The organism is Kitasatospora sp. NPDC030952, from assembly GCF_055571335.1.
In genome coordinates this window covers 169,557-226,853 of sequence record NZ_JBVIFM010000014.1, presented here as the reverse complement: position 1 = coordinate 226,853, position 57,297 = coordinate 169,557, and the positions used below count along the sequence as shown (strand labels likewise).

The 57,297-nt window shown below is 74.2% G+C and carries 41 protein-coding genes, 3 tRNA genes and 2 pseudogenes (2 of these 46 running past the window's edge); 28 read left to right on the top strand and 18 right to left on the bottom strand.

What is annotated here, in order from left to right; all coding sequences use genetic code 11:
• Nucleotides 1-4,058 carry the 5' portion of an ABC transporter transmembrane domain-containing protein gene (locus ACZ47G_RS24435; RefSeq protein ID WP_465745909.1) on the bottom strand. 16 nt of this gene lie to the left of the window's left edge, so 4,058 of the gene's 4,074 nt are visible here — the first part of the coding sequence; its start codon is at nt 4,056-4,058; its stop codon lies off the left edge, out of view.
• Between the two features lie 376 nt (nt 4,059-4,434).
• Nucleotides 4,435-5,136, bottom strand: a complete 702-nt coding sequence (locus tag ACZ47G_RS24430) for an SACE_7040 family transcriptional regulator (RefSeq protein WP_465745907.1) — start codon at nt 5,134-5,136, stop codon at nt 4,435-4,437.
• Nucleotides 5,137-5,269: 133 nt separating this feature from the next.
• Between ACZ47G_RS24430 and ACZ47G_RS24425 the strand changes: the two genes are divergently transcribed.
• The 4 genes from ACZ47G_RS24425 (at nt 5,270) to ACZ47G_RS24410 (ending at nt 11,864) form a co-directional block, all read left to right on the top strand.
• Nucleotides 5,270-6,982, top strand: a complete 1,713-nt coding sequence (locus ACZ47G_RS24425; RefSeq protein WP_465745905.1) for a carboxyl transferase domain-containing protein — start codon at nt 5,270-5,272, stop codon at nt 6,980-6,982.
• 143 nt (nt 6,983-7,125) lie between these two features.
• Entirely contained in the window at nt 7,126-9,426 is a 2,301-nt protein-coding gene (locus ACZ47G_RS24420; protein ID WP_465745903.1) for an acetyl/propionyl/methylcrotonyl-CoA carboxylase subunit alpha, read from the top strand.
• A 101-nt stretch (nt 9,427-9,527) separates the two neighbouring features.
• Nucleotides 9,528-10,478, top strand: coding sequence for a hydroxymethylglutaryl-CoA lyase (locus ACZ47G_RS24415; RefSeq protein ID WP_465745948.1), 951 nt, complete (start codon nt 9,528-9,530; stop codon nt 10,476-10,478).
• 195 nt (nt 10,479-10,673) lie between these two features.
• On the top strand, nt 10,674-11,864 hold the full coding sequence (locus ACZ47G_RS24410) for an acyl-CoA dehydrogenase family protein (protein ID WP_465745901.1): 1,191 nt from the start codon (nt 10,674-10,676) through the stop codon (nt 11,862-11,864).
• Between the two features lie 54 nt (nt 11,865-11,918).
• Here ACZ47G_RS24410 and ACZ47G_RS24405 read toward each other — a convergent pair.
• Nucleotides 11,919-12,365, bottom strand: a pseudogene (locus tag ACZ47G_RS24405) (universal stress protein); the annotation flags it as partial.
• 63 nt (nt 12,366-12,428) lie between these two features.
• On the opposite strand from ACZ47G_RS24405, the gene ACZ47G_RS24400 reads away from it, so the two are divergent.
• Nucleotides 12,429-13,127 carry a hypothetical protein gene (locus ACZ47G_RS24400; protein WP_465745899.1) on the top strand — a complete coding sequence of 233 codons (699 nt, stop codon included), beginning with the start codon at nt 12,429-12,431 and terminating at the stop codon, nt 13,125-13,127.
• 434 nt (nt 13,128-13,561) lie between these two features.
• A complete protein-coding gene (locus tag ACZ47G_RS24395) occupies nt 13,562-14,869 on the top strand; it encodes an HAD family hydrolase (protein WP_465745897.1) in 1,308 nt (435 codons plus the stop codon).
• A 102-nt stretch (nt 14,870-14,971) separates the two neighbouring features.
• Here ACZ47G_RS24395 and ACZ47G_RS24390 read toward each other — a convergent pair whose 3' ends face one another.
• Nucleotides 14,972-15,796 carry a GNAT family N-acetyltransferase gene (locus ACZ47G_RS24390; RefSeq protein ID WP_465745895.1) on the bottom strand — a complete coding sequence of 275 codons (825 nt, stop codon included), beginning with the start codon at nt 15,794-15,796 and terminating at the stop codon, nt 14,972-14,974.
• 1,073 nt (nt 15,797-16,869) lie between these two features.
• Here ACZ47G_RS24390 and ACZ47G_RS24385 point away from each other — a divergent pair.
• The 5 genes and pseudogenes from ACZ47G_RS24385 to ACZ47G_RS24365 all read left to right on the top strand — a co-directional run.
• A pseudogene (locus ACZ47G_RS24385) lies at nt 16,870-17,872 on the top strand (helix-turn-helix domain-containing protein); the annotation flags it as partial.
• A gap of 835 nt (nt 17,873-18,707) precedes the next feature.
• Nucleotides 18,708-19,310, top strand: coding sequence for an oligoribonuclease (gene orn, locus ACZ47G_RS24380; protein ID WP_465745893.1), 603 nt, complete (start codon nt 18,708-18,710; stop codon nt 19,308-19,310).
• A 134-nt stretch (nt 19,311-19,444) separates the two neighbouring features.
• Nucleotides 19,445-19,520 (top strand) — tRNA-His (locus ACZ47G_RS24375).
• Nucleotides 19,521-19,667: 147 nt separating this feature from the next.
• Nucleotides 19,668-20,114, top strand: coding sequence for a DUF4442 domain-containing protein (locus ACZ47G_RS24370; RefSeq protein ID WP_465745891.1), 447 nt, complete (start codon nt 19,668-19,670; stop codon nt 20,112-20,114).
• Nucleotides 20,115-20,223: 109 nt separating this feature from the next.
• Nucleotides 20,224-21,087 (top strand): hypothetical protein, encoded by an 864-nt coding sequence (locus tag ACZ47G_RS24365; protein ID WP_465745889.1) that lies wholly within the window; start codon nt 20,224-20,226, stop codon nt 21,085-21,087.
• A gap of 201 nt (nt 21,088-21,288) precedes the next feature.
• On the opposite strand, the gene ACZ47G_RS24360 is transcribed toward ACZ47G_RS24365, so the two are convergent.
• Nucleotides 21,289-22,194, bottom strand: a complete 906-nt coding sequence (locus tag ACZ47G_RS24360; protein ID WP_465745887.1) for a spermidine synthase — start codon at nt 22,192-22,194, stop codon at nt 21,289-21,291.
• Nucleotides 22,195-22,392: 198 nt separating this feature from the next.
• Nucleotides 22,393-22,911 (bottom strand): hypothetical protein, encoded by a 519-nt coding sequence (locus ACZ47G_RS24355; protein ID WP_465745885.1) that lies wholly within the window; start codon nt 22,909-22,911, stop codon nt 22,393-22,395.
• Nucleotides 22,912-23,168: 257 nt separating this feature from the next.
• Here ACZ47G_RS24355 and ACZ47G_RS24350 point away from each other — a divergent pair, with 257 nt between their 5' ends.
• Complete coding sequence (locus tag ACZ47G_RS24350) at nt 23,169-24,818, top strand: tetratricopeptide repeat protein (RefSeq protein ID WP_465745883.1); 1,650 nt, start codon at nt 23,169-23,171, stop codon at nt 24,816-24,818.
• Nucleotides 24,819-24,837: 19 nt separating this feature from the next.
• Here ACZ47G_RS24350 and ACZ47G_RS24345 read toward each other — a convergent pair whose 3' ends face one another.
• Nucleotides 24,838-25,494 (bottom strand): histidine phosphatase family protein, encoded by a 657-nt coding sequence (locus ACZ47G_RS24345; RefSeq protein WP_465745881.1) that lies wholly within the window; start codon nt 25,492-25,494, stop codon nt 24,838-24,840.
• 186 nt (nt 25,495-25,680) lie between these two features.
• On the opposite strand from ACZ47G_RS24345, the gene ACZ47G_RS24340 reads away from it, so the two are divergent.
• Genes ACZ47G_RS24340 through ACZ47G_RS24330 form a run of 3 tightly spaced genes read left to right on the top strand, consistent with a single transcriptional unit; the run spans nt 25,681 to nt 29,914 of the window.
• Nucleotides 25,681-26,958 (top strand): hypothetical protein, encoded by a 1,278-nt coding sequence (locus tag ACZ47G_RS24340; RefSeq protein ID WP_465745879.1) that lies wholly within the window; start codon nt 25,681-25,683, stop codon nt 26,956-26,958.
• Complete coding sequence (locus ACZ47G_RS24335; protein ID WP_465745877.1) at nt 26,955-28,565, top strand: hypothetical protein; 1,611 nt, start codon at nt 26,955-26,957, stop codon at nt 28,563-28,565. Before ACZ47G_RS24340 ends, ACZ47G_RS24335 begins: the two co-directional genes overlap by 4 nt.
• A complete protein-coding gene (locus tag ACZ47G_RS24330) occupies nt 28,562-29,914 on the top strand; it encodes an AAA family ATPase (RefSeq protein WP_465745875.1) in 1,353 nt (450 codons plus the stop codon). Before ACZ47G_RS24335 ends, ACZ47G_RS24330 begins: the two co-directional genes overlap by 4 nt.
• Nucleotides 29,915-29,920: 6 nt before the next feature.
• On the opposite strand, the gene ACZ47G_RS24325 is transcribed toward ACZ47G_RS24330, so the two are convergent.
• On the bottom strand, nt 29,921-30,229 hold the full coding sequence (locus ACZ47G_RS24325) for a hypothetical protein (RefSeq protein WP_465745873.1): 309 nt from the start codon (nt 30,227-30,229) through the stop codon (nt 29,921-29,923).
• Nucleotides 30,230-30,465: 236 nt separating this feature from the next.
• Between ACZ47G_RS24325 and ACZ47G_RS24320 the strand changes: the two genes are divergently transcribed.
• The 3 genes from ACZ47G_RS24320 (at nt 30,466) to ACZ47G_RS24310 (ending at nt 31,644) form a co-directional block, all read left to right on the top strand.
• Nucleotides 30,466-30,822, top strand: a complete 357-nt coding sequence (locus ACZ47G_RS24320; protein WP_380459772.1) for a hypothetical protein — start codon at nt 30,466-30,468, stop codon at nt 30,820-30,822.
• 122 nt (nt 30,823-30,944) lie between these two features.
• On the top strand, nt 30,945-31,502 hold the full coding sequence (locus ACZ47G_RS24315) for a bifunctional DNA primase/polymerase (RefSeq protein ID WP_465745871.1): 558 nt from the start codon (nt 30,945-30,947) through the stop codon (nt 31,500-31,502).
• Between the two features lie 68 nt (nt 31,503-31,570).
• A tRNA-Lys gene (locus ACZ47G_RS24310) sits at nt 31,571-31,644 on the top strand.
• A 122-nt stretch (nt 31,645-31,766) separates the two neighbouring features.
• Here ACZ47G_RS24310 and pgi read toward each other — a convergent pair.
• Complete coding sequence (gene pgi / locus ACZ47G_RS24305) at nt 31,767-33,428, bottom strand: glucose-6-phosphate isomerase (protein WP_465745869.1); 1,662 nt, start codon at nt 33,426-33,428, stop codon at nt 31,767-31,769.
• A gap of 210 nt (nt 33,429-33,638) precedes the next feature.
• Entirely contained in the window at nt 33,639-35,222 is a 1,584-nt protein-coding gene (locus tag ACZ47G_RS24300; RefSeq protein WP_465745867.1) for a Na+/H+ antiporter, read from the bottom strand.
• 206 nt (nt 35,223-35,428) lie between these two features.
• Here ACZ47G_RS24300 and ACZ47G_RS24295 point away from each other — a divergent pair, with 206 nt between their 5' ends.
• From ACZ47G_RS24295 to ACZ47G_RS24280, 4 genes are all read left to right on the top strand, one after another.
• Nucleotides 35,429-36,337, top strand: coding sequence for an NADP-dependent oxidoreductase (locus ACZ47G_RS24295; RefSeq protein ID WP_465745865.1), 909 nt, complete (start codon nt 35,429-35,431; stop codon nt 36,335-36,337).
• A 69-nt stretch (nt 36,338-36,406) separates the two neighbouring features.
• Nucleotides 36,407-36,480 (top strand) — tRNA-Lys (locus ACZ47G_RS24290).
• A 130-nt stretch (nt 36,481-36,610) separates the two neighbouring features.
• Nucleotides 36,611-37,612 carry a GlxA family transcriptional regulator gene (locus tag ACZ47G_RS24285; RefSeq protein ID WP_465745863.1) on the top strand — a complete coding sequence of 334 codons (1,002 nt, stop codon included), beginning with the start codon at nt 36,611-36,613 and terminating at the stop codon, nt 37,610-37,612.
• Nucleotides 37,612-38,238: a DJ-1/PfpI family protein gene (locus ACZ47G_RS24280; RefSeq protein WP_465745861.1), complete on the top strand. Its 627-nt coding sequence runs from the start codon at nt 37,612-37,614 to the stop codon at nt 38,236-38,238. Before ACZ47G_RS24285 ends, ACZ47G_RS24280 begins: the two co-directional genes overlap by 1 nt.
• Before the next feature lie 65 nt (nt 38,239-38,303).
• Here the strand turns inward: ACZ47G_RS24280 and ACZ47G_RS24275 are convergent, their stop codons facing one another.
• Nucleotides 38,304-39,923, bottom strand: a complete 1,620-nt coding sequence (locus ACZ47G_RS24275; protein WP_465745859.1) for a chitinase — start codon at nt 39,921-39,923, stop codon at nt 38,304-38,306.
• A 213-nt stretch (nt 39,924-40,136) separates the two neighbouring features.
• On the opposite strand from ACZ47G_RS24275, the gene ACZ47G_RS24270 reads away from it, so the two are divergent.
• A complete protein-coding gene (locus tag ACZ47G_RS24270; protein ID WP_465745857.1) occupies nt 40,137-43,349 on the top strand; it encodes a S41 family peptidase in 3,213 nt (1,070 codons plus the stop codon).
• A 10-nt stretch (nt 43,350-43,359) separates the two neighbouring features.
• Here the strand turns inward: ACZ47G_RS24270 and ACZ47G_RS24265 are convergent, their stop codons facing one another.
• A complete protein-coding gene (locus ACZ47G_RS24265) occupies nt 43,360-43,590 on the bottom strand; it encodes a hypothetical protein (RefSeq protein WP_465745855.1) in 231 nt (76 codons plus the stop codon).
• A gap of 150 nt (nt 43,591-43,740) precedes the next feature.
• Between ACZ47G_RS24265 and ACZ47G_RS24260 the strand changes: the two genes are divergently transcribed.
• Nucleotides 43,741-44,520: a phosphoribosyl-dephospho-CoA transferase MdcG domain-containing protein gene (locus ACZ47G_RS24260; RefSeq protein WP_465745853.1), complete on the top strand. Its 780-nt coding sequence runs from the start codon at nt 43,741-43,743 to the stop codon at nt 44,518-44,520.
• Nucleotides 44,521-44,535: 15 nt separating this feature from the next.
• Here the strand turns inward: ACZ47G_RS24260 and ACZ47G_RS24255 are convergent, their stop codons facing one another.
• The 4 genes from ACZ47G_RS24255 to snpA (ACZ47G_RS24240) all read right to left on the bottom strand — a co-directional run bounded on the left by ACZ47G_RS24255 (nt 44,536) and on the right by snpA (ACZ47G_RS24240) (nt 49,285).
• The gene (locus ACZ47G_RS24255) at nt 44,536-46,608 is read right to left on the bottom strand and encodes a phosphocholine-specific phospholipase C (RefSeq protein WP_465745946.1); all 2,073 of its coding nucleotides are present in this window, start codon (nt 46,606-46,608) and stop codon (nt 44,536-44,538) included.
• Nucleotides 46,609-46,812: 204 nt separating this feature from the next.
• Nucleotides 46,813-47,472: a pentapeptide repeat-containing protein gene (locus ACZ47G_RS24250; RefSeq protein ID WP_465745851.1), complete on the bottom strand. Its 660-nt coding sequence runs from the start codon at nt 47,470-47,472 to the stop codon at nt 46,813-46,815.
• 218 nt (nt 47,473-47,690) lie between these two features.
• Nucleotides 47,691-48,314: a snapalysin gene (snpA, locus tag ACZ47G_RS24245; protein ID WP_465745849.1), complete on the bottom strand. Its 624-nt coding sequence runs from the start codon at nt 48,312-48,314 to the stop codon at nt 47,691-47,693.
• 335 nt (nt 48,315-48,649) lie between these two features.
• Nucleotides 48,650-49,285 (bottom strand): snapalysin, encoded by a 636-nt coding sequence (gene snpA / locus ACZ47G_RS24240; RefSeq protein ID WP_465745847.1) that lies wholly within the window; start codon nt 49,283-49,285, stop codon nt 48,650-48,652.
• Nucleotides 49,286-49,554: 269 nt separating this feature from the next.
• Here snpA (ACZ47G_RS24240) and ACZ47G_RS24235 point away from each other — a divergent pair, with 269 nt between their 5' ends.
• A complete protein-coding gene (locus ACZ47G_RS24235) occupies nt 49,555-50,529 on the top strand; it encodes a LysR family transcriptional regulator (protein ID WP_465745845.1) in 975 nt (324 codons plus the stop codon).
• 100 nt (nt 50,530-50,629) lie between these two features.
• Here the strand turns inward: ACZ47G_RS24235 and ACZ47G_RS24230 are convergent, their stop codons facing one another.
• Both ACZ47G_RS24230 and ACZ47G_RS24225 read right to left on the bottom strand, forming a co-directional pair.
• Nucleotides 50,630-51,838 (bottom strand): low temperature requirement protein A, encoded by a 1,209-nt coding sequence (locus ACZ47G_RS24230; protein ID WP_465745843.1) that lies wholly within the window; start codon nt 51,836-51,838, stop codon nt 50,630-50,632.
• 569 nt (nt 51,839-52,407) lie between these two features.
• Nucleotides 52,408-54,111 (bottom strand): ABC transporter family substrate-binding protein, encoded by a 1,704-nt coding sequence (locus ACZ47G_RS24225; protein WP_465745841.1) that lies wholly within the window; start codon nt 54,109-54,111, stop codon nt 52,408-52,410.
• 326 nt (nt 54,112-54,437) lie between these two features.
• Between ACZ47G_RS24225 and ACZ47G_RS24220 the strand changes: the two genes are divergently transcribed.
• The 3 genes in view from ACZ47G_RS24220 to ACZ47G_RS24210 are tightly spaced (at most 16 nt apart) and all read left to right on the top strand, a layout consistent with a single transcriptional unit that may run on beyond the window.
• Nucleotides 54,438-55,418, top strand: coding sequence for an ABC transporter permease (locus ACZ47G_RS24220; RefSeq protein ID WP_465745839.1), 981 nt, complete (start codon nt 54,438-54,440; stop codon nt 55,416-55,418).
• Between the two features lie 16 nt (nt 55,419-55,434).
• Nucleotides 55,435-56,397 carry an ABC transporter permease gene (locus ACZ47G_RS24215; RefSeq protein ID WP_465745837.1) on the top strand — a complete coding sequence of 321 codons (963 nt, stop codon included), beginning with the start codon at nt 55,435-55,437 and terminating at the stop codon, nt 56,395-56,397.
• Nucleotides 56,394-57,297, top strand: the 5' portion of a protein-coding gene (locus ACZ47G_RS24210) for an ABC transporter ATP-binding protein (RefSeq protein WP_465745835.1). It continues 1,154 nt past the right edge of the window; 904 of the gene's 2,058 nt are visible here — the first part of the coding sequence; its start codon is at nt 56,394-56,396; the stop codon falls past the right edge of the window. The genes ACZ47G_RS24215 and ACZ47G_RS24210 overlap by 4 nt, the downstream gene beginning before the upstream one ends.

Sequence of the window (57,297 nt, the reverse complement as noted above, 5' to 3'; positions counted from 1 at the left end):
GGCTCGGCCGGGGCCGGGTGGCCGTCCGCGATGAACGCCTGCCAGAGCCGGGCGTACGTCCCGCCCAGGGCGAGCAGTTCGGTGTGGGTACCGTCCTCGACCACCCGGCCGTGGTCCAGTACGACCACCCGGTCCGCGCGTTCGGCGGTGGTCAGGCGGTGGGCGATGACCAGGGTGGTGCGGCCGCCGCTGAGCCGGTCCGCGGCGTGGTTGACGGCGGCCTCGGTGGCCAGGTCGAGCGCGGCGGTGGCCTCGTCCAGCAGCAGGATGTCCGGGTCGACCAGTTCGGCCCGGGCCAGCGCGATCAGCTGGCGCTGGCCCGCCGAGAGGTTCCGCCCGCGGCCCGCGACCTCGTGGTCGTAGCCGTCGGACAGCCGGACGATCATGTCGTGCGCGCCGACCGCCCGGGCCGCCGCCTCCACCTCGGCCGCCGAGGCCTCCGGACGGCCGTACGCGATCGCCTCGCGGACCGTGCCCGCGAACAGGTACGCCTCCTGCGGCACCACGCCCAGGCGGTGGCGGTACTCGGCCAGGTCGTAGCGGGTGAGGTCCACGCCGTCCACCCGGACGGTGCCCGCGGTCGCGTCGTAGAACCGCGCGACCAGCTTGACCAGCGTCGACTTGCCCGCGCCGGTCTCGCCGACCAGCGCGACCGTCTGACCGGCGGGAATGCGCAGGTCGACGCCGCTCAGCACCTCGGGCGCGCCGTCCGCGCCCCCGTTGTAGGCGAAGCCGACGCCCTCGAAGCTGATCTCCCCGCGCAGCCCCTCCGGCACCGGGACGGGGTCGGACGACTCGGCGGTGGTGGTCGGGGTGCGCAGCAGCTCGCGGATCCGGCCGAGGCCCACCGAGGCCTGCTGGTAGCCGTCGAACACCTGGGACAGCTGGTTGACCGGGGCGAAGAACAGGTCGATGTAGAGCAGGTACGCGACCAGCGCGCCGACCGTCAGCGTGCCCGCGTCCACCCGGGCGGCACCCACGATCAGCACCAGTGCGGCGGCCACGCTGGAGAGGAACTGCACGAACGGGAAGTACAGCGATATGTAGAACTGCGCCCGGACCCGGGCTTCGCGGTAGGCGATGCCGCGGGCCACGAAGCGGTCGGTGTTGGTGTCCAGCCGGCGGAACGCCTGGACGATCCGCATGCCGGCCACGTTCTCCTGGAGGTCCGCGTTGACCGTGCTGATCAGGTCGCGGGAGCGCTCGTACTGGTCCTTGGACTTCTTCCGGAACACCAGGGTGGCGATCACCAGCAGCGGCAGCACGGCGAAGACCACCAGGGCCAGGCCGGCGTCGATGATCAGCAGGGCCGCGAAGATCCCGGCGAAGGTCAGCAGGCTGACCACCGCGGTGACCATGCCGGTCTGCAGGAAGGACGTCAGCGAGTCCAGGTCGGTGGTCATCCGGGTCATGATCCGGCCGGTCAACTCGCGCTCGTAGTAGTCCAGGCCGAGCCGGTTGAGGTGGGCGAAGATCTTGAGCCGGAGCGTGTACAGCACCCGCTCGCCGGTACGGCCGCTGACCCGGTTCTCGGCGCTCTGCACCAGCCAGTCCAGCAGCACGACCACGAGCGCGGTGATCGAGGCCACCGCGACGCCCGACATCAGGCCCTTGCGGACGCCCTCGTCGATGCCGTGCCGGATCAGCACCGGCAGCACCAGCCCGGCCGCCGCGTCGAGCGCGACCAGTAGGAGGGCGATCAACAGCGGGACACGGAAGGGGCGCAGCAGTCGGCCCAGGCTGAAGTCGGGGTCACCGGCCTCGGCCTCGGCGCGGGGAACGGCGGGGGCGTCGATGGCCGGCGGGAGCGCGGCGACCTGGTCCAGCAGCTCGGGGTCGGCGCCGCGGGCCGCCTTGGCGAGGGCGGGGGTCGGGAGCACGGGGGCCGGTCGGCCGGGCTGCTCCGTCCGCTGCCGCGCACCGGGCGGCGCGGGCTGCTCGTCCTGGCCGGTGGCCGGCTCCACGGCGGGCTGGGCTTCGGCGGCCGACCCGGGTGCGGGGGCCGACCCGGGTTCGGGGGCCGACCCGGGTTCGGGGGCTTGCTGGGTTTCGGGGGTGCGTCCCGCTTCGGGGTCGGTGATCAGCGCCCGGTACTGGGGACATCGGGCTTCGAGTTCCTCGTGGGTGCCGAGGTCCAGCAGCCGCCCTTGGTCCAGGACGGCGATCCGGTCGGCAAGTTGGAGGGTCGAGCGGCGGTGGGCGATCAGCAGGGTGGTGCGGCCGGTCATCACCGACCGCAGCGCGTCGTGGATCTCCGCCTCGACCTGCGGGTCGACGGCCGAGGTGGCGTCGTCCAGCAGCAGGATCCGGGGGTCGGTGAGGATCGCCCGGGCCAGGGCGATGCGCTGGCGCTGACCACCGGAGAGGGTCAGCCCCTGCTCGCCGACCTTGGTCTCGTAGCCGTCCGGCAGCGCGCGGACGAACTCGTCGGCCTGGGCGGCGCGCGCGGCGGCGACGATCTGCTCGTCGGTGGCGTCCGGTCGGCCGTAGGCGATGTTGGTGCGGACCGACTCCGAGAACAGGAAGCTCTCCTCGGGGACGATGCCGACCGTCGCCCGCACCGAGTCCAGGGTGAGGTCGCGCAGGTCGTGGCCGTAGAGGCGGACCGCGCCGGCCGCCGGGTCGTAGAAGCGGGGCACCAGCTGGGCCACCGTCGACTTGCCGGAGCCGGAGGCGCCCACCAGGGCCAGCGTCTCGCCGGGGGCCAGCTTCAGACTGAGGCCGTGCAGGACGGGGGCCGGGTGCTCGGGGTCGTAGCGGAACTCGACCCGGTCGAACTCCAGGGCGACGTCAGGGGTACGGGGGCCGGCTGCGCCACCGTCCGCGGCGGTGCCCTCGTGCGTGAGGTCCAGGGTGCGCGCGTCCGGTCGTTCCTGGACCAGCGGACGCTCGTCGATCAGCTGCAGGACGCGCTCGACGCCCGCCCGGGCCTGCTGGCCGACCGTGATGACCATGGTCAGCATCCGCACCGGACCGGTCATCTGCGCGACGTACGTGGAGAAGGCGACGAACGTCCCGAGCGACACCCGCCCGTCGACGGCCAGCCAGCCGCCGAAGGCCAGCACCGCGACCTGGGCGAGGGCCGGGATCGCCTGCATCGCCGGGTTGTAACGGGCGTTGAGGCGTATCGACCGGAGCCGGGCGGCGAACAGGTTGCGGGAGACCCGCTCCAGCTTGTCCTGCTCCTGCGCCTCCTGGCCGAAGCCCTTGACCACCCGGACGCCGCCGATCGCGCCGTCCACCACACCCGCGACGGCGGCCGCCTCCTGCTGGGCGGCCCAGGTGGCCGGGAACAGGCGCTTGCGGCTGCGCCCGCTGACCCACCACAGCGCTGGGGCCATGACCAGGGCGACCAGGGTCAGCGGCGGGGACAGCCAGACCATCACGACCAGCGACATCACGAACATCAGCAGGTAGCCGGTCATCATCGGCAGCATCGACAGCAGGCCGTTGATCAGCTGGAGGTCGGAGGTCGCACGGCCCACCACCTGGCCGGTGTCCAGGCGGTCCTGGCGGTGACCGTCGAGCCGGCCGAGCGAGCGGAACAGGTCGCTGCGCATGTCGTGCTGGACGTCGAGGGCCAGTTGGCCGCCGTAGTAGCGACGGACCTGGGTGCAGCCGAAGACCACCACGGCGGCGAGCAGCAGCGCCACCGCCCACGGGGTCAGCGAGCGGGTGTGGGCGACGATGACGTCATCGATGATCAGCTTGGTGACCAGCGGCACCAGCGCGGTGACGGCCATGCCGAGCAGCGAGGCGCCGAAGGCGAGCAGCAGGCTGCGGCGGGACCGCCAGCTGTAGCCGCCCAGGCGGCGCAGCCAGCTGTCGGCGGGGGCGGCCGTGCCCGCGCTCGGAGTGGCGGGCGCGTCCGGGGCGGGGGTCGGACCCGGGGTGGCGGTCACGCCCGGGGTGGCGGTCGCGCCCAGGGTGGCCGTCGCACCCGGCTCGGGGCGTGCGTCGGCGGCCTGCGGACCGCCGCCGGGGGTCGCCGGGTCGGGGCCGGGGGCCGGTGGGCCGCTCGGGGATTGCTCCACCATGGATCCGTGAGTCTCGGGCATATTTAGGGATGCTAACCATTTCGTCGGGTGGCCGCCACGGTTTTCCGGCCGCGAGGGGTCGGCCGGGACTGATTCCGGGGCGGCCCGGATCGTCCGGTCCGGCGGATTGGGCAACAGCCTGCGGCCTGCGGTGATTCCCGCTCGAACACAGCTACGACCCAAGGGCCCTTACCTCCCCCCAAGAGTCGCCGACCCACCCGGCCCGCGCCCAGCGGCCCGGGGGCGGGCGGGAGCCATCCTTTGGACCTAGGGCTGCGGACGGTGCCGGACCGGGCGGCTTCGGGCTTCGGCACTTCGGGACCTTGGGGCTTTGGGGCTTTGGGGCTTTGGGGTTCCGAGACTTCGGGCTGGCCTGGACCCCGGGCAGGCTCAGGCCTCAGGCAGGCTCGGACACCGGGTCGACGTCGGCCTCGACGGCCGCGACGGCATCGACGGCTTCGACGGCTTCCACGGCGGAGTCCGCAGCGGCCGCGAAGGCGCCGTGGGCGAGGGTGTGCAACAGCGCGGCCATGCCGTCGCGCTGCAGACCGACCCGCTCGCCCTGAGCCGGGTTCGGGCCGAGGCTGTGCGGGGTCGAGTTGATCAGGCCGAAGACCGCGTGCACGGTGGCTCGCGCCACCGGCTCGGCAGCGGGGGCGGCGAGCGAGGGGTGGGCCTGCCGGACCACGTCCACCCACAGCTCCACGTAACCGCGCTGGAGCCGACGGACGGTGCGGCGGTCCTCCTCCTTGAGGTTCAGCAGCTCGCGGTCGTGCAGGGTGATCAGGTCGCGGTCGTTCAGGGCGAAGTCGACGTGGCCGCTGATCAGCGCGTCCAGTGCGGCGGTCGGGCCGTCACCGCCACCCGCCCGGCGGCGCCCCTCCTCCAGCAGGCGCTCGCTGATGCCGATCAGCAGATCGGCGAGCATCGCGTCCTTGCCGGCGAAGTGGCGGTAGAGGCCGGGGCCGCTGATGCCGACGGCCTTGCCGATCTCGTCCACGCCCACGCCGAGGAAGCCCCGGGCGGCGAACAGTCGCGCGGCCTCCCGGCGGATCTGGTCGCGGCGTGGGATCGCGGAGGCTGCGGGGACGTTCGGCATGCCGTCCATCGTAGACAGTCGGGTTATCGACCGTTAACCTGGGCGGGTAAGTTAACGTTAATTAACGTGGGGATCGCGGGCGCACCGCACTCGGCCCCGCCACCTGCTGCCGAGGGCAAGGGAGCTCTTGGGAATGGTCATCTCAACCACCGGCGCACCCTCCGGTGTCCGGCTCAGCGCAGCGAACGGCGCCCCGACGGCACCGGCTGCCGCAGCACCGGGAGCCGCCGCTCCGGCGCCCCGGCTCAGCACTTCCGCCGACCCGGGCTCCGCGGCCTACCGGGCCAACACCGAGGCGCACCAGGCACTGGTAGCCGAACTGCGGGCGAAGCTCGACGCGGCCGCCCTCGGCGGGGGTGCCAAGGCGCGCGCCCGGCACACTTCGCGCGGCAAGCTCCTCCCCCGCGACCGGGTGGACACCCTGCTCGACCCGGCCTCGCCCTTCCTGGAGCTGGCCCCGCTGGCCGCCGACGGGATGTACGACGGTGCGGCGCCCGCGGCCGGGGTGATCGCCGGCATCGGCCGGGTCGCCGGCCGCGAGGTGGTGGTGGTCGCCAACGACGCCACCGTCAAGGGCGGTACCTACTACCCGATGACGGTGAAGAAGCACCTGCGCGCCCAGGAGGTCGCGCTGGAGAACCGCCTCCCCTGCATCTACCTGGTGGACTCCGGCGGCGCCTTCCTCCCGATGCAGGACGAGGTCTTCCCGGACCGCGACCACTTCGGCCGGATCTTCTACAACCAGGCCCGGCTCTCGGCCGCGGGCATCCCGCAGATCGCCGCCGTGCTCGGCTCCTGCACGGCCGGTGGCGCGTACGTCCCGGCGATGAGCGACCAGGCGGTGATCGTCCGCAACCAGGGCACGATCTTCCTGGGCGGACCGCCACTGGTGAAGGCCGCCACCGGCGAGGTGGTCACCGCCGAGGAGCTGGGTGGCGGCGAGCTGCACTCCCGTACCTCGGGCGTGACGGACCACCTGGCCGAGGACGACGCCCACGCCCTCTCCATCGTCCGCACCATCGTGTCCGAGCTGGGCCCGCGCACGGCCAAGCCGTGGCCGCTCACCCCGGTCGAGCCCCCGGCCGTCGACCCGGCCGGACTGTACGGTGCCGTCCCGGTCGACCCGCGCACGCCCTACGACGTGCGCGAGGTGATCGCCCGGCTGGTCGACGGCAGCCGCTTCGCCGAGTTCAAGGCCGAGTACGGCGCGACCCTGGTCACCGGGTTCGCCCGGATCCACGGCCACCCGGTCGGCATCGTGGCCAACAACGGCGTGCTGTTCTCCGAATCGGCCGTCAAGGGCGCCCACTTCATCGAATTGTGCGACCAGCGCGGCATCCCCCTCCTCTTCCTGCAGAACATCACCGGGTTCATGGTCGGCCGACAGTACGAGGCCGGCGGCATCGCCAAGCACGGCGCCAAGATGGTCAACGCCGTCGCCTGCACCAGGGTCCCGAAGCTGACCGTGGTGGTCGGCGGCTCGTACGGAGCCGGCAACTACTCGATGTGCGGCCGGGCTTACTCACCTCGCTTCCTGTGGATGTGGCCGGGCGCCAAGATCTCCGTGATGGGCGGCGAGCAGGCGGCCTCGGTGCTGGCCACCGTCCGCCGCGACCAGCTGGAAACGCGCGGCGAGGAGTGGCCGGCCGAGGCGGAGGAGGACTTCAAGCGCCCGGTCCGCGAGCAGTACGAGCGCCAGGGCAACGCCTACTACGCCACCGCCCGGCTCTGGGACGACGGCGTGATCGACCCGATGGACACCCGCACCGTGGTCGGCCTCGCCCTCACTGCCTGCGCCAACGCCCCGCTGGCGCCGCCCGCCCCCTACGGCGTCTTCCGCATGTGATCCCTCCTCGTGTCACCCCTGCGTCCGTGACCTCTCTCTTCCGGGTGTGACTCCCCGGGTCGCCGGCCCACCCGGGTCGGCGACCCGACCACCCACCGCCACCTCCTTCTTACGGCTCCCCTCGACCCGGAGGAACGCCTCCCATGTTCGACACAGTTCTGGTCGCCAACCGCGGCGAGATCGCGCTGCGGGTCATCCGCACCCTGCGGCGGCTCGGCGTCCGCTCGGTCGCCGTGTTCAGCGACGCGGACGCCGACGCACCGCACGTCCGCGAGGCCGATGTCGCGGTCCGGCTCGGCCCGGCCGACCGCAGCGACAGCTCGGCGGCCGAGACCTACCTGCGCACCGACCAGATCCTCGCCGCCGCCCGCCGCACCGGCGCCCAGGCCGTTCACCCCGGCTACGGCTTCCTCGCCGAGAACCCCGGCTTCGCCCGCGGCTGCGCCGACGCGGGCCTCGTCTTCATCGGGCCACCTCCCGGTGCGGTCGAGCTGATGGGCGACAAGATCAACGCCAAGGAGGCCGTCCGGGCCGCCGGCGTCCCGGTGGTGCCCGGCAGCCAGGCCACCGCGCCCTCCGACGAGGACCTCGTCGCCGCCGCCGACGAGATCGGCTACCCCGTCCTGCTCAAGCCCTCCGCCGGTGGTGGCGGCAAGGGCATGCGCCTGGTGCGGGACCCGGCCGAGCTGCCCACCGAGATCGCCGCCGCCCGCCGCGTCGCCCGGACCGCCTTCGGTGACGACACCCTGCTGCTGGAGCGCTGGGTCGACCGGCCGCGCCACATCGAGGTGCAGGTGCTGGCCGACGCCCACGGCACCACCGTCCACCTCGGCGAGCGCGAGTGCAGCCTCCAGCGCCGCCACCAGAAACTGATCGAAGAGGCTCCCTCCGTTCTCCTCAATGCCGAGACCCGTGCCGCGATGGGCGCCGCGGCCGTTAGGGCCGCCGAGTCCTGCGGTTACACCGGGGCCGGCACCGTGGAGTTCATCGTCCCCGGCATCGACCCGGACGCGCCCGCCGCCGCCGCCGACGGGGTGCGTGACTTCTTCTTCATGGAGATGAACACCCGCCTCCAGGTCGAGCACCCGGTCACCGAACTCGCCGTCGCCGTCGGCCCGGACGCGGCCCGACTGGACCTGGTCGAGTGGCAACTGCGCGTCTCCGCGGGCGAATCGCTCACCTTCACCCAGTCCGACATCTCCTTCCTGGGCCACGCCATCGAGGCCCGCATCTGCGCCGAGGACCCGGAACGGGACTTCCTGCCCACCGGCGGTCGCATCCTCACCCTGGACGAGCCCCGGGGCGAGGGCATCCGCGTCGACTCCGGGGTCGCCCCCGGAACCGTCGTGACCAGCGCCTACGACCCCATGCTCGCCAAGGTCATCGCGTACGGGCCCGACCGCCCGACCGCGCTGCGCCGGCTCCGCGCCGCGCTGGCCGACACCCGCATCCTGGGTGTCACCACCAACACCGGCTTCCTGCGCCGACTGCTCGCCCACCCCGACGTCGTCGCCGGCCGACTGGACACCGGCCTGGTGGAACAGACGGCCCAGCAGCAGCCGGCCCTGCTCGTCGCACCCCACTCCCCGTCGAACGCGGCAGCGTCGGCACCGGCACCGTCGACACCAACGGCGTCGACCCCGGCACCGTCGACCGCAGCGCCGTCGGACGCGGCCACCCCGGCCGGGAGCGACGCCCCGGTGACCGAACCTCCGTCACCTGCCCACCTCCTCTACTTCGCGGCCGCGTTGGCACGGCACCTGGAACTCACCCCGGCCGCCGACCCCGGCGGTTGGACCGACCCGTTCTCCCTCCCCTCCGGCTGGCGCCTGGGCGGCACCCCCGCCTGGACCACCCACCGACTCCGGACCCCCGGCCAGGATCCGGTCTCGGTGCGCATCCGTCCGATCACTGCGGGCAACGTAACCGGTGCCACTGACAATTCCCCCGAACCCACCCGCGAGGTGGAGCTCCAGCTGGACGCCGGGCCCGTGCACCGCGCCCGCGCGACCCTGGCGGCCGACCGGCTGCACCTGACCGTCGACGGCCTGCGGACCGCCTTCGCGCTGGCCACCGACGCCACCCCCGGCCTCGCGGCCGGCCCGGTGACCTGGCTCGGCATCGAGGGCGACGCCTGGCCGATGCACGCCTACGACCCGGTCGTCGAGAGCGCCGCCGGCGCCGCGGCGCACCACGGCGCCCTGACCGCCCCGATGCCCGGCACCGTCACGGTCGTTAAGACCACGACGGGCGAGACGGTCCGCAAGGGCCAGCCCCTGCTCGTGCTGGAGGCCATGAAGATGGAACACGTGATCGCCGCGCCGCACGACGGCGTGGTGGCCGAGCTGCGGGCCACCGCCGGCGCCACCGTCGCGATGGAGGACCTGCTGGTCGTCGTCTCCCCGACCGACGAGGCCACCGAGCCCGCGGAGGTGCGGTCGTGACCACCCCGGACACCGCCGCTCAGGGCCCCACTGCTCAGGACCCCACTGGCCAGGACACCACTGCCCAGGGGAACGCCACCCGCGAGCCCGACGCCCTCGACCTGGGGCTACCCGACCCGGTGCGCGCCCCCGGGCTGCCGGAGGAGGTCCGGATCCACGAGGTCGGGCCGCGCGACGGCCTGCAGAACGAGGGCTCCCTGGTACCCGTCGAGGTCAAGGCCGAGTTCATCGGCCGACTCGCCGCCGCCGGGCTGCGAACCGTCGAGGCGACGAGCTTCGTTCACCCGAAATGGGTACCCCAGCTCGCCGACGCCGAGGAGCTGGTACCCCGGCTGGCCGACCTGCCCGGGCGTCACCCCGGTCTGCGGCTGCCGGTGCTGGTGCCCAACGAGCGCGGCCTCGACCGCGCGCTCGCCCACCACGCCACCGACATCGCGGTGTTCGCCAGCGCCACCGAGACCTTCGCCCGGCGCAACCTCAACCGCTCGGCGGACGAGGCCATGACGATGTTCCGGCCGGTCATCACCCGGGCCACCGAGGCCGGCATCACCGTCCGCGGCTACCTCTCGATGTGCTTCGGCGACCCGTGGGAGGGGCCCGTCCCGATCGACCAGGTGGTCCGGTACGGCGTCCAGCTGCTGGAGATGGGCTGCGCCGAGCTGAGCCTCGGCGACACCATCGGCGTGGCCACCCCCGGCCAGGTCGGCGCCCTGCTGGCCGGTTTCGCGCAGGCCGGCGTGCCGGTCGAGCGGCTCGCCGTGCACTTCCACGACACCTACGGCCAGGCGCTCAGCAACACGCTGGCCGCGCTGCGCGAGGGCGTCACCACGGTGGACGCCTCGGCCGGCGGCCTGGGCGGCTGCCCGTACGCGAAGAGCGCGACGGGCAACCTGGCCACCGAGGACCTGGTGTGGATGCTGCACGGGCTCGGCATCCGGACCGGTGTCGACCTGCGCGCGCTGGTCGCGACCAGCGGCTGGATGGCCGAGCGCCTCGGCCGCCCGAGCCCCTCCCGCACCGTCCAGGCGCTGCTCGGCGCCGCCCGGGGCTGACGCCGCCCCGCCCGACTCCCCGGTGCCGGCCGCCCGTTCGGTCCGGCCGGCGCCGCGGCACCGCGGTCACTCGCTTCCACCGCTTTCGTCCGCGCTCATCCGTCAACCACACCGTGCGACCGTCACACCGTCAGACGGACGCCGGTCATCCCGCTCACGCCCGCGGCCAACCCGGCCGGGCACCAGGAGGATCAGATGCTCGACCACCGGCTCAGCAGCGAGTACGAGGAACTGCGGCGCACCGTCGCCGAGTTCGCCCAGGACGTGGTGGCGCCGAAGATCGGCGAGTTCTACGAGCGGGAGGAGTTCCCCTACGAGATCGTCCGCGAGATGGGGCAGATGGGCCTGTTCGGTCTGCCCTTCCCGGAGGAGTACGGCGGCATGGGCGGCGACTACTTCGCCCTCGGCCTCGCCCTGGAGGAACTCGCCCGCGTGGACTCCTCGGTGGCGATCACCCTGGAGGCCGCCGTCTCGCTCGGCGCGATGCCGATCTACCGGTTCGGCACCGAGGAGCAGAAGCGCGAGTGGCTGCCCCGGCTGACCTCCGGCGAACTCCTCGGCGCCTTCGGCCTCACCGAGCCGGAGGGCGGCTCGGACGCGGGGGCCACCCGCACCACCGCGCGGTACGACGAGACCACCGACGAGTGGGTCATCAACGGGACGAAGTGCTTCATCACCAACTCCGGCACGGACATCACCGGTCTGGTCACCGTCACCGCGCTCACCGAACCGCTCGCTCGTTCGAGTGAAGAAGGCGAATTCCGCTCGCCTGTACGGGAGATCTCCTCCATCATCGTGCCCACCGGGACCCCGGGGTTCCAGGTCTCGAAGAAGTACTCGAAGGTCGGGTGGAACGCATCCGACACCCGCGAACTGTCCTTTACCGACTGCCGCGTTCCCGCGGCCAACCTGCTGGGCGAGCGAGGCCGAGGCTACGCCCAGTTCCTGCGGATCCTCGACGAGGGCCGCATCGCGATCGCGGCCCTGGCCACCGGCCTGGCCCAGGGCTGCGTCGACGAGTCCGTCAAGTACGCCGGCACCCGCCGGGCCTTCGGCCGCCCGATCGGTGCCAACCAAGCCATCCAGTTCAAGCTCGCCGACATGGAGCTGCGCGCCCACACCTCCCGCCTGGCCTGGCGGGACGCCGCTTCCCGGCTGCTGCACGGCGAACCGTTCAAGAAGGAGGCCGCGATCGCGAAGCTGTACTCGTCCGAGGCCGCCGTCGACAACGCCCGCGAGGCGACCCAGATCCACGGCGGGTACGGATTCATGAACGAGTTCCCGGTCGCCCGCTTCTGGCGCGACTGCAAGATTCTCGAGATCGGGGAGGGCACGTCCGAAGTCCAGCGCATGCTCATCGCCCGGCAGCTCGGCGTCACGTCGTAGCAGTCGGACGTTAGGAACAACAGGCAAGGCGACCGCGGGAGTTCGCGGGAGGCCTCAGGGGATCACGATCACCGGGCGGTTGGCCCGCCGCGCCAGCCGCCCGGAGACCGAGCCGAAGATCTTGCCGAGCAGGCCGTGCGTCGTTCCGACGACGATCGCGTCGGCGGCGTACTCACGGCCGACCTCCTCGATCTCGTGGCAGATGTCGCCACCCCGCTCGATCAGGATCCACGGCACCCCCGCGAGGAAGTCCGCACAGGCGAGTTCAAGCCCCAGGACCTCCGTGCGGTGGTCCGGGAGATCGACGAATACGGGAGGCTCACAACCCGCCCAGACGGTGGCGGGCAGGCGGTTGGCGACGTGCACGATCACCAGGCCGCACTGCGAACGGCGGGCCATGCCGACGGCGTAGGCGAGGGCGCGCTCGCTCGACAGCGAGCCGTCGAAGCCGACCACCACGCCGTGCTGGAACACCGGGTCGAGGGAACGGCCGGGCGACTCGTCCGCCGACGGGCTGGCATGCCCACCGACCGGGCCGGAGGCCGTGCCGGGACGCTCGGAGCCGTGGCCGTGGCCGGGACGGCCGCCCGTCACCGGTGGCACCACCGGGTCGGCCGGGCACCCGTCACGTCGCTCGCGCGGCCCCGGGCGGTCGCGCGGCCCCGGGCGGTCGCGCCGGGCGAGGCTGCCACGACGGAGGCTGCGCAAGGCGCGTGCCAGGCGCTGGAGTTCGGGCCGTTCAGGGCTCGCGACGGCTGGCCGGGCCGCGTCGACGGCACCGTGCCGCCGGTCATCCGGTTCACCGGTCCGCTCTCCAGGACGCTCACTGCTCCGCTCGCCGACCGGCCGGAGGTGGCCCGGGGACTCGGCGTGCGGGTCGGCGCCGCGGTCGGCGCCGGCTTCGGCTCGGCCACCGGCGTCAACACCACCGGCGTCAATACCACCGGCGTCGACGCCACCGCCGGCACGGCCTTCGGCGCGCGCACCAGGCCGGTCGCCCGCGCGATCGCCGGTGCACTCCTCGGCACGCCCGTCGAGACGCCCGTCGGCGCGCCCGCCGAGCTGCTCCCCGCGTTGCCCGTCGGCCGGGTCGGGGTCGGTACGGACGTCGTCTCTCTGGGGCCCTGCGTCCGCGCTGCGGGGCGCATCCGGTTCGACCGGTCGGGAGAACTCAAAACCAGCCATGGCTCACGGCTCTTCAAGGGAGAGGGGCCGACAGGAGAGGACAACGCTGCCCGGGCGACAGGCCCGCCCACGGGATGACGTCGGTCTGCGCCGCGCAGCACCGTATGTGACCTGTTCCTTTCAGAGTACGACGAGGACGGGGCCCAGCCCAGCGGCGAAGCCCCGGAGCGACGTTGTTCCCGCGAAAGGAGGATGCGCCCGCCGTGGCAGTGCGCCCTGCCCGCAGGCGATCGCGCCCCCTCCAGAACGGAGGTTCTAAGGAGCTTGACTGAGCGGACCGGGCGGCGCAACAGGCCCGTGGGACACCGTGACCGGACTGTCATGGATTGGCGACGATCCGTTGCCGGACGTCGCGAACCGTCACGCCCCGCGAGCCCCGACCTGCTCTCGGACCCGTCCGGGCCCGCCCCGTCCATCGGGGGTCCGGGCCCTTTCAGCCACTTCGTACGGCTTCGCGACGCGGTCTGGCATTTGCCAGGTGCATAGGCGCGGCCACTGGCACCATGCTCGGCATGCCCCTGCTCCTGTTCGACCTCGACAACACGCTGCTCCCCCGGGACGCCGCTTTCCGGTCCTGGGCGCAGGACTTCCTGTCCGAACACCACCTGCCGCCCGGCGACCTGGACTGGTTCGTCACCCTCGACGGCGGCGGCTACGTGCCGCGCAGCACCGTACTGTCCGCCGTCCGGCGCCGCTACGGCCTGGACGCCTCCGTCGAGTTCCTGCTCGCGCACTTCCGACGCGGCATCAACTCGCACATCCACTGCCCGGCCCGGAACATCGAGGCGCTGCGGGCGGCGCGGGCGGCCGGGTGGACGCTCGGGATCGTCTCCAACGGCGGCACCCGGCCGCAGTTGGAGAAGATCCGACGGACCGGACTGGGGCCACTGGTCGACGGCTGGGTGATCTCGGAGGAGGCCGACTGCGTCAAGCCGGATCCGCTGATCTTCGAGATAGCCGCCCGGCGGTGCGGCATCCGACCGGTCGGGGACTGGACGGCGCACACCTGGATGGTCGGGGACCACGCACCCGCCGACATCGCCGGCGCCGAACTGGCCGGGCTGCGCAGCGTCTGGCTGCACCACGGCCGGCCGTGGGCGGAGAACGGCTACCGGCCCACGCTGAAGGCCGCCGGTCTGCCGGAGGCCGTCGGTCTGGTGCTGGCCGCGCGCAACGCACCCTCGGCCCGGTCGAGCCTCCGGTCGGACATCCGGCCGGGCGTGCGGCCGGGCGTGCGACCAGGGGTTCGCGCGGGCGATCCGGGCCAGCGCCAGGCGGCCGGGGCACCGGTACGCGCGACGGCGCTGATCGGCGCACGCACCGGCGTACGTCCGACGGTGACCGCCCCGGAGGGCCCGAGTGCGCCCGCTCCCGTGAACACCGGGACGGCCCTCGCCCCGGCGGGCGGAGCGGCGTCCGGAGCCGGGTCCGGTGTCCGAAACCGATCAGGCGGGTTTGCTGCGATCGCCGACGGCCTCCAGGGCGCGGGGGCGCGGAGCGGGCCGAGGGTCGCGGCGGCTGAGGGCACGCGTCCGGGCGGCGGGGCGGATCCGATCGCGAACGTCGAGCGGGCCGTCGCGCTGGTCCGGCCAACGCCCCTCCGTACGGCGGCCGGTGGGGGCGAAGGTGCTGGTGGGACTGGTGGTGCGGGTGGGACCAAACCTGCCCGGACGGTGTTCGCCGCGGTGCCGGTCACCGCGGCAACGACCGTGACGACGCTGGCCGTTGCGACGTCGGCCAGTTCGGCACCGACCGCCGCGGCGCCGCTCGCCATCGCCCCGATCGGCACCGTGGCCGCCGCGGCGGCGGTCGGCCGGTAGCACCGGGCCCCGGAGCGGTCCGCGGGCCGGGGGCCCGGAACCAGCCACCGAACCGGGCCCGCGGCCGGTCGCGCTCCCGCCCCGTGCTCCCACCCCCGCCGGTCAGCCGACCGACGAGGTCCGGCTCCACCAGCAGGTGGGGGCCTGCTCGGTGAACCCGAGGGCGCGGTAGAGCGGTTCGCCGGCCGAGGTGGCGACCAGGGTCGCCGGGCGCTGCGGATGGGCGTGGGCCAGGGCGGTCCGCAGAACGGCCCCGGCCACTCCCTGACCGCGCTGGTCAGGAAGGGTGGCGACCCAGTACACCCCGGTCGCGGCGCCGTCGTCGTAGGTGAGGCAGGCGCCCGCCGGTACGCCGTCGACACGGCCGATCCAGGCCCGGCAGCCCGGCTCCCGCAGCAGCGCTTCCGGGAGCGCCTCGCCGCGGGTCCAGGGCTGCCGGGCGGGCAGCGGGAAGCCGTCCACGACGGTCCGCTCGACCAGCGCGAAGGTGTCGCCGTCCAGCGCCTCATCGGCCGTCAGGATGCCGCCGCCGTGGGCCCGTGCGACAACCGGCAGCCCGGCCGGTAGCCCGGCGGGCAGTTCGGCGGACGCCCCCTCGACCGGGCCGGGCTCGCGCGCCATCACCGGCATGATCGGCATCCGGGCGGCTCCGAACCGGGTCAGGTCGAGCCCGCCGTACGGGTCCTCCAGGGTGAAGCGGATGGTCCCCCACGCGTCCAGCAGCTCCGCCAACTGCTTTTCCACGTCGGCCGGTTCGGCGTAGGGGCGGGTGACCACGAAGCGCTGGGAGTCGTCCGGGGTGCGGGCGCAGCGGACGGCCGTGAGGCCCGGTCGGACGTGGGAGCGCCAGCCGTGCGCACGGGCTTGGGCTAGCCAGAAGGCGGCGGCGTTGTCGTTGGCCTGTTCGAGCCGGCGGTCGGTGTTCACCGCAGGACCGTAGCCCCGCGGCCGCGGCGGCGGTCCGGCCGCCCCGGCACTGGCCGGATGAAGCCTGGGAGGCGCACGGCCGGCGCGCGTGCGCCCTCCCGTGCACCGCCGATTTTCGGTCAATTTCGTGCCGCGTCCTCCCGCTTGGGCAAATCCGCAGCCCAGACCCGCCTCCCGGGTGCCCGGAAGCCGGACGCCCCAGGAACCGCCCCGCGACAACCAGCCACCGTTGCACCGGCCCTCTTCCCAGAAGGGTCGACGGGTGCCACGCTTCGTGATCGAATGCATCACGCCAAATTGCCATGTCGACATAGCGTCGGATGGTGAACTTGTCACAACGGCAACGGTCCACCCGATAGATTTCGATCTTGGCCAGCAGTGCCGCACCACCCACACCACACCACCGAGGGGGCTTGAGCGCCTTGAGCAGGGTGAGCAGGAGCGACGCGGGTCCTGACAGCGGCCAGGCGCCGGCCGGCACCACGAGTCGGCCCGTGAGAAGCAGCGCGATCGCCACCACCACCCGCGCCTCCGGCACCCCGGGCAACTCGGGCCCCGCCTCGCACTCCCCCTATCCCGCCGTGCCGTCCGCCACCGCCGGCCAGGCCCCGCCCGAACACGGCGGCCCGGCCCACGGCGGCCCCGCGTACGGGAGCCCGACCCACGGCAGCCCGACCCACGGCAACCCGACCCACGGCAACCCGGCTTACGGCAACCCGGCGCAGTACGGGGCCCAGCCGGTGCAGGGCGGACACCAGCACTCCGCCGGACAGCCCGTCAGCCGAGGTCCCGTCAGTCCGGCCCAGATCTACGGCGGCCCGCCCCAGTCCTACGGCGGCGACTACCCCGGCCACCCCGGCCACCCCGGCCACCCGGGAAACCCCGGCTACCCCGGGAGCCCGGCCCACGCCGGCAACCCGGGCTACCCCGGCCACCCGGCCTACCCCGCCGGCGGCACGGCCCCCGGGCTGAACGGCTCCGGCGGCGGCCTCGCCCTGGGCACCGCCCCCGGCCACGGCCCGCTGGGCCACGGCGGGCCGGGCGGCAACGGCTCCCCGACCGCCCAGGCGACCATCGGCGCCCCGCGCAAGCTGTCCGGTCGGCGCCGCCGGGAGACCGTCGCGGTGCTGATCTTCGGCGGCGCACCGATCTTCGAGAGCTCCATCCCGCTCTCCGTCTTCGGCGTGGACCGCCAGGACGCCGGGGTCCCCCGCTACCGACTGCTGGTCTGCGCCGGTGAGGAGGGCCCGCTGGCCACCACCGGCGGGCTGACCCTCTCGGCGCCGTACGGCCTGGAGGCCCTCGCCCGGGCCGGGACGATCGTCGTACCGGCCTGGCGCTCGATCTCGCAGCCGCCGCCGGTCGAGGCGATCACCGCCCTCCGCAAGGCCCACCACGAGGGCGCGCGGATCATCGGACTCTGCACCGGCGCCTTCGTGCTCGCCGCGGCCGGCCTGCTCGACGGCCGCCCGGCGACCACCCACTGGATGTACGCGCCGACCCTGGCCAAGCGCTACCCGCGGGTGCACGTCGACCCGCGCGAGCTGTTCGTGGACGACGGCGACGTGCTGACCTCGGCCGGCACCGCCGCCGGGATCGACCTCTGTCTGCACGTGGTCCGCAGCGACCACGGCGCCGAGGCCGCCAACGCGCTGGCCCGCCGCCTGGTGGTGCCCAGCCGCCGCAGCGGCGGAGGACAGGCCCAGTACATCGATCAGTCTTTACCGGAGGAGATCGGCAACGACCCGCTGGCCGAGGTGGTCACCTGGGCGCTGGAGAACCTCAACCAGCAGTTCGACGTCGAGGTGCTGGCGGCGCGTGCCTACATGAGCCGGCGCACCTTCGACCGCCGCTTCCGCACGCTCACCGGCAGCGCGCCGCTGCAGTGGCTGATCACCCAGCGGGTGCTCCAGGCGCAGCGGCTGCTGGAGACCTCGGAGCTGTCGGTGGACGACGTGGCGCGCCGGTGCGGGTTCCGGTCGCCGGTCGCGCTGCGCGGGCACTTCCGCCGCCAGCTCGGGGTCTCCCCGGCCGCGTACCGGACCAGCTACCGGGCGCGGCGCCCCGGGCAGCAGTCACCCGCCCCGGCGGGGGCGCACGGCGCCGACCTCCGGCTGCCCGGTGCCCTGCCGCACGCGGCGGCCGCGGCGGGCGGCGGCCTGTTCGGCGGCGCGGTGCACGGCGGGCCGCAGGCCCACCCGTACCCGGCCGGTCCGGGGGCGCAGGCGCCGACCGGCCAGCCGGGACAGCACGGGCAGCCGGTCGGGCACGGACAGCCGGTGCCGCACGGGCAGGCCGGTCCGTACGGTCCGGGGCAGGTCGGGACGCCGGCCGCCCAGGGCTTCCACGGCCGCGCGGGTCAGCCGTACCCCCACCAGCAGGCCGCGCAGCAGCCGCACCCCGGGCAGCAGGGTGTGGCGCGCGGTCCGGGGCGGTCGCCGCTGGTCCCGCCGCAGGCCGGTCCGGGCGCGGGGCGTCCGCCGCGCACCGCCGAGCACGCGGCGGCCGAGGACGGCCACCCCCAGCCGGGGGCGCGCGGCCAGGGCCAGGGGCACCGCAGCGCGGTCGAGCGGCCCGGGGACGAGCCGGGTGCGGCCGGGCGGGCGCACGGCGCGCCGACCGGCCGGGTGCCGGCCGGTGCCGCCGGGCAGCCGTCGGCCGGGGCGGGCGACCTGCGGGGCCGGCAGGCACGGGCCCCCCAGGTCCGTACCCCGGGCGCCCGGGCCGCCGCGGCGGACGGTGGCCGGACCGGACGCGAGGGCCACGCGGTCCGATCCGGCCGGGAGGGCGAACACCCGGACGGCCCCGGCGGCCACGGCGGGGCCGAGGAGCACCAGGCCGAGACCACCGCGGCACCCCGGTCGGCTCCAGCGGTCCCCGCGGCGCGTGATCGCGCCGTAGGGTGAGTTGCGTGAATGACCGTTTGGTATGGATCGACTGTGAAATGACCGGCCTCGACCTCGACCGGGACGCCCTGGTCGAGGTCGCGGTGCTGGTGACGGACTCCGAGCTGAACATCCTCGGCGAGGGTGTGGACGTCATCATCCGCCCGCCGGTGGACGCTCTGGCGAACATGCCGGAGGTGGTGCGGGAGATGCACACCTCCTCCGGCCTGCTGGAGGAGCTGGCGCAGGGCGTGACCCTGGCCGAGGCCGAGGAGCGGGTCCTCGCGTACGTGCGCGAGCACGTGCCGGAGGCCGGGAAGACGCCGCTGTGCGGCAACTCGGTGGCCACCGACCGCGGCTTCCTGGCCCGGGACATGCCGGCCCTGGAGAAGCACCTGCACTACCGGATCGTGGACGTGTCCTCGATCAAGGAGCTGGCCCGCCGCTGGTACCCGAAGGCGTACTACAACAGCCCGCCGAAGGGCGGGAACCACCGGGCGCTCGCGGACATCCGCGAGAGCATCGACGAACTGCGGTACTACCGCGAGGCGGTGTTCGTCCCGCAGCCCGGGCCGGACGCCGACACCGCGCGCGCCATCGCCGAGAAGTACCGGGCCGCGACCGACTGACCGCACCCGTCGCAGAGTCGGAGGGGGTGCCCTCGTCCAGCGGAACGAAACCCTGGCGCGAGCACCCTCTCGGATCCTGTAGAGTTCTTCCTGTCGGAACGGGAACGCGAGAGCGGGAACGGACCGGACAGATGGTGGGTGTAGCTCAGTTGGTAGAGCACCTGGTTGTGGTCCAGGTGGCCGCGGGTTCGAGTCCCGTCACTCACCCCAGAGCCTGAGGGGCCGATCTCTTCAAGAGATCGGCCCCTCAGGCGTTTTCGCGTTCCCCGATCAGGCGCGGGCTCAGTTCCGCCCGGCGGCCCGGGATTTCCGTCCGGCCCCTGCCGCAACAAGCTACCGGCTAGTAACATCGTCGCCATGACCACTCCTTCGATCGGCCAGATGCTCGACGCCACCGTGCCGATGGCGCACACCCTCAAGCTCGAGTACCTGGAGACCACCCCCGAGCGCGCCGTGCTCCGGCTGCCGGACCAGCCCGCGTACCACAACCACGTCGGCGGCCCGCACGCCGGCGCGATGTTCACCCTCGCCGAGTCCGCCAGCGGCTGCATCGTGATCGCCGCCTTCGGGGAGCAGATGTCCCGGGCCGTGCCGCTCGCCGTGAACGCCGAGATCGCCTACAAGAAGCTGGCCATGGGCGACGTCACCGCCACCGCCGTGCTCGGCCGCCCGGCCGCCGAGGTCGTCGCCGAGCTGGACGCCGGCGGCCGCCCCGAGTTCCCGGTCACCGTCGAGATCACCCGCGCCGACGGCGCCGTCACCGGTGTGATGACGGTCACCTGGACCCTGCGTCCCAACTCCTGACCCCCGCGCGGTCGGTGGCCCCGGAAACCGCAGCCCGGGGCCACTCGCGCGATGACTGTCCGTGACGGCGGGCGTGACCTCACCCCCCGCCCGCTCGTTCTCAACTCACATGCGAGCCAATCACGCGACCGAGCCCCAGGAACCCGCCCCCCGCGGCGTCGCCGGAGCACGGCGGGCGTTCGCCCGGTGGCTCCCCCGCCCCCGCACCGTCGCCGCGGGCGGGGCCCTGCTCGCCCAGCTCTGGGGCGTCGGCGCCACCGGCGCGTACGCGGCCACGGCCGCCGCCGAACCGCCCCCCGGACAGCCCCGGTCGGCCGTCCGCCAGCCCCTCCACGACGGAGCCGCGCCGAACGGGCAGTCAGCCGCCCGGCCGCCCGGACCGGGGCGCTCCGCAGCCGCCGAACCCGGCCGCGCACCCGGGCCCGTCACGGAACCCGTCGACGGGGCCGACGGGGCCGCCGACGCCGTCGACACCCTCCAGGAGCGCATCCGCTCCGGCGGACTCCCCCTCCCCGGACAGGGCGCCGCCGTCCCCGACGCCTTCGCCCTCGCCTCCGGCCTGCTCGGCACCGTCCCCGCCCAGGGCCGCCCCGGCGAAACCCGCGCCTCCCGCGAAGGCGAACCCTCCGCACTGCCCGCCGGCCCCCGGCCTCGCTCCGGCACCGCCGACCCGACCGGCACCGCCCGGCCCGACACCGCCGGAACGCCCCCCGTCCAGGAGACCGCGGCCCACGAGGGGCCGGACGCGGCCCGACCCACCGGCCCGGCCACGGCCACCGACAGCGCCGCAGCCCCGGCCGCACCCCCCGACAGCGGCACGCCCGAGGCCCTCGCCCTCACCGACACCGCGACCGTGACGGCCGAGACGGACGGCGCCGCCACCGCCACCGCGGTGCTCGCCCCCATCGCCGCCGGACTGCTGCTCACCGGCGCGGCCATGTGCAAGCACCGCGGACTGCCGCGCGGACACTGAGCCGGCGTCCGGCTCAGGGCGCCAGGACCACCTCCGGCAGCGGGAGTTCCCGCCCGGGCACGGAAAGCGGACGGGGTTACGCCGATGCGGACGGGGGTGACACCGATGCGGACGGCGCCCAGCGCCGGGTGGACGGACTCGGCGTTCGGGTCGGAGTCGACGGTGAAGCGGCGCAGGCCGACGGCCCGGGCCCGGCGGCCGTCAGCGGAAGACGCCCGGCGGGGGCGTCGGGGAGGGGGCGGCGGTGGCGTCGGTGGCGGGGACGGCACCGGCGGTGAAGTCGGAGAGGGTGCGGCCGTGTTCGACCCGGCCGTGGGAGGAGTCGGAGGCGACCCGGCGGCTCAGGTCGGCGATCGGCAGCGGGGTGTGGGCGGCGGCCAGGACGAGGTTGCCGAAGCGCTTGCCGCGCAGCACGGCGGGGTCGGCGGTCAGGCACAGTTCGGGGAAGACCGCGCCGAGCGTGGCGACCTGGGAGCGGGCGAAGGGCAGGGCGCCGCCGTCGGCGATGTTGGCGGTGTACCAGCCGCCGGGGGCGAGAGCACGGGCGGCGAGGGTGGTGAACTCGACGGTGGTGCAGTGGGCCGGGGTGCGGGCGCCGGAGAAGACGTCGGTGATGACCAGGTCGACACTGCCCTCGGGGGTGCGTTCCAGCACCTCGCGGGCGTCCGCGCCGCGCACCTTGATCTGCCAGCCGCGTTCCAACGGGAGTTCGGCGCGCACGAGTTCGGTGAGCGCGGTGTCGATCTCGGCGACCTGCTGGCGGGAGCGCGGCCGGGTGGCGGCCACGTAGCGGGCCAGGGTGAGGGCGCCGCCGCCCAGGTGCAGGACGGTCAGCGGGCGGCCGGCCGGGGCGACCAGGTCGATCAGGTGGCCGAGCCGGCGCTGGTACTCGAAGCCCAGGTGGGTGGGGTCGGCGAGGTCGACCAGGGACTGCGGGGCACCGTCGATCAGCAGCGACCAGGCGTGCGGGCGGTCCCGGTCGGGGCGCAGCTCGGCCAGGCCGGAGCCGACCGGCCGGGACAGCGGACCCTGGGCGTGGCTGCGGCCGTCCGAGCCGGTGGTGAGCGCCGGTTCGGGGCTGCGCGCGGCCCTGTTGCTTCGTCCCATGTCGGTCATTATCGCCGGAGGCGGCACGGGCACAGCCGACGAAGGCGGCACGGCGCAGTCCCCGAAGGCGACACGGGCACAGTCCCCGAAGGAGACAAGGGCAGCGTCGCCGCAGAAAGGGCACACCCCTGGTCAGGGGCGTGCCGCGGGGATCCGGCCGGAGGCGTACGGGCCCGGCGGGGTCCGCGCGGCACGCCGCTAGAACGGGCCGAGGCCGCTTGCGGTGAGCGTGCAGGCGGCCTCGCAGAGGGCGGAGCGGAGTACCCAGGCGTCGGTGGGGCGGGCGGCGCGGCCGGCGCCGGCGGGCGGGATGACCCAGCGCGGGTCGGTGGTGCCGGGCACCAGGGCGCCGGCCGTACAGGAGCTGCCGGGCAGGTGCCAGGTCTCCCAGGTGCCGGCCGGGACGAGGAAGGAGACGGTGCTGCCGTTGCGGCTCTGCAGGACGGCCCCGCAGGCGCGGCGCAGCCGCAGGATGTCGACGGCCTCCAGGCCGTGCCGCAGGGCCACCGTCACGGTGTCGCAGCCGGTGACGAGGGTGTCCTCGGCGGGGACGGGGTGGTCCCGGCGCAGTCCGCCGCAGGCACCGCGGCCACCGTCCACCGGACCGCGGCCCCGACCGCGGAACCGTTCATCGTCGGGGTCGGGCAGCAGGGCGGGGGCGGCGGCGAGCACGCCCCTGGCGACGGGTCGGTGCTGTGGCAGTCCGGTGGCCATCATGGGCCCTCCTGTTACCTCGTCGGGTCGGAAGCGGTGCCGCCGGGGGCCGCGAGGGCGGGGACGGGCCCGGGGGCGGCCTGGGCTTCCACGTATCAGGACAACGCGGCGGGAGGGCCCGAGGCCACGGGGCGCCTTACAGCAAGGCATGGCATTTCATGGCGGATATCCGGCAACTACGCCCGCCTTGCACCGGATTGAGGGCAGATGTCCCGCCAACCGAGTGTGGCCGACCGGTGACTCCGAGTACTCTCGGCGCCATGGCAGCCACCCCACCGGCCGAGCCGAACCGACCGTCCCCCAACCCCGTGATGCGCGCACTGCGCGGCGACCGCTCACCCGGCGAGTTCGCCATGGCGGTCCGCCGGGCCGCCCGCGAGATCGGCGAGCACGTGTCCTGCGACGCCCGCTACGTCGGACGGGTCGAGTCCGGTGAGATCCGCTGCCCCAACTACGCCTACGAGCGGGTCTTCCGGCACATGTGGCCGGATCGCACGCTCACCGACCTCGGCTTCGCCCCCCGCACCGCCGTCCGCCGCCGCTCGGTGGACGGCGGCGGGGCGGCCGCCGGGGCTCCCCCGCTCCACCCGCTGTTCCCGCCCCTGCCCGCCCCGCGCTCACCACTCTCCACCCAACTCCCGTACGCTGCCTCGCCGTACGCGGATCCAGCCGCTCCGGACGGGCCTCCGTGGCCGATGGCCGGCGCGGTGCCCAGGGGGCCCGATGGATCGCCCTATCTCGACGAGGAGAACGACGACGTGCGTCGCCGTACGTTCCTGGCCAGCGGCTCGACCGCGCTGGCCACCGTGATCGGCATCGACCGGCCGGCCGCCGCCAGGCCCGTCACCGGTGCCGGCTTCGGCCCGGCCGCCGGCCCCCGCCCGGCCACCGGCCACGGTGCCTTCCCCGACCACGGCGCCTTCCCCGGTGCGGAGTTCGCCGCGCCCTCGCTGCTCGGCGCCGAGCCGGTGGTGCCCGGCCGGCCGGGTCCGGTGCCGCCGCTGCGCAAGGTCGGCGCCGCCGAGGTGCAGGGCGTCGAACAGGCCGTCCGGGAGATCAGACTGGCCGACGACGCGCACGGCGCGGACGCCCTGTACGAACTCGCCGGGCAGTCGCTGCGCACCGCCTACGTGCTGCTCAACGAGGGCGACTACAGCACCGAGACGGAACGCCGGCTCCAGGCCGGGGCCGGTGAACTGGCCATCTCCGTCGGGTGGTTGGCACACGACTCGAATCGGCTCGCGGACGCCCGCTCGTTCTACTCCGAGGCGCTCGCCACCGCCCGGATGGCCGGGGACGCCGCCCTGGAGGCGCACGTCTTCTGCAACAGCGCCTTCCTCGCCCGGGACGCCGGGCGCCCGCGCGAGGCGCTGCGCGCCGCGCAGGCCGGGCAGTCCGCCGCCCGGGAGCTGCATTCCACCCGATTGCTCGCTCTGCTGACCATGCGCGAGGCCGGCGCCTGGGCCGTGCTGCGGGACCGGTCCTCCTGCGAACGCGCGATCGGCCGGGCCTACGCACTGTTCGACCGGGGGCCGGCGGAGACCGATCCGGAGTGGATGTCCTTCTTCGGCGAGGCGGAGATCGCCGGCCTGCAGTCGCAGTGCTGGTCCGCCCTGGAGGACTGGGACCGCGCCAGCGAGCAGGCCGCGCTGGCCATAGCGCTGCAGGAGCCGCACTTCGTCCGCAACCGGGTGCTGTACACCGCCGAACTGGCCCACGACCGGCTCGGCCGGGGGGACTTGGCAGGGGCGGCGCACCACGGCTCGGCCGCCGTCGCACTGTTCGGCGAGGTCCGCTCGGCCCGGATCCGCAGCATGCTGGCGGACACCGCGGGTCGGCTGCGCGCGCACGCCTCGGTCGCCGAGGTCCGCCGCTTCCTGATCGGGTACGACCAGGCCGCGGCGGCCTGACTGGGCGCCAGCAGCCGTGTCAGCGGCCCTGGTTGAGTCCCTCCAGGTGGGACAGGTCGTTCCAGACCTCCACCGCCGGGGCGCCGTACTCCCAGGACAGCACGCACAGCGCCGCCGTGCCGAGCTTGAACCGCTGGGCGTACTCGGGCGGCAGGCCCAGCCAGCGGGCGGCCAGGATGCGCAGCAGGTGGCCGTGCGCGAACAGGATGACGTCCCGGTCGGCGCAGTGCATGTCGGTGGTGTCCGGCTCCGGGACGCCGTGCTCCTCGTTCAGGTCGGCGAGGAGGGCGTCCACCCGGGCGGCCACGTCGGAGAGCTTCTCGCCGCCGGGCACCCCGTCGCGCCAGATCAGCCAGCCGGGGTGGTCGGTGGCCCGGATGTCGGCGCCGGTGCGGCCCTCGTACTGGCCGTAGTCCCACTCCATCAGCTCGGGGCGCTCCACCGCGCGGTCGCCGAAGCCGGCCAGGGCGCAGGTCTCCTCGGCGCGGCCGAGCGGGCTGGTGTAGACGAGCGCGTCCGGCAGCCCGTTCCAGGGGGCCTCGGCGAGCCGGGCGCCGAGCGCCCGGGCCATCGCGCGGCCCTCCTCGGTCAGCGGGATGTCGGTGCGGCCGGTGTGGCGGCCGGTGGCCGACCACTCGGTCTCGCCGTGGCGGACCAGCACGATTCGGGCGGGCATGGAAGGCTCCTCGCAGCGGGGCGGTCAACGGTCGGTCTCACCCTTGAGCACCGGGCTCCATGATCCCCCACCCCGGCGGCGGCCACGATCGCGGGCCCGGAACACCCGGCGCCTCCGACCGGTTACGGCCGGAACCGCCCGGTCCGCACCACGTTGTCGGACCCGGATGCGACACTGGGCCGCACCATGAACGTCTCGACGAACGTCCCGCTCCGCGGGCCCGCTGAGCCGCTCGCCCAGCGGCTCGCCGAGCTGCGCGGACCGGCCCCGCAGCGCAGTCTGAACGCCCGCTCCCTCGCCGCGCTGGCCGCCAATCCGGGCTGCCACCGCCGCGCCGTGCTGGACGCGGCCGGGGTGGACAAGTCCGCGCTGGCCGCCCGGCTCGGCCGCCCCGCCCCCTTCGGGCAGTCCCCGTTCGCGATCGCCCGCGGCGTGATCTTCGAGTCCCGGCTGAAGGCGGACGACCACGCCGCCCTGCTGGAGCCGCTCCGCGCCCACCTCGGCCTCCCGGTGGACGACCGCGCCCCGCTGCTGGTGCCGGACCTGCTGCACCGCTCCGGCCCGGCCGTGCGCGCCGACCGGACGGTCGAGGCACTGGCCCGGGCCGCCGCCGACCCGGACTCCTGGACGCTGCTGGACCACCCGATGCTGCGGCTCGCCGTGGCCGGCAGCACCGCCTACCTGGAGCCGGACGCCCTGGTGGTGCACGGCGGCCGGTGCACGGTGGTGGAGATCAAGTCCTTCCCGGTGCTGGACGGCAGCGCCGACCCGGCCAAGGTCGGCGCCGCCGCCCGCCAGGCCGCGGTGTACGTGCTGGCGCTCCAGCACGCCGCCGCCGCGGCCGCCGGGGTCCCGCTGTCCGACGACCCGTACACCGAGCAGCGGCTCCCGGGCAGCCCCCGCACCAGCGTGCTGCTGGTCTGCCCCAAGGACTTCGGCAACCGGCCGACCGCCGTCGCCGTCGACGTCCGCCGCGAACTGGCCACCACCCGCCGCCAGCTGAGCCGGATGACCGGCATCGACCGGCTGCTGGCGACGCTGCCGCCGGGCACCGACTTCGACCTGGCCGCCGCCGACGACGGCGCCCCGGTCCGGACCGCCGAGCAGCTCACCGCCGCGGTCGAGACGGTGCCCGCCGCCTACAGCCCGGACTGCCTCTCCACCTGCGAACTCGGCTTCCACTGCCGCGCCCGGGCCCGCTGCGACGACCGGGTCGAGCAGCTCGGCCGGGGCGTGCGCGGCGAGCTGGGCAGCATCCGTACGGTCACCGAGGCGCTGGCCGCCGCCCGGCGCGCCCCCGGCCCGCAAGCCGGGGGCACGGACGGAGCGGGCGCGGACGACGACGCCGCGCCCGGCGACGGTACGGACGGCGACGGTACGGACGACGACGGCGCGCACGAGGCGGCCGAGCGCCTGGCCTACGCGGCCGCCCTGCGCGCGGAAGCCCTGGGCGTGAGGGCATGAGCCTGCTGACCACCCTCGCCCGGCTGGAGGCCGTCCGCAGCGGGCGGGCCGAGCCGCTGGCCACCGTCCGGCACCGGCACCTGTCGGAGCGGCCCATGGTGGTCGTCCCGCTGACCGCGGCCGGCGAATCCGGCGCGCCGCTGGCCGTGCTGCTGGGCACCGACCGGGACGCCCCCCGGCTGCACCTGGTGCCGCAGCCGCTCAACCGCACCCTGCGGTTCGACTACCTGGCCGCACTGGCCGCCGACCTGCTGCCCTACCTGGAGTCCTTCGGCACGGACGTCGAGCAGATCGAGGGCTCCGAGAAGGACCCGGAGACCGGCGAGAAGACCCAGGTGTTCCGCGAGCTGTGCGCCGACGCGCCGCAGCTGATCGTGCCCAACGGCGCGGGCGTGCACCACCTCGCGCTGATCGGCCGCTCGACCCGGTTCCGCCGCACCGCCGAGGACGCCGACCCGGGCCCCCACCCGGCGCCGCTGCGGGTGCCGCTGCTCGGCCGCTGGCTGACCCACCTCACCGACCGCGCCCAGGTGCCCGGCTCCAGCCTGCTGCTGCCGATGACCGGCCTGCTCGCCCGGCACTGGGCCACCGGCCAGAGCCACCTGGAGGACCAGCACCTGGCGGCCCGGCTGGCCTGGCACGGCCCACCGCCGGGGCTGACCGGCGCGCAGGCCGCCGAGCTGGCCGAGTCCGCCCGCGACGAGCACGGGCAGCTGCTGCACCCGCCGGCCGGCCCGGCCACCGACCCGGCCTTCGACGAGGCGGTGCTGGCCCCGGCGATCGCCCGCTACGATGCGGCCGTCAGCGCCCTCCGGCACGGCACCGAGCAGCGCGACGAGGCCGCCGCCGAGCGCGCCCGGGTGGCCGTCCGCTCGGCGGTGGAACAGCTGGAGCGGGTGCTGTCGGCCGTGCTGCTGCCCACCTGGCGGGACGTCTGGCGGGGCCTGGACCTGCTGCGCGCGCTGCCGCCGGCCGGCCACCTGGAGGAGCGCTGGACCGGCGACCGCTGGTCCTACACCGGCCATCGGGACCGGCTGGCGGCCGGCGAGCCACCGCAGCCCCGGCAGGACGACGCCGTCACGGCGGCCCGCAAGCTCGCCCAGCGCGAGCGCGAGCAGGCCCGGCTGGACGTCCAGGAGGCACTGGACGACCCGCTGGCGATGGCCGAACACCGGTTGTCCGGCGAGGCGTTCAGCGGGGTGGTGACCGAGGTGGTGCCGGACTACGACACCACCGGACGCTCCCCCAAGCCCCGTCCGCTGATCACCCTGCGCACCGCCGACCGCCCGCACGCCGACCTCGGCCGGGAGGCGCACCGGGTGCACGGCCCGACCGCGCAGAAGGCCCGGATCGTGGCGGTGGACCCGGCCGAGGGCACCATCACGCTGCGGGTGCTGTCCGGCATGGGCCGCAAGAAGGAGCCCGAGCCGGGCAGCCTGCCCGAGCCCGGCGAGCCGGTCACCTTCACCCTGTTCGAGTTGACGGTCCGCCAGTCCGCGCCGCTGCCCGAGCCGGACGACACCCCGTGGACCCACGGCGGCCCCCCGGGCAGCGCGCCCCCGGCCGCCACCGCTGCCGCCGCCGCCGCCACCGAGGAATGGGAATGATGAGCGAGCAGCCCCCGGGCGCGGCGGCCGACGCCGCGGTGGCCCGCATCCTGGCGGCCACCGTCCACCCGTCGGCCGGTGCGCCGCGCGGCGTGGTGGTGGACTCCCCGCCCGGCGCCGGGAAGTCGACCCTGGTGGTGCGGGCCGCCCGGGAGCTGGTGGCGGCCGGCGAGCGGCTGATGATCGTCGCCCAGACCAACGGCCAGGTGGACGACCTGGTCGGCCGACTGGCCGAGAAGGCGCCGGAGTTGACGATCGGCCGGCTGCACGCGGCGGACTCCCGGCCGGGCCCGGAGGTGCTGAGGCACGCCAACGTCACGCCCTCCGACAAGGTCGCCGACCTGGTCGAGCACGACGTGGTGATCTCCACCTCCGCCAAGTGGCAGTGGGTGCGGGCCGAGGCGCCGTGGCGGCACGCGATCGTCGACGAGGCGTACCAGATGCGCTCCGACGCCCTGCTCGCGGTGGCCCGGCTGTTCGAGCGGGCGCTGTTCGTCGGGGACCCGGGCCAGCTGGACCCGTTCACCGTGGTCGGCACCGAGCAGTGGGCGGGCCTGTCCTACGACCCGTCCAGCAGCGCCGTGGTGACGCTGCTGGCGCACAACCCGCAGATCGAGCCGCACCGGCTGCCGGTCTCCTGGCGGCTGCCGGCCAGCGCGGCGCCGCTGATCTCGCGCGCCTTCTACCCGTACACGCCGTTCCGCTCCGGCACCGGCCCGGACGGCCGCGGTCTGACCGCCGCCGTGCGGCCGGACGGCTCGGCGCTGGACGCGGTGATCGACCGGGCGGCCGAGCACGGCTGGGCGCTGCTGGAGCTGCCCGCCCGGCACACCGTACGGACCGACCCCCAGGCGGTGGCGGCGATCGCGGCCACCGTCCGGCGGCTGCTGGAGCGCGGGCTGACCGCCCGCTCCGAGCAGGGCGAGGCCCCGCTCACCGCGGACCGGATCGCCGTCGGCACCGCGCACCGGGACCAGGCGGCGGCGGTGCGGGCGGCCCTGCTCACGGTGGGCGTCCCGGTGGACGGCACGGTCGGTCCGGCCGTCACGGTGGACACCGCGAACCGGCTGCAGGGCCGGGAGTACGACGTCACCGTGGTGCTGCACCCGCTCTCCGGGCGTCCCGACGCGACCGCCTTCCACCTGGAGACCGGCCGGCTCTGCGTGCTCGCCTCCCGGCACCGGCACGCCTGCATCGTGGTCGGCCGGGCCGGGATCGCGGAGCTGCTGGACGAGCACCCGGCGACCGAGCCGGTGCAGCTGGGCGTTCCGGTGGCCTTCCCGGACGGCTGGGAGGCGAACCACCAGGTCCTCCAGCACCTGAGCGGCCACCGGGTGCGCCTGCGGTAACGGGTGTCAGTCCTCGGTCTCGCACACCGCGAAGGCCACCACGGACCCGTGCGCGGCCTGGGCGCTCCAGCCGGTCGCGTCGGCGGTCGGCCCGCTGGCGCGCACCGGTCCGTCCGCGTCGGGCTGGAGCCGGTAGCCGCCGCCGGTCAGGTGGGTGCCGGCCGGGCAGGTGGCCGTCGAGACGCCGCCCGGGCTGCTCGGCGGCCCGCTGACCACTGCGGCGGTCTCGGCGGCGGCGGCGGACCCGGCCGGTACGACGGGCAGGGCCGGTGCCAGGGCGGCGGCCAGCAGGAGGCCGGTGGAGAGTGCGCGCATGGGGTGCTCCCGGTTCGGTGGGCGACGGTTGTCGCCGGGAACAACCGGTTCGCATGCGATCCGGATGTGCGGCGCCCGGGGCACCCTCCCGGCGCGCGCCAGGGGAATAGCGCCTGCACGCGCACCGTTCCGCTACCGGCCGCCGCCGCGAGACAATGGACGACGGCCACGATCGGGCGGTGCGGCCCGGAGCAGCCCACCGCCCTCCCTCACCGAGACCACGGAGGTGTCCGTCCATGCCCGACTCCCCCGCCGAGACGCCCGAGCCCACCAGGCGACTGCGCCCCGTGCAGCTCCTGTTCGAGCCGCAGTCCGCCGAACCGGAGCCGGAACGGTTCTTCGACCTGGAGTCCATCGACGACCCCGCGGAGCTGCTGCGCCGCTCCACCGAACTGGCCCTGGCCTTCCGGGCCGCCGCCGAGCGGGCCACCGACTTCCAGGCCGTCGCCGCCGCCCAGCTCGCCGACCCGCGCCGCTTCGACGCGCTGTCGGACGCCGAGATCGCCGAGCGGTCGGACTGGACCCCGGACTACGCCACCAAGATGATCGAGTACGGCCGCACCCTGCTCCAGCCGCGCCGCCACGAGGACTGACCCCCCTGACCCGCGGCCGCTGGCATATGCCAGCGGCGCAGGGTACGCGATCGCCCGTCGCCCTGTCCGGCGAACGGCGCTTTCCGCCCCGCCGGGGGCGCGCACGGCGCAGGCTGCTGGGCGTGGACATCTGGACGCACCAGTCGGTGGAATACGTCACCGTGGCCGGGGAGGCCTGGCTGGCCTCCGCCAGCGAGTACCCGCGCAGCATGCGCGCCCTCTGGGAGGCCCGCCCGTGGGCGCCCTCCGTGCTGCCCTGCGGGCGGACCTTCGACGTGATCAGCATGCCGTCGCTGTTCGGCCGCCGGGTGCTGGACGAACTGTGGGCCTCCGGCCCCGGCTGCGGCCCGGTCGCGGGCTACCGGGGGCGCACCCTGCTGTTCGTCCGGCCCGGCGCGGCCCCCCGGCTGCGCCGGCTGCTGGCCTGGGAGGAGTGGGCCCGGGACGTGCCGCCGCTGCTCTGCCACGGCAAGGGCGACGCGGTGACGGTGCCGCCGCTGCAGCGGATGGTGCACGGCCCGGACTCCCCCGGCCGGGGCTCCGGCCGCTGGATCGTCGCCCCGGACGAGCGGGAGCCCTGGCTGCCCGGGGCCTCCGTGGTGCTGTGGGCCTGCGTACGGGCGGCGCGCGAACCCGGCGGGGCCGTGCCGGCCGCGCCGGTCGTCGTGACCGGGGGGTGAACGGAGGGCGGCCGGTATTCGATTTTGGCTCGACCGCGGGCCGCTGCTAAAGTCTTCTCTGTCAGCAGGCGCCGCTAGCTCAGTTGGTTAGAGCAGCTGACTCTTAATCAGCGGGTCCGGGGTTCGAGTCCCTGGCGGCGCACAGACAGCCGAGAGGCCCCTTGCGAAAGCAAGGGGCCTCTCGGCGTTCCCGGCCCGCCGGAAGACAGCCGACACGACCGGCACAACCGGGCCGCCCGCCGGAGCGGACGGCCCGGCCGGGGCTCAGCGGCCGCGCAGCGCGCGGTAGCGGGCGACCAGCTCGGCGGTGGAGCTGTCCAGCTGCTCGCCGCCCTCGCCGGTGAGCAGCACCGGCTCGATCCGCTTGGCGAGCACCTTGCCCAGCTCGACGCCCCACTGGTCGAAGGAGTCGATGTTCCAGATCGCGCCCTGGACGAACACCTTGTGCTCGTACAGCGCGACCAGCTGGCCGAGCACCGACGGGGTCAGCTCGGCGGCCAGGATGGTGGTGGTCGGGTGGTTGCCCCGGAAGGTCTTGTGCGGGACGAGTTCGGCCGGCACGCCCTCGGCGGCGACCTCCTCCGGGGTCTTGCCGAAGGCCAGCGCCTGGGTCTGGGCGAAGAAGTTGGCCAGCAGCAGGTCGTGCTGGGCGACCAGGCGGTCCGGCAGGTCGGCGACCGGCCGGGCGAAGCCGATGAAGTCGGCCGGGATCACCTTGGTGCCCTGGTGCAGCAGCTGGTAGTAGGCGTGCTGGCCGTTGGTGCCGGGGGTGCCCCAGACCACCGGGCCGGTCTGCCAGCCGACCGGGGTGCCGTCTCGGGTCACCGACTTGCCGTTGGACTCCATGTCCAGCTGCTGGAGGTAGGCGGTGAACTTGGACAGGTAGTGCGAGTACGGGAGCACCGCGTGCGCCTGGGCGTCGAAGAACGCGCCGTACCAGACGCCCAGCAGGCCGAGCAGCAGCGGGACGTTCTGCTCCGGCGGGGCGGTGCGGAAGTGCTCGTCGACCAGGTGGAAGCCGTCCAGCATCTCGCGGAAGGCGTCCGGGCCGATGGCGATCATCAGCGAGAGGCCGATCGCCGAGTCGTAGGAGTAGCGGCCGCCGACCCAGTCCCAGAACTCGAACATGTTGGCGGTGTCGATGCCGAAGTCCTGCACGCCCTGGGCGTTGGTGGACAGCGCGACGAAGTGCTTGGCCACCGCCTCGGTGCCGGCGCCCAGGCCGTCGAGCAGCCAGCCGCGGGCGGAGACGGCGTTGGTGATGGTCTCGATGGTGGTGAAGGTCTTCGAGGCGACGATGAACAGCGTCTCGGCCGGGTCGAGGTCGCGGACGGCCTCGTGCAGGTCGGCGCCGTCCACGTTGGAGACGAAGCGCACCGCCAGGTCGCGCTTGCCGAAGGAGCGGAGCACCTCGTAGGCCATCGCCGGGCCGAGGTCGGAGCCGCCGATGCCGATGTTGACCACGGTGCGGATCGGCTTGCCGGTGTGGCCCGTCCACTCGCCGCCGCGGACCCGGTCGGCGAAGGCGGCCATCTTGTCCAGGACGGCGTGCACCGCGGGGACGACGTCGACGCCGTCGACCTCGACGACGGCGCCCCGCGGGGCGCGCAGCGCGGTGTGCAGGACGGCGCGGTGCTCGGTGATGTTGATCTTCTCGCCGCGGAACATGGCGTCCCGCAGCGCGACGACGCCGGTGGCGGCGGCGAGCTCGCGCAGCAGCTCCAGCGTCTCGTCGGTGACCAGGTGCTTGGCGTAGTCCACGTGCAGGTCACCGACCCGCAGGGTGTGGGTGCGGCCGCGCTCGGGGTCGGCGGCGAACAGCTCGCGCAGGTGGGTCTCGCCCAGCTCCTCGCGGTGCTTGGCCAGGGCGGCCCACTGCGGGGTGCGGTCGAGCGGGGTGCGGGCGTCGGCGCGGGTCTCCGACATCGGTGGGTCCTCGATTCATCTGGGTGCAGAAACCGGCAGGGCCAGGCGTGAGGGCCAGGCGGTGGAATGCCTGTGCGCGAGGTCGTGGCGGTACTGGTGGTGCGCCGACTCCGTTGACGGCCTGCCCGGGTTCAGCCTATGCAACCCGGGAGGGGGTGGCGCACATTCCGCCCGGTGGGTGCGGACTGTCCGTCACTTCCGGTGCGCCCGCTACTTCCGTTCGGAGCGCAGGTCGAGTCCGCGCAGCACCTGGTCGACCAGCTCAGGATCGGCGCCGAGTTCGCTACGGGCGATGAGCATCTCGCGCCGGGAGGCGGCGATCATCTCCTGCTCGACCTCGGCGGCGGCCCGCCACTGGGAGATCCGCTGCTTCGCCTCGGCGGCCTCCTCCTCGGCGTAGTTCTCCGGGCAGAGCCGGGCCAGCCGGTCGTGCTGACGGTCCCGCAGCCGGTCGGCGACCTCGGCGGGCAGCTTGTCCTGCTCCTCCAGTTCGCCGAGCCGATGGAGCCCGGCCTTGGCGGCCCGCCACCAGAGTTGCCGTACCGCCTGCTCGTGCTTGTCCTGGTCGATGTCCAGTTCGAGCCGCTTGGCCAGCCAGGGCAGGGTCAGGCCCTGGACCAGCAGGGTGAACAGCACCACGCTGAAGGCGATGAAGACCAGCCGGCCGCGCTCCGGGAAGTCCTCGCCGGAGTGCAGGGTCAGCGGGATGGCGAGGGCCAGCGCGACGGTGGCCACCCCGCGCATGCCGGACCACCAGAGGACCACGCTCTCCTTCCAGCTGAACGGGGTGTCCTCCTCGGCGTCCTTGCGCAGCCTCTTCGACAGCCAGCCGGCCGGCAGCAGCCAGAGCAGCCGGACCACCACCACGACCGCGATGACCACGGCGGCGTCGCCGAGGAAGCCGGTCCAGCCGCGGCCGGCCTCCTTGAGCACGGTGGCCAGCTCCAGGCCGATCAGGCCGAAGGCGACGCCGGTGATCAGGATCTCGACCACCTCCCAGAAGGCGTTGCCGACCAGCCGGTAGGCGACGGCGTCGGCGTCGGCGGCCCGCTCGGCGAGGTAGAGCGCGCAGACCACGACGGCGAGCACGCCGGAGCCGTGGATCTCCTCGGCGATGGTGTAGGCGGCGAAGGGCACCAGCAGGTTGAGCGCGACCTGCTGGGTCGGGTCGTCCAGGCGGTCGGCGAGCTTGGCGTTCACCCAGCCGAGCACCACGCCGACGATCACGGCGAGCACCGCGGACAGCACGAAGCGCAGCACGGCGTGGCCGACCGAGAAGTCGCCGCTGATCACGGCCTCGATGGCCAGCGAGTAGATGACGATCGCGGTGACGTCGTTGAACAGTCCCTCGCTCTCCAGGATCGCCACCAGCCGCCGGGGCAGCCCGACGCTGCCGGCCACCGCGACGGCGGCCACCGGGTCGGGCGGGGAGACCAGCGCGCCGACCGCGATCGCGGCGGCCAGCGGCAGGGCGGGCAGCAGCCAGTGCACGGTGCCGGCCACGGCGATCGTGGTGACCACCACCAGGGCGATCGCCAGCAGCAGGATCGAGCGGGCGTTGGCCTTGAAGTAGCGGACCGAGGAGCGCCGGGCGACGGCGAAGATCAGCGGCGGCAGGACCAACGGGAGGATCAGCTCGGGCTCGATCTTGACGTCCGGGATCTGCGGGACGAGTGCCATGACGATGCCGAGCAGGGTCATCAGGACCGGTTGCGGCACGCCCGTCCTTCGGGCGAGTGGCATGGTCACCACGGAGGCGAGCAGCACCAGGAAGAACAGGGGCAGCTGGCCCACGGGGAGGTTCCTCTCGACGGCGGATCGGCGGCCGGCTCCCGACGGGAGGGACGGCCGGTCGGCGACGGACGGCTGAGCGCCGCCCAGGATAAATCTGACAATGCGCCCATTGGTGAAGACGCGCCGAACAGGTGCTTGACCTCAAGCGCACTTCAGGTCGGAGGATCGGGGCGTTCGCGTGAAGGAACCGGCGAGAGGAACACCCCATGAAGGCGGTCACGGTACCGACGTCCGGCGGTCCGGAGGTCCTGCGGGTCACCGAGGTGGCCGACCCCGAGCCCGCGGCGGGCGAGGTCCGGATACGGGTGTACGCCGCCGCGGTGCAGCCGGTGGACCTCGCGATCCGGGAGGGCTTCCGGCCGCCGGGGCTGGTGGCCGAGCCGCCGCTCGTCCTCGGCAACGAGTTCGCCGGGGTGGTGGACCGGCTCGGCCCGGGCGTCGACGCCTGGCGGGTGGGCGACGAGGTGCTGGGCTTCCGGGTGCTGGGCTGCCAGGCCGAGCTGGTCACGGTGGACGCCGCCCAGCTGGTGGCCAAGCCCGCCGGGATGCCCTGGGAGCAGGCCGGCGCGCTCTCCGCCTCCGGCCAGACCGCCCACGTCGCGCTCGACCTGCTCGGCGTCACCGCCGGCGACACCGTCCTGGTGCACGGCGCCAGCGGCGGGGTCGGCACCGTCGCCGTCCAGCTGGCCCGGGCCCTGGGCGCCACCGTCATCGGCACCGCGAGCGAGCGCAACCACGACTACCTGCGCGAGCTGGGCGCGATCCCGGTGGCCTACGGCGAGGGGCTGGTCGAGCGGGTCCGGGCGGTCGCCCCGCAGGGGGTGGACGCGGCCTTCGACGCGGCCGGCCGGGGCGCCCTGGCGGCCTCCGTCGAACTGGTCGCCGACCGGGACCGGATCGGCACCGTGGTCGACTACCCGGAGGCCCAGCGGCTGGGCGTCCGGGGGCTGCGGGGGCCACGCACCGCCGAGCGGCTGACCGAGCTGGTCCGGCTCTGGGAGGCGGGCGGGCTGCGGATCGAGGTCGCCGAGTCGCTGCCGCTGGAGCGGGCCGAGCAGGCGCACCGGCTGGTCGGCACCGGGCACGTCCGCGGCAAGGTGGTGCTCACCGCCTGAGCGGGCCGGGCCGCCCGGGCCGATTGTGTGTTTCGGCCGCTGACCAGGTAATGTTCTCCACGTCAGCAGGCGCCGCTAGCTCAGTTGGTTAGAGCAGCTGACTCTTAATCAGCGGGTCCGGGGTTCGAGTCCCTGGCGGCGCACAGACAGCCGAGAGGCCCCTTGCGAAAGCAAGGGGCCTCTCGGCGTTCCGGCGTTCCCCCCTCCCGGCGTGGCAGGAAAGGTGGGGAACCGGTCATTGCCGCCACCGCGGCCCGCTGACAGGCTGGCCGCATGGGAGCGCGCAGCGTGGTCGTCGTCCTCTACGAGGGCGTGCAGAGCCTGGACGTGACCGGGCCCGTGGAGGTCTTCGCGGGAGCGGGCGCGGCCTCCGGGCGGCCGGGCGCGTACCGGGTGACCACCGCCTCGCTCGGCGGCGGGCCGGTGCGCAGCACCAGCGGGCTGCGACTGCTGCCGGACGCCGACCTGGCCGAGGTCCGGGCGGTGGACGTCCTGCTGGTCCCCGGCGGGGAGGGCTGCGATCCGCCGGACGGCGACCTGGTCGCACGGATCCGGGAGTTGGCCGGCCGGGCCGAGCGGGTGGTGTCGGTGTGCACCGGCGCCTTCCTGCTCGCCGAGGCCGGACTGCTGTCCGGACGCCGGGTGACCACCCACTGGGCGTACTGCGAGGAGCTGGCCCGGCGGTACCCGGACGTCACGGTCGCCCCGGACCCGATCCACGTCCGGGACGGGCACATCGCCACCTCGGCCGGGGTCACCGCCGGGATCGACCTGGCGCTGGCCCTGGTCGAGGAGGACCACGGCCGGGACGCCGCGCTGCTGATCGCCCGTCACCTGGTGGTCTTCCTGCGCCGGCCGGGCAACCAGGCCCAGTTCAGCACCCAGCTGGCCGCCCAGGTGGCGGTCCGCCGGCCGCTGCGCGAGGTCCAGCGGTGGATCGCCGAGCACCCCGGGGCCGACCTGTCGGTCGAGGCGCTGGCCCACCGGTCGGCGCTGTCGCCGCGGCACTTCGCCCGGGCCTTCGCCGCCGAGGTCGGGATCCCCCCGGGCCGGTACGTGGACGGGGTCCGGCTGGAGGCCGCCCGGCGGCTGCTGGAGGACACCGACGACGGTGTCGAGGAGATCGCGCGCTCCTGCGGCTACGGCACCCCGGAGGCGATGCGGCGCGCCTTCGTCCGGACCCTGGCCGCCCCGCCCGCCGAGTACCGCCGCCGCTTCCGTTCCCGGCCCGACGGCCCCCCGCCGGTCGGACCGCAGCCCCTTGGAGACGACTGATGCGCATCGCGATCCTGCTCTACGACGACTTCACCGCGCTGGACGCGGTCGGCCCGTACGAGGTGCTGTCCCGGATCCCCGGGGCCGAGGTGGTGTTCACCGCCGCGAAGCCCGGGCCGGTCCGGTCCGACATGACCCTGGCGCTGACCGCGGACGCCGCCCTGGACGAGGTGGACTCCGCCGACCTGCTGCTGGTCCCCGGCGGGCCCGGGACGGCGGCCCAGCTGACCGACGGGGCGGTGCTCGACTGGGTGCGCCGGGTGGACGCCACCACCACCTGGACCACCTCGGTCTGCTCCGGCTCGCTGATCCTCGGCGCCGCCGGGCTGCTCACCGGGCGCCGAGCCACCACCCACTGGGGCGCGCTGGACCTCCTGCCCCGGTTCGGGGCGGAACCCACCGGCACCGAGCGGATCGTGGTCGACGGCAAATACGCGACCGCGGCCGGGGTCTCGGCCGGGATCGACCTCGCGCTGCGGCTGACCGGCCTGGTCGCCGGGGACGCCACCGCGGAGGCGATCCAGCTGGTCATCGAGTACGACCCGCAGCCGCCCTACGCGGCCGGCTCGATCGCCAAGGCCTCCCCCGCGGTGGTCGAGGGGGCGAGGCGGCTGCTGGCGCCATGACGGCACAGGCGGGGTCCGGGCCCGGCCGGGGGCGGGCCCCGCGTCCGGCCGGGCCCCGCGTCCGGTCAGCGGCCGAAGTAGGAGTCGAAGTTCCTGGAGAACTCCCGGCCGCCGAACTGGTCCCAGTTGACCGACCAGGTCATCAGCCCGGCCAGGTTCGACTGGGCGCCCGAACGCGGCACGTACGTACCGCAGTTGACCAGCTTGGTGAGGCAGTCCAGCGCCTTGTCCACCTCGGCCGGGGCGACGTAGCCGTTGCCCGCGTTGGTGGTGGCCGGCATGCCGATGGCGACCTTCGAGGCGGGCAGCGGCGGGAACACGTTGCTGGCGTTGCCCGCGACCGGGAAGCCCTTGAGCAGCAGGTCGGTCATCGCGACGTGGAAGTCGGCGCCGCCCATCGAGTGGTATTGGTTGTCCAGGCCCATGATCGAGCCGGAGTTGTAGTCCTGGACGTGCAGCAGGGTGAGGTCGTCGCGCAGCGCGTAGATGACCGGCAGGTACGCCCCGGCGCGCGGGTCCTGGCCGCCCCAGGGGCCGGATCCGTAGTACTGGTAGCCGAGTTGGACGAAGAAGGTCTCCGGCGCCATGGTCAGCACGAAGCCCGGGCCGTACTTGGCCTTGAGGGTCTTCAGCGCCGAGATCAGGTTGACGATGACCGCGCTCTTCGGGTTCTTGAAGTCGGTGTCGCCGGTGTCGAGGGAGAGCGAGTGGCCCTCGAAGTCGATGTCCAGGCCGTCCAGGCCCCACCTGTCGATGATCGCCGACACCGAGCTGACGAAGGCGTCGCGGGCGGCGGCGGTGGTCAGCTGGACCTGGCCGTTCTGGCCGCCGATCGAGATCAGCACCTTCTTGCCCTGGGCGCGCTTGGCGGCGATGGCGGCCTTGAAGTCGGCGTCGGACTCCACGGTCGGGCAGTCGGTGGCCGAGCAGCGGTTGAAGCGGATGTCGCCGGAGGTCGGGGAGGTCGGCTCGCCGAAGGAGAGGTCGATGATGTCCCAGGAGGCGGGGACGTCGGCCATCCGGGTGTAGCCGGCGCCGTTGGCGAAGCTGGCGTGGAGGTAGCCGACCAGGGTGTGGCTGCCGGTGGGCGTCGCCGTCGGGGTGCCCGTCGGGGTCACGGTCGGGGTGGGCGTCGGGGTGCCGGTGGGCGTCGCGGTCGGGGTGGGCGTCGGGCTGGGGCCGCCGGGGCCGTCCAGGGAGACGTCATCCGCATAGTAGGTGCCCTGCCCGTACCAGCCGTGGGTGTAGACGGTGGCGCTGGTCTGGTTGGCGCCGGTGGTGAAGCTGACGCTGAGCTTCTGGTAGCCGCCGCCGGTGCCGGGGGTCCAGGTGCTGGGGCCGCCGCCGTCGACACCCAGGTAGACGTACGAGCCGTTGACGTAGGCGCTGAGCGTGTAGGTGGTGCCGGGCGCGACGGTGACGGTCTGGGCGCACTGGGCGGTGTCACTCGCGGTGGCCGCGGCGGCGAGCGCGTGGCCGCCCCCGTGCACCGGGCCGGTGACGACGCTACCGGAGTTGCCGGTGCAGCTCCACGGGCCGAGCGAGCCGGATTCGAAGCCGCCGTTGGCCAGGAACTCGCCGGCCGAGGCGGCGGGCGCCAGGCCGAGGGTGAGGCCGGCCAGGGTGGCGGCGGCGATGGCGGAGGCGGTGCCGGCGGCGAGGCCGTTTCTCAGGGTTCTGCGCATGGGGGGTGCTCCCTGCGGTGGCGCGGTCGTGGGGGACGTCCGAGGGCACGCCGGAGCACGCGCCAGTGGGGGGAGCGGCCCGGCCTGGCACCCAAGTTGGACTAGACCACTGAAGTGGATCCGACAGTGCGCTGTCAATGGTCCAGACCGGTCCGGAAGCCCGGCGGGACCGCCCCGGTTGCCGGGGGTGACACCCCGTCGAAGGATGGAGGAGTGACCCCGCCCGGCTACCTCCGCTACCCCCACCTGTACGGCGACCTGCTCGCCTTCACCGCCGAGGACGACGTCTGGATCGCCCCGCTGGAGCCCGGCGCCGCCACCACCGGCCGGGCCTGGCGGGTCGGCTGCGACCGCACCCGGGTCAGCCACCCCCGCTTCTCCCCCGACGGCCGCACCCTCGCCTGGACCAGCTGGCTCGGCCTGACCCCCGAGGTGTGGACCGCCCCGACCGAGGGCGGCGAGGCCCACCGGCTCAGCTACTGGGGCAGCCAGGACACCCGGGTGCGCGGCTGGCTGCCGGACGGCGAGGTGCTGGCCGTCACCTCCTACCACGAGCCGTTCGGCCACTACACCTGGGCGCACGCCCTGCCGCCCGACGGCTCCCCCGGCCGCCGGATGCCCTGGGGCCCGGTCGGCGACGCCCAGCTGAGCCGGCGGCGCACCGTGCTGCTCACCGGCTCCGCCCCGCACGAACCCGCCGCCTGGAAGCGCTACCGCGGCGGCGCCGTCGGTCGGCTCTGGGTGGACGGCGAACTGATCCTGCCCGAGCACACCGGCCACCTCGCCTCCCCCATGCCGGTCGGCGACCGGATCGCCTTCCTCTCCGACCACGAGGGCATCGGCAACGTCTACTCCTGCCGCCCGGACGGCACCGACCTGCGCCGGCACACCGACCACGCCTCCTACTACGCCCGCGAGGCCGCCACCGACGGCACCCGGATCGTCTACCAGCACGCCGGCGACCTCTGGCTGCTCGACGGCCTGGACGCCCCCGCCCCGCGCCGGCTGCAGGTGCCGCTCGGCGGCGCCCGGGCCGGCCGCCGCCCGTACCAGGTCGGCGCCGCCTCCCAGGTCAAGGACCTCGCCTGCGACCAGACCGGGCGGGCCGGGGTGATCACCGTGCGCGGCAGCCAGTACTGGCTCACCCACAAGGACGGCCCGGCCCGCGCGCTCGCCGACACCCCCGGGGTGCGCACCCGGCTGCCCGTGCTGCTCGGCCACACCGGCGAGGCCGCCTGGATCACCGACGCCGAGGGCGCCGACGCGATCGAGGTGGTGCCGCTGCCCGGCCACGAGGACGCCGGGCAGCGGCACCACCGCCGGGTGCTCGCCGCCGGCCGGCTCGGCCGGGTCCTGGAGCTCTCCGCCGCCCCCGACGGCGCCCGGCTCGCCGTCACCACCTCGGACGGGCGGCTGCTGCTGGTCTCCGCCGCGGACGGCGAGGTCCGCGAACTGGCCGGCTCCGACTACGGGCCCGTCGCCAGCGCCCGGTTCTCCCCCGACTCGCACTGGATCGCCTGGTCCCAGCCGGCCGCCGGGCGCTCGCTGCGCCGGATCCGGCTCACCCGCACCGACGCCTCCGCGCCGATCACCGACGTCACCGACGGCCGGTTCGAGGACGAGCAGCCGGTGTTCACCCGGGACGGCCGCTACCTGGCCTTCCTGTCCTGGCGCGGCTTCGACCCCGTCCACGACGTGCACACCGGCGACCTCTCCTTCCCGGTCGGCTGCCGCCCGTACCTCGTCCCGCTCACCGCCGACACCCCCTCCCCGTTCGCCGCGCCCGTCGAGGACGGCGCCCCGCGCGGGGACGGCGGCGGCGACGGCACCGTCCGGGTCGACCCCCAGGGCATCGGCGAACGGCTGCTGCAGTTCCCGGTGATCGCCTCCAAGTACTCGGCCACCGACGCGGTGCGCGGCGGCCTGGTCTGGCTGCGCTGGCCGATCTCCGGCACCCTCGGGCAGACCTTCGCCAGCCCCGACGACACCTCCGGCCGCCCCTCCCTGGAGCACTTCGACCTGGCCCGGGGCACCCGCAGCACGCTGGTCGACAAGCTGGACGGCTACGCCGTCTCCGGGGACGGCGGCTCGATCGCGGTCTACTCGGCCGGGACGCTGCGGGTGATCCCGGTCGCCGTACCCTCCGCCGGGACCAGCGTCGACCTGCGCCGGATCACCCACACCGTGCACCCCGCCGCCGAGTGGCGCCAGGCGTACCACGAGGCGGCCCGGATCGTCCGGGACCAGTTCTGGGACGAGCGGATGTCCGGACTGGACTGGCCCGCGCTGGTCGCCCAGTACGAGCCGTTGCTGGACCGGATCTGCTCACCCGACGACTTCGCCGACCTGCTGCGCGAACTCCTCGGCGAACTCGGCACCTCGCACGCCTACGTCACCCCCTCCCGGCGCGCCGAGGGCCCCACCCTCGCCCAGCAGCCGCTCGGCCTGCTCGGCGCCAACGCCCACCGCTCCCCCGACGGCCGCTGGCTGGTCGACCGGGTGCTGCCCGGCGAGTCCTCCGACCCGCGCGCCCGCGCCCCGCTGGCCGCCCGGGGCGTCCGGGACGGCGACGAACTGCTGGAGGTCGGCGGCCGCCCGGTGGACCCGGTGCGCGGACCGCTGCCGCTGCTGGCCGGCACCGGCGGCACCACCGTCGAACTCGCCCTGCGCACCGGCCCGGACGGCCCGGTCCGGCGGATCGCCGTCACCCCGCTGACCGACGAACGGGCCGTCCGCTACCAGGACTGGGTGACCAAACGGCGTTCCCTGGTGAGGGAGTTCAGCGACGGCCGGTGCGGCTACCTGCACATCCCGGACCTCGGCGGCTCCGGCTGGGCCCAGTTCAACCGGGACCTGCGGCGCGAACTCGACAAGCCCGCACTGGTGTTGGACGTGCGCGGCAACGCCGGCGGCAACGTCTCCGAACTCGTCCTGGAGAAGCTCACCCGGCACGTGCTCGCCTGGGACTTCAGCCGGGACCGCCAGCCCGTCCGCTGGCCCCGGCACGCACTGCGCGGCCCGCTGGTGGCGCTCGCCGACGAGGCGACCAGCTCCGACGGGGACGTGATCATCGCGGCGATCAAGCTGCTCGGCCTCGGCCCGGTGATCGGCAACCGCACCTGGGGCGGGGTGGTCGGGATGACCGGGCGGCACACCCTGGGCGACGGCACCCAGATCTCGGTGCCGAAGAACGCCTCCTGGTTCAGCGGCGGGCTCGGCTGGTCGGTGGAGAACCGGGGCGTGGAACCGGACGTGCACGTGCTGCGCACCCCCCAGGACTGGGCCCGGGGGCGCCACCCGGAGCTGGTCACCGCCGTCCAACTGGCCATGGAGCTACTGGAGGACGCCCCGGCCGCGGCGCCCCCGCCCACCGACACCCCGCGGCCGGACCTGCGGCGCCCGCCGCTGCCGCCGCGGGCCGGGTGAGCCGCGGACGTCAGTCCCAGGGATCGCCCTCGGCGGTCATGTTCTCGGCGGCGCGCCGGTCGGCCTCCTCCTGGGCGAGCCGGTCCCGGATGAGCCGGTCCTGGGCGTCCCTGGTCCGCTCGACGTCCTCGCCGAAGGCGTCGGCCGCCTCGTCGTGGGCGATCGCGGCCCGCTCCGCGGCGTCCGGTCCGGTGGACTCGTGCTGCGGCGGCCGGTGGAACAACCTGTCCAAGATGCCCATGACTCCTCCTCCTGCGGACGGAACCGCGGAATTTCCGGGCTGCCCCCACTCTCACACCGGGGGCCTGCGGATGCACCTTGAGTCTTTGGTCCCTGGCGGAGGCGCCGAAGGGCCGTAGCCGGGTGCGGGCCGGAGGCGGAGGGTGGCGGTGTGAGGAACTCGACCGAGGAACTGCACGACGGACCGCGCCGGCGGGTCGGCCCGCTGGCCGCGCTGGACGGGCGGCTGCCCGGCACCCACGACCTGCTGCTGATGCAGTGCCCCGGCTCACTGCGCCCGGTGGCGGGCGGCGAGCTGCCGGGCTGGGCGCGGGCGGTGCTGCGGACGCACCCCTGGGTGACCGTCGGCCGGGCGCCCGCGCAGGTCGGCGCCCCGGCGGACCCGCCCCACCCGCAGCGCTGCACCCGGGACCCGGACGCCGCGCCCGAGCACTGGGTGCCGGTGACGGTGCGCGGCGCGCGCCCCGGGCAGCGGCTGGACGCGCTGGCCCCCTGGGCCGCGGTGGCCCGGACGCTGCGGCCCGAGCAGCTGGCCGAACGGCGGGCGCGACTGGCCCCCGCCCGGGTCGGCGGCATCCCGGCGCTGGCCCTGCTGCCGGAGGTCGGCCGGCTGGTCGCGGACCACCGGCTCTCCTGGGGCCCGATCGGCGCGGTCGGCTACGAGCTGGGCACCGGCCTCCCGGTGGCCGGGCCGCTCAGCCCGCTGCGACTGGTGCTGCGCGCCCCGCACCCGGTCAGCCGGCGGGACGCGCTGCAGCTGCGCCGGGCGCTGAGCAAGCTGCCGGTGCCGGTGCAGGCCGAGCTGGAGACCCGCTACGGCGCCGTCCAGCTGGCCGAGTACGCGGCGGGGGTGCACAGCTTCACCCTGCTGACGCCGGACGGGCCCCGGGAGGTCCACGATCCGTGGTTCCCCCGGGGCCCGTACGATTAGGACGTGTGCGTACGGTCAGCCGCTGACGCTGGGCGCGCCCGTCTCCAGGTGGCCGGTGAAGCGCTGCGACCAGCCGGCGTCGACGTCGACCGTGACGGTGGAGTCGTACCAGCCGTTGTTGTGGGCGACCGCGTTGAAGAAGTCGCTGACGCTGCCGCCGGCCGGCACCTGGTACGTCCAGGGGCCGTCCGTGCGGTAGTTGTTCGAGGTGATGGTGAAGGTGATCGGCGAGGTGCCGGAGTTGTCCATCTTGAAGTAGACGGCGAGCTTGCCGCTGCCCGGCTCGACCGCGTACGAGGCGGTGACGGCGGCGTTCTTGCCCGCCTTGGTGAGGTCGCCGGTGAAGCGGCGCAGGAACCGGTTCGGGCCGACCACGGTCAGGTCGTACTTGCCGTTGCCGAAGTTGTTGGTGCCGCAGTTGAAGAAGTCGGTGACCGGGCTGCCGGAATCCACCGTGTACTGCCAGGGGCCGCCGCTGCGGTAGGCGTTGGCGTACGCGGCGAAGTGCGCGGCCCGGGCGGCGCCGTCGTTCGACATCTTCACCCAGACGTGCATGACCCCGCTGGCGTTGCTGTCCCAGTGGTCCAGGTTGGCGTTGGGCTGGTACGGCAGCGCGCGGGCCGGGCGGGTGCCGGGCTCCTGGGCGGGCAGCGCGTTGTCGCTCGGCGAGGGGTTGGGCAGCGGGCCGCAGGTGGACAGGCCGATGGTCTGCGAGGTGTCGGGCAGCGTGGGCAGGCCGTACACCGGGTTGGCGAAGTCGAAGACCGAGGTGAGGTCGCCGCAGACCTGGCGGCGCCAGGCGCTGATGTTGGGGCTGGTGGCGGGCGTGCCGAGGGCGGCGGTCCACACCTCCAGGAAGCGCAGCACCGAGGTGTGGTCGAAGGTCTCGGAGTTGACCCAGCCGCCTCGGGTCCACGGGGAGATCGCGATCAGCGGGACGCGGAAGCCGAGGCCGATGTTGGTGGAGTTGTAGAACTCGCCCGCGGTGCCGGCCGGCGCGGCCGGCGGCGGGACGTGGTCGAAGAAGCCGTCGTTCTCGTCGTAGTTGAGCAGCAGGACGGTGGAGTTGAACACGTCGGGGTTCGCGTTCAGGGCGTCCATCACCAGGTGGACGAAGTGCGCGCCGTCCTCGGGGGTGGCGTAGGGGTGCTCGGAGGACTGCTGGTCGGCGACGATCCAGGAGACCTTCGGCAGGGTGCCGTTCTGCACGTCGGCCCGGATCGCGGCGGCGATGTCGTCCGGGGTGCGGCCGGTGACCTTGGGGACGGAGCCCATGCCCTTGACGGCCAGCGGGCTGCCGGCCGCGGCGCCGGTGAACTGGCTGAAGTAGGCGAGGGCGTTGTCGCCGAAGTTGTCGGCGGCGTTCTGGTAGACCTTCCAGCTGACGCCGGCGTTCTCCAGCGCCTCGGCGTAGGTCTGCCAGCGCAGGTTGGACTCGGAGCCACCGTCGTAGGCCGGGCCGCCCGCGGTGCCGGCCGGGTCGATCGTCCCGCTCCAGTGGTAGGTGCGGTTGGGGCCGGTCGCGCTGAGCACCGAGCAGTGGTAGGCGTCGCAGATGGTCCAGTTGTCGGCCAGCGCGTAGTGGAACGGGATGTCGGCGCGCTGCAGGTGGCCGAGGGTGCGGACGGTGCCCTTGGCGGACACCCAGGAGTCCATCTTGCCGCCGTTCCAGGCCTTGTGCTGGTCGGACCAGGCGTGCGAGAGGTCGCCGTTGCACTGCGCCTGGGTCTCCGCGGAGCCGCCGGCGCCCGAGGGGTTGAAGGCCCACGGGTACTGGCGGGCGAACAGGCCGTTCGGCTGGTTGAAGACGCTGTAGCCGCCGGCGATCTGGATGGCGGCCTTGTCGGCGAAGCCCCGGACCCCCTTGAGGGTGCCGAAGTAGTGGTCGAAGCTCCGGTTCTCCTGCATCAGGATCACCACGTGCTGCACGTCGGTGATGGTGCCGGTGGTGCTGAGCGCGGTGCTGGAGGCGGTCGCGGCGGCGGCGCTCGGGGCGGCGGCGCCCACGACGTCGGCGCCGGCCACGGCGAGGCCGGCCGCGGTGGCGCCGGACAGCGTGACGAACTTCCTACGACTCAACTCGGCCATCAGACCGGTCCGTCCCTTCACTGGCGATGTTGTGTACACAACTCGGGGCCATCGATCGCGGAGCAGTCTCCACCTCGACCGGAGCCGGCCACCAGATGCGCGCAGCAGGTTTGTCGGACTGTTCGTCCCGGCGTCACCGGGCGACGACGGGCTGAACGCCCGGCCGATGCGACGGGGAGACCGTCTACACCAACCGGCGCCCGGTCAGCGGTCCTTCACCTCGATGCCCAGCGCGTGGGCGAACTGCGGCGCCAGCTCCAGCAGTTGGGAGGTGCTGATGACCGCCCCGCGCAGCCCCTGGTGGCCGTCCGCCAGGCCGAGCCGGGCGGCGCCGCGCAGATCGGCCTTGCTCAGCACGGCCCCGCGCAGCCGGACCTCCTCCAGCGTCGAGCCGGGGAAGGACACCCCGGTCAGCTTCGCCCCGCCGAAGTCCACGTCGCGCAGCAGACAGTCCTCGAACACGACGTCCCGCAGCACGGCCGACCGCAGGTTGACCGCCTCCAGCTTGCAGCCGCGGAACACCACCCGGCGCAGCGCGGCCCCGTACCCGGCGACCCCGGCCAGCACCCCGCCGACGAAGGCGCTGTCCTGCCACTCGGTGTCGCTCAGGTCGCAGGCCACCCAGCGGCCGGCCTGCACCCAGACCTCGTTGAACCGGGCCTGGCGCAGCTTGACCCCGCTGAGCGCGACCCCGGTGAAGGCGCACTCCAGGAAGGCCGCCCCGGCGCCCGACTCGTCGGTGTGCTCGCCGCCGTCGAAGTGCGCGGTGTCGTAGCGCTCGTCGCTGCGCAGCGGACCGGTGTGCGGGCGCAGCAGCTCGGCGTACGGGAGGTCGGCGAGCTGCTCGGGGACGGAACGGGGCATGGCGGCGCCTTTCGGATCGCGGCGAACGGGTCTCGCCCGCATGCTCGCACGCGCCACCGACAGCTCCCCCGCACGCGCCACCGACAGCTCCGCCCGTACACGCCCCCGCCGGCCCCGCCGGCCCGGCCGTCCGCCCGGCCGTCACCAGGGCGGCGACGCCCCGGCCCGGCCGCTGCGGACGCGGCCGGGCCGGGGCGCTCGGGCGGTGGGCCGGCCGATCAGCCGCGCGCCCAGAGCGAGTTGACCCGGCTGCGCTCGGTGCTGTTCGGGTACGGGTTGGTGCAGGAGGTGCCGGGGCCGCCGCCCGACATCAGCTCGCTGCACGGGCCGGAGTAGTGGTCCGGCAGGCCGAGCACGTGCCCGGTCTCGTGGGCCGTCACCCGGACCGAGTTGTACTGCCGGTTCTGCTGGTAGTCGAGGAAGACGTAGCCGCGCCCGTGCCCGTCGGTGCTGGCGTACGAACCGCGGCTGTCGTTGCCCTCGTAGTAGCTGAAGTCGGCGGCCGAGCCGGCCTGCAGCCGGACATTGCTGACCGAGCTGTTCCAGATCTGCGCGGCGCTGGCGATCTGGCTGCGGAAGGACGGCGCGGAGCTGGCGTCGTAGGTGACCACGACGGTCGCCAGGCCCGGACTGGCGGCCTGCTTGGCCTTGGCGGAGGCCATCACGGCCTGGAAGAACGCCTGGTTGTCGGCCGCTTCCTGAGTGGAACCGGCGTACGTCGAGGCGGTGTAGCCCTGGACGGCCGGGGCCGCCGGCGCCGCGGCGGCCGCGGTGGTGGGCAGCACGGCGAGGCCGGCCGCGAGGGCGAGGCCGAGGGTCGCGGACAGCACGGATCGCTTCATGTGGGGGCTCCTGAAGGGGTCCTGGAGGTGTTGGGGGCTCCGGTCCCTGGTGCCGCGCCGGGTTGGGGGCCGGCTGGGGGGACACCTGGCGACCGGGTGTCCCCAGAGCTTCGGGCAGCCCGGCGGCCGGGCGGATGATGTCAACCCGCGATAGCCCGGTGCAATACCCCCGCGCCCCTTCGGATTCCGGCCGTCTTTTACTCGTCTTGACTCAGACATGCCCCTGGCATTCCGTTCCGGGGGCGGCTAGGCTCCCGGACGGGGAAGTACCCGTGCGGTGGCCCGCCCGTTTCCGGCCGGGCGGGCCACCGCGCCCGATTCACCCGCCGGGCACGTCAGTTGGCCACTGCCACGCCGTTCGCCCAGAGTGCGTCGACCTGTGCGCTCTCGTTGGCGTCGGGGTGCGCGTTGGTGCAGGACGGGCCGGGGCCGTGGCCCGACATCAGTTCACTGCACGGTCCCGAGTAGTCGTCGGGCAGGCCGAGCACGTGCCCGGTCTCGTGGGCCACGATCCGCAGCGAGTAGTACTCCTGGGCCTGCTGGTGGTCGATGAAGATGTAGCCGTGCCCGTGCCCGTCGGTGCTGGCGTACGAGCCGCTGCCGTCGCCCTCGGTGTACGAGAAGTCGCCGGTGCCGCTGGTCTCCTGGAGCTGGACGTTGTGCACCGAACTGTTCCAGATCTGCGCGGCGTTGGCGATGTCGCCGGCGAAGGAGGGGGCCTGGTTGGTGTCGTAGGTGACGGTGACGGACTGCAGCCACGGGTCGGCGGCCTGCCTGGCCTCGGCGGAGGCCATCACGGCCCGGAAGAACGCCTGGTTGTTCGCGGCCTCCTCGGCCGGACCGGCGTGGGCCCGGGCGGCACTGGTCTGCGCGGCCGGAGCGGCGGGCGCGGCGACGGCGGTGGTGGGCAGGGCCACGAGCGTGGCGGCGAGGCCCAGTCCGAGGGTCGCGGACAGCACGGATCGCTTCATGTGGGGGCTCCGAGTTCACGGTGCGCCGGTCCGCCCGGGCCGGTGGGGGCCGGACCGGGCGGCTGCGGCGCGCGGTGGGGGCCGTCCCGGCCGGGGCCGGGGCGGTGCGGTGCCCACGAGCTTCGACCCGCCCGGGCCCGTCGCGGATGATGTCAACCCGCGATAGCCCGGCCGACTACCGGTGGGTATCCGCCGTGGGTGCCGTCGGCGCGCCTTGATTCCCTGTCATGTCCTTGGCGATACGGCTCGATGACGTCTATGCTCCCGTCGTGGAGCTCGACGTGAGACACCTCCGGGTGCTGTGCGCGATCGCCGACACCGGCAGCCTCCGCAAGGCCGCGCTCCAGCTCGGCATGACCCAGCCCTCCCTCACCACCCAGCTGCACCGGATAGAACGAGCCATCGGCGGAACCCTGTTCACCCGCGAGCAGACCGGAAGCCGGCCCACCGCACTCGGCCACTCGGTGCTGTCCCGGGCCCGGCCGGTGATCAGCGAGATGGCCGCCCTGGTCGCCGCCGCCCGCCAGGAGGCCCGCGACACCACCGGGCCCGACCGGCAGCGCCGGCTGCGGATCGGCAGCGTCGGCAGCCGGGCCGTCGCCGCCTGGCTGCGCCGGGTGCACGAGCGGCTGCCGGACACCGACACCACCATCCACGTCGACATCTCCGCCAGCGCCCTGCTGCGGATGGTCGCAGCCGACCAGCTGGACGTGGCCTTCGTGTACGAGAGCGAGGGCTTCCCGCTGCGGGTGCCGCCGGACGCCGAGCACCGGGTGCTGATGGCCCGTGAGCCGCAGTTCGTCGCGCTCGCCGCCGGGCACCCGGCCGCCGCCCGCCCGGTCGTCCACCTGGCCGACCTCGCCGAGGACACCTGGATGGTCGACCCGACCGCCGACCACGAGTACGCCGCGATGCGCCGGGTCTTCAGCGAGGCCGGGCTCAACCCCCGGGTGGTGCAGGTGCGGGACAACGCCACCGCCGCCGAACTGGTCGCCTCCGGCGAGGCCGTCCGCCCCTGCCAGCCGACCTCGCTGCCAGGGCCCGGCACGGTGGTCCGCCCCGTACACGGGGACCCGCTGGCCGTCCGGCTGCTCTTCACCTGGCGCCCCCGGGTGCTCAGCCCGCCCGCCCTGGACGCGCTCTACGGCGAACTGCGCGCCGCCTACCTGGACCTGGCCAAGGTCAACCCGGCCTACCTGGCCTGGCTGGCGCGGCACGAACCGGTGCTGCTGGGGCGGCTCTAGGATCCGCCGGTGGGGCCCTGGGTCCGACGGACAAGACCCTGGGTCCGACGGACGGACCCCGGGTCCAGCGGACCAAGACCCCGGGTCCGCCGGACCGGCCCTACCTCCCGACCCGGCCCTCCCGGCTGTGGATCAGCACGCCCGTGGCGACCATCAGCGCGCAGACCAGGCCCGCCGCCAGCACCCCGGACCCGCCCAGTGCCGTACAGGCCAGCACCAGCGCCGCCCCGACCGGCGCCACCGACTGGGCCACCGGGCCGCGCTTGGTGTGCCGGGAGTGCAGGTACCAGACGGTGACCAGGTAGACCGCGGTCGGCACGGTGACCGTCGCGGTGGCGGCCGTGTCGGAGATCTCCGCCTTGTGCACGGCCGACTCCACCGCCACCTCAAGCCCCGCGCCGATCGCCGCCGCCGAGCCGAACACCAGGTAGTGCCCGTAACCCCAGGCGAAGGCCTGCCGGTTGGAGCGCAGGTGGTCGTGGACGGGCCGGGCGAAGTAGATCCACCAGGCCGCGAAGCAGATCAGCAGCCCGCCGGCCGCCACCGGCACCAGCCGGCCCAGCTCCTCGTGCTCGTCCACCGCCGACTGCACCGCCACCGTCGCCGCGGCCACCGTCTCGCCGAGCACGATCAGGGTGAACAGCCCGTACCGCTCGGCGATGTGGTGTGGGTGCCAGGCGGTCTGCATCCGCAGCTCGGCGACCACCGGCACGGCCAGCTCGCACAGCACCCCGATCGGGATGATCACCGGCCGGGCGGCGTCCGGCAGGAGCAGCACCACCACCCAGCCCACCTGGCAGAGCGTGATCCCGACCGCGTACCGCAGCGCGACCCGCCGGGCCTCGCCCTGCTCGCTCGCCGCCGCGCGCAGCCACTGGGTGACCATCGCCAGTCGCATCACCACGTAGCCGACGATCGACAGCGTGAGGTCCTGGGCGGTGAACAGCCGCGGCACCCCGGCGGCCAGGATCAGCACGCCCGCGATCTGCACCAGCGTGGTGATCCGGTACGGCACGTCGTCGCAGTCGTACGCGGAGGCGAACCAGGTGAAGTTCATCCAGGCCCACCAAATGGCAAAAAAAGCGAGGGCGTAGCCGCGCAGGCCCTCGCCGTAGTGCCCGGCCGCCAGCGAGTGGGCGAGTTCGCGGCCGGCCTGGCCGACCGCGACCACGAAGCAGAGGTCGAAGAACAGTTCCAGCGGGGTGGCGACCCGGTGCGGCTCGTCGCGGTCGCGGGGGACCATCCGGCGCACCGGGGGCGGGTCGACGTGGTGCGCTCGGGGTGCCGCGGCGGCGGGTTCACTGGGCATCGGTGCTGCTCCGGGGGGTCGGGAGGGGGCGGACGGGGCCCGGGAGGGCCGCCGTCCCGCGCATCCTGGCAGCGGCCCGGGCCCGGCGCACGCACCGGCGCGGCGCGCGCGGCGCCGGGCACCGGCCCCCGTACCGGTTCGGACACCGGCCCCGATCCCGTACCGCCCGGGCGCCGTTTTCGCGCACCGATCCGCATCCGTGCGACAACTCCGTTCGAGCCCTGGCACGATGCCCGCTTATGCCCCTTTCCTCCTTGCCGTCAGCGAGAGTTGACGCTTCGGTGCGCGAAGTGGGTGACAGCGCGGCGGGTTTCCGGGCGCGCCTGCGCGCTGCGCCGCGACCGGCCGGGACGCCCCGCTAGATTCGTCCCCGGTTGGAAGCGAGCGCGGGCCCCTGCGGGGCCCCACGACACGGGCGGCCTGCGGGCAACGCGGAAGGTCAAGGCCGGTGGCAGGACAGCGGGGGCGGCGGAGCCGGCCCACGCGTGTCCGCACCACCGGCCTCGTGATCACCGCGCTGCTCGCCAGCGCCTGCCGTGCGGTCGCCCTCGCCGCCTCGGCGGCCCGGACTACTTCTCCCAGCCGACCTTGCTGTAGTCCTCGCTCCCGAGGCCGAAGGCACCGTAGTTGGCGAGTCCCTTGCGGACCGCCGCCACGACCGGCCGCTGGTAGAGCTCGACGGTGTGGCCGAGCTCCCAGATCTTCGCGTCCGCCTGGTTGTAGAGCTTCGCGGCCTCCGCCGGGTCGACCGTTCCGGCCGCCTTCTTCAGCAGGTCGTCGATCTCCTGGCTGCCGAGGCGCGAGGGGTTCTGGAAGGAGTTGTCGCCCACCGGCAGACGGAAGTTGGCCAGGCTCTTGGAGTTCGGGAACGAGTCCGTGTTGCGCCAGCTCGCGAGGTCGAACTTGCCCGGGGTGATGTACTTGGAGAAGAAGTCGTTGGCGGCCACCTTGTCCAGGTCGACCTTGACCCCGGCCTGCTGCCACATCGCCGCCGCCGCGGTGGCGAGGTCGAGCTGGGCCTGCGCGGTGCCGTCGCTGAGCACCCAGTGGAGCTCCAGCGGCTTCCCGTCCTTGGTCCGCGGCTGACCGCTGCCGGACTCCTTCCAACCGGCGTCGTCCAGCAGCTTCTTGGCGGCGGCGAGGTCGAACGTGGCCCAGTCGCCGGAGTTGTCCTGGTAGCCGGCCTGGTTGGGCATGATGATGTGGTTGCCGAGCGGCTTGAAGGTCACCGGCACCCCGTTGTTGGCGATCTTGATCAGCGCCGAGCGGTCGAGCGCCCTGCCGAGCGCCTGGCGGACCTTCTGGTCCGCCAGCGCGCCGTTCCCGCCGAACGAGATGTGCACCTCGTCCCACGGGCTGGCGGCCCGGATCACGGTGTCCTTGGCGTCCTTGAGCTGGCCGTACGCGGCGGCGGTGCCGGCCGAGGCGAGGTCGATCTCGTTGTTGAGGTAGGCCTGGATGCTCGCCGACTTGTCCATCACCCGGAAGGTGATCTTGTCCAGCTTGGGCTTGGTCCCCCACCAGGCCGGGTCCGGGACCAGGCTGAGGGTCTGCGCGGTCTTGTCCGCCGTCCCGATCCTGAACGCGCCCGCGGTGATCGGGATCCGCTCCACCCAGCCCTTGTTGAAGTCGTCCGGGGTGGAGATGCCCGCCGCCGGGATCAGCGGGCGGAACAGGTTCTGCCAGTCCGCGTACGGCTGGGCGAAGGTGACCTTCACCTCGGACGGGTCGGCGCCCTGCTCGACCGCGGAGATCAGCTCGTAGCCGGACGGATCGGCGATGTTGTACGCCGGGTCCTTGCCGTTGCTGGTCTGCCAGTCCGCCTTGAAGTCCAGGTAGCTGAGCGGCTTGCCGTCCGACCACTTGGCCTTGGGGTTCAGCTTGTACGTGACCACCTGCGGCGAGGTGGAGGTGACCTTGGCGTCCACCAGGTAGTTCGGGTTCGGCTGGAAGGTGCCGGAGGCGTCGGTGCCGAACAGTGTCGGCTCCAGCGCCCGGATGAGGTCCACCGTGTCGGTGTAGGAGCCGCCGTCGACCTGGAGCGGGTTCCACTGGGTGATCCACTGGTCCAGCTGGAAGCGCACCTCGCCGCCGTCCTTGACCTGGTCCAGCGGCTTGGCGTTGATGTCCTGGGAGTCCTGTCTCGGTGGTTCGCTCTTGGCCACGTCACCGGCCGAGCCACCGCCGGAGGTGCACGCGGTGAGCGCCAGCGCGACGGCGACGGCGAGGGCGGCCGACCGGCCGAGGCGACGGGCCGTACGGGAAGCGTCCATGAGGGTCCCCCTGGGATCGGTGGCAGGAGTTGGGTCGCGGGAGGCATGACCGGGCTTGAGCGTGGGCACTCAATCCGGCACCGAGCCAGAGGAACGTAACAGCGGATCAGATCCGCCACCAGGGGGAGGAACGCACACCTGATCCAGCCGTCACACGGCGCAATCCCGGCGCAACACCGCGGCCGCACCACGGTGCTTCACTCTGACCTGCGCGTTCCCGACAGCCCTCCCCACCCTGCCGACCGATGCCCCGACCGGGCCCCGACCGAAGGCCACCAGCCGATGCCCACCAGACGCGTCGCCGCCCCCGCCCCGGGCGGCCGCTGATGCTCCGCTACCTGGCGAAGCGGTTGAGCTACTACGCGGCGCTGCTGATCGCCGCCGTGTTCCTGGCGTACGCGATCTCCGCGAGCGCCCTCCAGCCGCGCACCTACTTCGACGCCAAGGTGCCGCGCCCGTCCGCCGAATCGGTCGAGCGCCAGCTCACCGCGCTCAACCTGAACGACCGCACCCCGGTCGTCGAGCGCTTCGGCCACTGGGCCGGCGGCCTGCTCCACGGCGACCTCGGCCGGACCATCCACGACACCCCGGTCACCGACGACTTCGGCCGCCGGGTCTGGGTCTCGCTGCGGCTGCTGCTGATCGGCAGCCTGCTCGGCACCGTCCTGGGCGTCGCCGCCGGGGCGTGGAGCGCGGTGCGCCAGTACCGGATCTCCGACCGGCTGCTCACCGTGGTGTCCTTCGTGCTGCTCTCCACCCCGGTCTTCCTGGTCGCGCTGTTCCTCAAGAACGGCGCGATCGCCGCCAAGGACGCGGCCGGCCACGAGGTCGTCCCGTTCACCGGCTACGAGACCCCCGGGCTGACCGGCGGCCTCGGCACCCACCTCGGCGACTGGGCCCTGCACCTGCTGCTGCCCACCGTCTCGCTCGCCCTCGGCGGCCTCGCCACCTACAGCCGCTACCAGCGCGGCACCATGCTCGACGTGCTCGGCTCCGACTACCTGCGCACCGCCGAGGCCAAGGGCCTCACCCGTCGCCAGGCCCTGCTCAAGCACGGGCTGCGCACCGCCGTGATCCCGATGTCGACCATGTTCGCGTACAGCTTCCTGGCCATCTTCACCGGCGCGATCTTCACCGAGACGATCTTCGGCTGGCACGGCATGGGCGAGTGGCTGATCCAGTCGATCAACGAACAGGACGTCAACTCGGTGGTGGCGATCAACCTGTTCACCGCCGTCGTCGTGCTCGCCTCCGGCTTCCTGGCCGACACCCTGCACGCCGCCCTCGACCCGCGTGTGCGGGTCTGACCGGAGGTGAGCTGAGATGACCGTCGTCGCCGAGTCGGCCGGCCCCGACTCCCCCGCCGGCGCCCCGGCCGGCACCGCCGGACGACCGCCGCGGGCCACCGGCCGCGGCCGGCTCGTACTGGCCCGGCTGCGCGCCGCCCGGGGCGCCGTCGCCGGGGCCGTGCTGATCCTGCTGCTGTTCGCGCTCGCCTTCGGCGGCCCGTACCTGACGCCCTGGGACTACGCCGCCCCCGACTTCACCGCGCTGCACCAACCCCCGTCCGCCGAACACTGGTTCGGCACCAACGGGGTCGGCCAGGACGTGTTCGCCCAGACCGTCCGGGGGCTGCAGAAGTCACTGATCATCGGCCTGCTGGTGGCCCTGTTCTCCACCGTGCTGGCCTCGCTGGTCGGCGCCTGCGCCGGCTACTTCGGCGGCTGGACCGACCGGGCGCTGATGTTCCTGGTCGACCTGATGCTGGTCTTCCCCAGCTTCCTGATCATCACCGTGGTCTCGCCCCGGCTGCGCAGCAGCGGCTGGATCGCCTTCGTGCTGCTGCTCGCCCTGTTCAACTGGATGATCACCGCCCGGGTGGTCCGCTCGATGACCGTCTCCCTGCGCGAGCGCGAATTCGTGCGCGCCGCACGGTTCATGGGCGTCCGGCCGCTGCGGATCATCAGCCGGCACATCCTGCCGAACGTCGCCTCCTTCCTCATCGTCGACGCCACCATCGCGGTCGGCGGCGCGGTGATGAGCGAGACCGCGCTCTCCTACTTCGGCTTCGGCGTCCGGCCGCCGGACGTCTCGCTCGGCACCCTGCTCGCCGCCGGGACGAGCGAAGCCCCGGTGTTCCCCTGGATGTTCTACTTCGCGGCCGGGCTGCTGGTGCTGTTCGTGCTCGCCGTCAACCTGGTCGGGGACGGGCTGCGCGACGCCCTGGACCCCACCGCCCAGGGCGCGCCCCGGCGTTCCCGCCGCCCCCGGAGGAAGCAGAAGTGACCACCGCCGTCGAAACCCCGCTGCTCGCCGTCCGGGACCTGCGGGTGGACTTCGCCGGCCCGCACGGCCCGGTGCCCGCCGTACGCGGGGTGGACCTCACCCTGCGGCGCGGCGAGACCCTCGGCATCGTCGGCGAGTCCGGCTCCGGGAAGTCCGTCACCGCGCTGTCCGTGCTCGGGCTGCTGCCGGGCACCGCCCGGGTCTCCGGCTCGGTGCGGCTCGACGGCCGGGAGCTGGTCGGCCTGCCCGGCAGGGAGCTCGCCGCGATCCGCGGCCGCAAGGTCGCCATGGTGTTCCAGGACCCGCTGTCCGCCTTCACCCCGGTCTACCGGATCGGCGACCAGATCGCCGAGGCCGTCCGGGTGCACCAGCCGGTCGATCGGGCCACCGCCCGCCGCCGGGCCGCCGAACTCCTCGACCTGGTCGGCATCCCGGCGCCCGACCGGGCCCTGGACAGCTTCCCGCACGAGTTCTCCGGCGGCATGCGCCAGCGCGCGATGATCGCCATGGCCATCGCCAACGAGCCCGACATCCTGCTCGCCGACGAGCCCACCACCGCCCTGGACGTCACCATCCAGGCCCAGGTGCTCGACGTGCTGCGCACCGCACGGCGGGAGACCGGCGCGGCCCTCGTCCTGGTCAGCCACGACCTCGGGGTGATCGCCGGCGCCGCCGACCGGGTCGCCGTGATGTACGCGGGCCGGGTGGTCGAGACCGCCGGGGTGGACGAGCTGTTCGCGGCCCCGCGCCACCCGTACACCCTCGGACTGATCGGCGCGCTGCCCCGACTGGACGGTGGCGGCGGCCCGCTGGTGCCGATCCCCGGCGCCCCGGCGCCGATGGCCGAACTGCCGCCCGGCTGCCCCTTCGCCACCCGCTGCCCGCTGGCCGAGGCGCGCT

Bases quoted from the DNA above. Each gene is read 5' to 3' on its own strand.
- ACZ47G_RS24430 (WP_465745907.1), bottom strand. From the start codon at position 5,136: ATGCCGAACGTCCCCGCAGCCTCCGCGATCCCACGCCGCGACCAGATC.
- ACZ47G_RS24425 (WP_465745905.1), top strand. From the start codon at position 5,270: ATGGTCATCTCAACCACCGGCGCACCCTCCGGTGTCCGGCTCAGCGCA.
- ACZ47G_RS24420 (WP_465745903.1), top strand. From the start codon at position 7,126: ATGTTCGACACAGTTCTGGTCGCCAACCGCGGCGAGATCGCGCTGCGG.
- ACZ47G_RS24410 (WP_465745901.1), top strand. From the start codon at position 10,674: ATGCTCGACCACCGGCTCAGCAGCGAGTACGAGGAACTGCGGCGCACC.
- ACZ47G_RS24395 (WP_465745897.1), top strand. From the start codon at position 13,562: ATGCCCCTGCTCCTGTTCGACCTCGACAACACGCTGCTCCCCCGGGAC.
- ACZ47G_RS24370 (WP_465745891.1), top strand. From the start codon at position 19,668: ATGACCACTCCTTCGATCGGCCAGATGCTCGACGCCACCGTGCCGATG.
- ACZ47G_RS24365 (WP_465745889.1), top strand. From the start codon at position 20,224: ATGCGAGCCAATCACGCGACCGAGCCCCAGGAACCCGCCCCCCGCGGC.
- ACZ47G_RS24360 (WP_465745887.1), bottom strand. From the start codon at position 22,194: ATGGGACGAAGCAACAGGGCCGCGCGCAGCCCCGAACCGGCGCTCACC.
- ACZ47G_RS24355 (WP_465745885.1), bottom strand. From the start codon at position 22,911: ATGATGGCCACCGGACTGCCACAGCACCGACCCGTCGCCAGGGGCGTG.
- ACZ47G_RS24350 (WP_465745883.1), top strand. From the start codon at position 23,169: ATGGCAGCCACCCCACCGGCCGAGCCGAACCGACCGTCCCCCAACCCC.
- ACZ47G_RS24345 (WP_465745881.1), bottom strand. From the start codon at position 25,494: ATGCCCGCCCGAATCGTGCTGGTCCGCCACGGCGAGACCGAGTGGTCG.
- ACZ47G_RS24340 (WP_465745879.1), top strand. From the start codon at position 25,681: ATGAACGTCTCGACGAACGTCCCGCTCCGCGGGCCCGCTGAGCCGCTC.
- ACZ47G_RS24335 (WP_465745877.1), top strand. From the start codon at position 26,955: ATGAGCCTGCTGACCACCCTCGCCCGGCTGGAGGCCGTCCGCAGCGGG.
- ACZ47G_RS24330 (WP_465745875.1), top strand. From the start codon at position 28,562: ATGATGAGCGAGCAGCCCCCGGGCGCGGCGGCCGACGCCGCGGTGGCC.
- ACZ47G_RS24325 (WP_465745873.1), bottom strand. From the start codon at position 30,229: ATGCGCGCACTCTCCACCGGCCTCCTGCTGGCCGCCGCCCTGGCACCG.
- ACZ47G_RS24320 (WP_380459772.1), top strand. From the start codon at position 30,466: ATGCCCGACTCCCCCGCCGAGACGCCCGAGCCCACCAGGCGACTGCGC.
- pgi (WP_465745869.1), bottom strand. From the start codon at position 33,428: ATGTCGGAGACCCGCGCCGACGCCCGCACCCCGCTCGACCGCACCCCG.
- ACZ47G_RS24295 (WP_465745865.1), top strand. From the start codon at position 35,429: ATGAAGGCGGTCACGGTACCGACGTCCGGCGGTCCGGAGGTCCTGCGG.
- ACZ47G_RS24285 (WP_465745863.1), top strand. From the start codon at position 36,611: ATGGGAGCGCGCAGCGTGGTCGTCGTCCTCTACGAGGGCGTGCAGAGC.
- ACZ47G_RS24280 (WP_465745861.1), top strand. From the start codon at position 37,612: ATGCGCATCGCGATCCTGCTCTACGACGACTTCACCGCGCTGGACGCG.
- ACZ47G_RS24275 (WP_465745859.1), bottom strand. From the start codon at position 39,923: ATGCGCAGAACCCTGAGAAACGGCCTCGCCGCCGGCACCGCCTCCGCC.
- ACZ47G_RS24265 (WP_465745855.1), bottom strand. From the start codon at position 43,590: ATGGGCATCTTGGACAGGTTGTTCCACCGGCCGCCGCAGCACGAGTCC.
- ACZ47G_RS24255 (WP_465745946.1), bottom strand. From the start codon at position 46,608: ATGGCCGAGTTGAGTCGTAGGAAGTTCGTCACGCTGTCCGGCGCCACC.
- ACZ47G_RS24250 (WP_465745851.1), bottom strand. From the start codon at position 47,472: ATGCCCCGTTCCGTCCCCGAGCAGCTCGCCGACCTCCCGTACGCCGAG.
- snpA (WP_465745849.1), bottom strand. From the start codon at position 48,314: ATGAAGCGATCCGTGCTGTCCGCGACCCTCGGCCTCGCCCTCGCGGCC.
- snpA (WP_465745847.1), bottom strand. From the start codon at position 49,285: ATGAAGCGATCCGTGCTGTCCGCGACCCTCGGACTGGGCCTCGCCGCC.
- ACZ47G_RS24230 (WP_465745843.1), bottom strand. From the start codon at position 51,838: ATGCCCAGTGAACCCGCCGCCGCGGCACCCCGAGCGCACCACGTCGAC.
- ACZ47G_RS24225 (WP_465745841.1), bottom strand. From the start codon at position 54,111: ATGGACGCTTCCCGTACGGCCCGTCGCCTCGGCCGGTCGGCCGCCCTC.
- ACZ47G_RS24220 (WP_465745839.1), top strand. From the start codon at position 54,438: ATGCTCCGCTACCTGGCGAAGCGGTTGAGCTACTACGCGGCGCTGCTG.
- ACZ47G_RS24215 (WP_465745837.1), top strand. From the start codon at position 55,435: ATGACCGTCGTCGCCGAGTCGGCCGGCCCCGACTCCCCCGCCGGCGCC.